Raw genomic sequence first — 57,173 nt, 5'->3', positions numbered from 1 at the left:
GGGCGATCAGCAGCGCGGGGATCGCGCCGGACAGCATGATCAGCGCGAACTGGGTGGCCGAGCCGGACCGTTCGTAGGTCCAGACGCCGAGCACGAACCCGGTCAGCGCGGAGCCGACGATCGAGACCAGCTGCGCCGACCAGAGCAGGAAGAACCCCCGGGTTCCCATCGTGGTCAACGGTGCTCCTTTCCTGCGCCCGCCCGGGGTGCGCGGATGCGGTGGGACGGAGGGTCCGTGAGGGGAACCCTGAGGGAATCAGAGTCCGTGAGGGTTCCCCTCACGGACAGTCGAGCCAGTCGAGCCGGGGTGGCGGTCATTGCGGCTCCGTTCCCGCGGGCAGTCCCGGGGCGGGCAAGTGTCCGATGTGGACGTAGTGGGCCAGATACCGTTGCAGCAGCGCGCGATCCGCGGGCGGGCACACCAGCCCGCCCGCCGCGACCACGACCTCGGTGTGCGAGCAGTCGAACACCGTCCGGCGGGGCGGGGACGTGCGTTCGATCATCGCGGTGATCGCGCTCAGCGCCGGGTCCGCCGTCGCCGCGGCGGCCGCGGCCAGCGCGGCGTGCCACTCGTCGAACGGGATCGCGCCGATCGGGTAGCCGAACTCGCGCAGCCCGGCGACGACCTCGCCGAACCGGATCGTGCGCTGGTTGTGGAAGTGGAAGTCCTGGCCGTACCCGGTGCGCCGCCGCGAGAGATGGCCGATGGCGGCGGCCACGTGGTCGACCGGGGCCATGTCCTCCTCGATCTCGAAGTCCTCCTCCGGCGCGGAGCCGAGCAGCACCAGGCAGCGCAGCAGGTTGGCGAACCGGTCGCCGAGCGGGCCGATGCCGGTCCGGCTGTGCCCGGTCACCCGGGCCGGGCGGTGCACGGTCACCGGCAGGCCGCGTTCGCGGGCGGCGCGGGCCAGGCGGTCGGCGGCCCATTTGCTCAGCTCGTACCCGCGGTCGAGGCCGGCCGGGTCGTCGGGCGGGACGTCCTCGGTGATCACCGCGTCCCGGTCCAGCGGATAGACGCCCAGCGACGACACCAGGTGCACCGGCGTCCCGCCGCCCCGGCAGGCCAGCCGGAGCAGTTCGGCGGTGCCGAGGACGTTGCCCGGCCGCAGTTGCGAGTACGGGCGCAGGAAGTTCGCTTCGCCGCCGCAATGGAAGATGACGTCGAGGTCTTCGGCGACTGCATCGAAGCTGCTGGACAGGCCTAGGCGAGGGGCGCCGAGGTCGCCGGGGATGGCGACGATCCGGGGGCGGAAGGTCTCGTCCCACAGAAGATGGTCGCGCAGCACCTGTTCGATCCGGGCGGCTCCCTCGGCGGCGTCGGCGGCCCGGACCAGGCAGCGCACCACGACGTCGGTGTGCTGCAGCAGGTCGGCGAGCAGGTGCGGGCCCAGGAAGCCGGACGCGCCGGTGAGCAGGGCGATCCGGGGTGCCATCGCGCGCTGGATCGCGGCTTCGGCTTGGGCGGGCGAGCAGCGCGGGTCGAGGTCGGCGGGCAGCACGCTGTCGGCGAGGACTTCGGCGAGGCGGTCGTTTTCGCGGTACCCGGGGGCGCGGACGGCGTCGGCGAACCCGGCGAGTGTGCTGGCCTCGAACAGCGTGCGCACCGGGACCTCGACGTCCAGTTCCGCGCGGACCTTCGCGATCAGCGTCCCGGCGAGCAGGGAATGCCCGCCGCGCAGGAAGAAGTCGTCGTCGCGGCCGATGCGGTCGACGTCCAGTACCGAGGCCCAGATCGCGGCCAGTCGTTGCTCCAGTTCGCCTTCGGGTTCGGCGAACGCGGTCGGCGCGGTGTCCATCGGTTCGGGCAGGGCGTGGTGGTCGACCTTGCCGTGTGCGTTCAGCGGCAGCGCGGGGAGCACGGCGAAGGCGTCCGGGACCAGGTATCCGGGCAGGGTGGCGCGGAGCGCCGATCGGATGGCCAGCGCATCGACGTCGCCGACGAGATAGGCCACCAGCCGTCCGTCGCGGGCGGTGACCAGGACGTCCTGGACGCCGGGCTGACGACGGCAGGCGGCTTCGACCTCGGCCGGTTCGATCCGGCGGCCGCGGACTTTCAGCTGCCGGTCGACCCGGCCGAGGAACTCCAGCCGTCCTACGCCGTCGAGGCGGGCCAGGTCACCAGTGCGGTACATCCGCGCGCCGGGCACCGGGGAGAACGGGTCCGGGACGAACTTTTCCGCGGTGGCGCCGGGCCGGTCCCGGTAACCGCGCGCGGGGGCGTCGCCGCCGATGCACAGTTCGCCGGGCACGCCGGGAAGCACTGGACGCAGCAGGTGATCGACGACGTAGACGCGGGCATGGGGCAGCGGAGCGCCGATCGGCAGCTGCACCCGGCCGTCGAGTTCGGCGGCGTCGAGGGTGCGGTAGCTGGTCGCGCAGACGGTCGCTTCGGTGGGGCCGTAGTGGTTGTGCAGTGCGACGCGGCCGCCGGTGAGCGCCGCCCACTTCCTGACCGCGGTCGTCGGAACAGCCTCGCCGCCGACCATCATTGTCCGCAATGGACAGTCGGCCGGGACGGTTTCCAGTTCGGCGACCCACTTCTGCCACAGCGCGGACGCGGTGTCGACCATGGTGATCCCGCGGTCCCGGCACAGCTGGACGAGGCCAGGGCCGGTGAGCGCCGCCGGGTCCCGCCAGGGCAGGACGGCCGCGCCGGAGACCAGTGCGGGGAAGATGTCGCCGACAGCCGCGTCGAAGGTCAGCGGCGGGATCATCAGCACGCGTTCGCCAGGGCCGAAACCGTGCAGCTGACGGAAGGACTCGGCCAGTTCGGCGAGTGCGCCGTGCCGTACGGCGACGGGTTTCGCGGCACCGGTCGAGCCGGAGGTGTAGATGACGTACGCGAGGTCGTCCGGTCCGAGGTCGACGTCCGGCGGCGGGGCGTCGGGGAGGTTGTCGGTGTGCAGCACCGGGCCGTCGAACGCGAAGGTGTGCTCGTGGCTCGTGACCAGGGCGGCGGGGGCGGCGTCGGCCAGCAGCTCGGCCAGGCGGGCGGGCGGATGTCCTGGGTCGAGCGGCAGATACGCGGCACCGGCCAGCAGGACGCCGAGCAGGCCGGTGATCGCGTCGGGGCCCGCTGGCAGGCCGAGCGCGACGACATCGCCGCGCCGGACTCCGGACGCGTGCAGGGCCCCGGCGACCCGTCGCGCGCGGGCGACGAGTTCGGCGTAGGTGAGGTCGTCCGCGACGGCGATGGCGTCGGGAGTTCGCGCGGCCTGGCGGGTGATGAGCGTGGTGACCAGGGTGCCGTCGGTGCCCGCTGGCGGGGCCGGGTGCCCGCCGTTGCGCAGCCGGGTCCTATCGGCAGCCGATAAGGCGTCCACTGTGGACACCGGAGCGTCCGGGGCGGCGAGCATCGCGTGCAGCAGGTGTTCGTACTGGTCGGCGAACCGGGCGACGGTGGCGGCGTCGAAGAGGTCGGTCGCGTAGTCGAGCCGTCCTTCGATCCCGTCGGGGGTGGTGGCGAGCGCCAGCGTTAGGTCGAACCGCGCGGTGGTGACCGGCAGGTCGAGCCAGTCCGCACGGATCCCGGGCAGCTCCAGCCCGGCACCGGTCGAGTTGAGCACGAACATCACCTGGAACACCGGGTTGTGGCTGAGATCGCGGGCCGGCCGCAGGTCTTGCGCCACCCGTTCCCAGGGATAGTTCTGGTGCTCCAGCGCGCCCAGGCAGGCGTCCTGCACCTGCGCGAGCACCTCGGCGACCGTCGGGTCGCCGGCCAGCCGGGTCCGGACGGCGACGGTGTTGGCGAACATGCCGACGCACTGTTCGATCCCCGGCACGGTCTCGTCGCGCATCGGCATGCCGACCACCACGTCGTCCTGACCGGCGTGGCGGGCCAGCAGGAGGACGTAGGCGGTCAGCAGCACGGTGTTGGCGGTGACGCCGTGCCGGTGGCAGAACGCGGCGAGATCGGCGGACAGGTGGAAGGAATGGCCGTTGCCGCGGAAGGACTCGGCGGGCGGGCGCGGACGGTCGGTGGGCAGTTCGAGCAGGGCTGGCGCGTCGTGAAGCTGCGAGCGCCAGTACTGTTCGCCCGCTTCGAGCGGCTTGGCCGCCTGCCAGGCCGCGTAGTCGCCGTAGCGCACGGACGGTTCGGGCAGCGCCGGAGCGTTCGCCGGGTACAGCGCGGACAGTTCGCGCAGCAGGATCCCGACGGACGCGGCGTCGGCGACGATGTGGTGCAGCGTCAGCACGAACAGGTGCACGTCGTCGGCGACCGCGACCAGCAGGCCGCGCACCAGCGGCGGCCTGGTCAGGTCGAACGGGCGGGCGCGTTCGGCGGCGAGGACCGGGTCCGCGGACTCCGGTGCACCGCGAAGGTCTACATAGGACAGTTCCGGCGGGGTGCCCGGCAAAGCCGGCACCTGGACCGGCTCGCCGTCGGACTCGGCGAACCCGGCCCGCAGCGCCTCGTGCCGGTCGACCACCGTGGCCAGCGCCCGGCGCAGCGCTTCGACGTCGAGGGGGCCGGAAAGCCGCCAGGACTGGGAGATCGTGTACACGCCGTCGCGCGCGCCGAGCCGGTCCAGGAACCACAGCTGCCGTTGCGCGGGCAGCAGCGGGACGGGGGCGTCACCGGACCGGCGGGGGATCGAGCCGGTCGCGGCGCCGAGCCCGTCGCGTGCGGCCAGCAGGCGGAACAGCCGCTCACGCTCGTCTTGCGTCATCGATGCGCTCCTGGAGGGGAATCGGCTCGCAGCAGGGCGAGAACCTCGTCGTCGGGCAGGGCGGCGATCCGTTCCCGCAGGAGCGCGACCTCGTCGGTGGCCCCGGGTTCGGCCTCGGCCTCCCGCAGTGCGGCGGCGAAGGCGGCGATGGTGCGGGCGGCGAACAGCGTGCGCAGGCCGACGCTGGACTGGAAGTGCTCGCGCACCTTGGCCAGCAGCCGCGCGGCGAGCAGCGAATGGCCGCCGAGGTGGAAGAAGTCGTCGTACACGCCGATTTCCCCGACGGCCAGCACCTCACGCCACAGCCCGGCCAGCTCGCGTTCGACGGCGTCGCGCGGGGCGACCCGGTCCGTCTCGCGGGACTCCCAGACGGGTTCCGGCAGCGCGGTCCGGTCGGTCTTGCCGTTCTTGGTCAGCGGCAGCGCGGACAGGAACACCGCGGTCTGCGGGACCAGGTACGCGGGCAGCTGGCTGGCCAGCCGGTCCCGCAGCGGCGGCCACTCGGTGTCCGCGGCCACGACGTAGGCGACCAGCCGCACGTCGTCCGGACCAGCCGGGCGGGCCAGCACGACCGCGTCCGAGACCCGCGGATCCGCGCGCAGCCGGGCTTCGATCTCGCCGAGTTCGATCCGCAGGCCGCGGATTTTCACCTGGTGGTCGGTCCGGCCGAGGAACTCCAGCGTCCCGTCGGCCCTCGGCCGCGCGAGGTCCCCGGTGGCGTAGAGGCGGCTTCCGTCGGCGGCGAACGGATCCGGCACGAAGCGTTCGGCGGTCAGGCCGGGACGGCTGCGGTAGCCCCGGCTGATCCCCGCGCCGCCGACGTGGATCTCGCCCGCGACGCCGGGCGGGACCGGGTTCAGCCCGGCGTCGAGCACGTGCAGCCGCGTGTTGGGCAGCGCCGGACCCAGCGGCACGACCGGACCGCCGTCGGTGACGGTGCCCGCCGAGACGATCATCGTGACTTCCGTTGGGCCGTAAAGGTTCCACACTCGCGCACCATCCGAGGACAGCGCGGCGACGAGTTCGCGGTCGAGCGCTTCGCCGCCGCACAGCCGTTCCCGGACGTTCGCGGGGACTCCGCCGGACGCCAGCAGCATCCGCCAGCGCGTCGGCGTGGCCTGCAGGATCGTCGCGCCGCAGCCGGCCAGCCGCCGCGACAGCGCGACCGGCTCGGCGGCGTCCTCGGTGCTGATCACCGCGACGGCGGCGCCGCGGATCAGCGGGATCAGCAGCTCCCGCACGGACATGTCGAACGCCAGCGTGGTGACGGACGCCCAGACGTCGGTCTCGGTTACGCCGAGCCGGTCGGCGAAGCCCGTGAGCAGGTTGACCACGCCGCGGTGCGGGACCGCGACGCCCTTGGGCCGTCCGGTCGAACCGGAGGTGTAGATGAGGTACGCCAGATGGGCCGGGTCGTGCGCCACCTCCGGCGCGGTGTCCGGCTCGGCGTAGTCCAGGTCGACGTCCAGCACCGTTTCGAACCGGGGCAGCCGTCCGGCGTTTTCGCGGTCGACGACGGCGATCCGGACGTCGGCCTCCTCGACGACGTAGGCGTGCCGTTCCAGCGGCCACTCCGGGTCGAGCGGGACGTACGCGCCACCGGCTTTCCACACCGCGAGCAGCGCGACCACCATCTCGGCGGAGCGACGCACGCAGAGGCCGACCGGGACGTCCGGGCCGACGCCGCGGCGGCGCAGGGCGTGGGCGAGCCGGTTCGCGCGGGTGTCCAGTTCGCGGTAGCTCAGCGAACCGGCGATCGCGGTCGCCGAACCGCGCTCGCGGACGTGCGGCGCGATCAGGTCCAATGCGGTCGCGGCGGTGGGCAGGGCCGGTTTGCTGTCGAGAGCCACGCGGCCGTCCATGAGGGCGACCGCACCGATTCGCTGCGCGGGGTCTGCGGTGACGGAGGTCAGGAAGGTGCACAGGTGCTCGGCGAAGCGGGCGACGGTGGCTTCGTCGAAGAGGTCCGTGCGGTACTCGAGGTAGCCGTCCAGGGTGTCGCCTTCGTCGCGGACGCCGAGCATCAGGTCGAGCTTCGCGGTGCCGGTGTGCGGGCCGGCGAAGTCGGTGACGGTCAGCCCGGTCAGCTGGGGCAACGCGCCGTCGCCGTGGCCGTTGAAGCCGACCTGGTAGATCGGCGAATGGCCGAGGCTGCGTTCCGGGCGAACGGCCTCGACCACCCGCTCGAACGGGATCTCGGCGCCGCCGAGCGCGTCGACCAGGCCGTCGCAGACGTCGATCAGCAGCTCGTCGAAGGTGGGGTCGTCGGCGGTCGAGATCCGGACCGGGACGGTGTTGACGAAGAAGCCGATCAGGCGCTCGGTGTCGACCTGCGACCGTTGCCCGACGACGGTACCGACCACGACGTCGTCCTGCCCGCTGTACCGGGCGAGCAGTGCGTGGTAGGCGGCCAGCACGGTCATGAAAACCGTTGCGCCGGAAGCGTTCGCGAGCGTGCGTACGGCCTCGGTGAGCGCGCGCGGGAACCGGAACTCGTGGATGCCGCCCGTGTACGCCGCGGTCGCCGGACGGGGGCGGTCGGTCGGCAGGGTGATCAGTTCGGGCGCGCCGCGCAGCCGGTCGGCCCACTCCTGCAGCAGCTCCACGCCTTCCGGTCCGGCGAGGTATTCCCGTTGCCACTGCACGAAATCCGCGTACTGCATCGGCAGCGGCGGCAGGTTCGCCTCGGTGCCGGACAGTTCGGCGCGGTAGCTTTCGGCCAGCTCGTCCAGCAGCAGCGAGACCGACCAGCCGTCGGCGATCGCGTGGTGCAGGGTGAGCACCAGTACGTGCTGGTCCTCGGCTTGGCGCAGCAGCAGGACCCGGGCGAGCGGCCCGGCGGTCAGGTCGAACGGGGTGCGGATCTCGGTCTCGGCGGCAGCCTCGTCCCAGGTCTCCCGGAGGGTGATGGAGAAGCCGGTGTCGGTGACGACCTGCTCCGGAACGCCGTCGCGCTCGCGGAAAACGGTGCGCAGGGCGGCGTGCCGGGCCGAAATCCGCGCGAAAGCGCGGCGCAGGGCCTCGACGTCGAGCGGTCCGGACAGCCGCAGCACGGTGGGCACGTGGTAGACCGGCGAACCGGGGTCGAGCCGGTCGAGGAACCACAGCCGCTCCTGGCCGGGGGAGCACGGGAAGACGTTCACGGCGCTCCGATCCCGGTCTCGTCCAGCTCGCGGGCGAGCCGGTCGTGCTCGACCAGTTCGCGCAGCTGGACCGGCACCTGGTCGCCGAACAGCCGCAGGTACGCGCGCGCCTGGTCCGGATCGGCGCGCAGGAACGGGTAGTCGGTCGGCACCATGTGCCGCACGACCAGCATCGGCACCGGGCTGCGCAGCGGGCGGAACGCGGGATTCCACAGCCCGCCCTTGTCCGGCGGCCCGTTGTGGAACTCGCCGATCATCAGGCCTTCGGCGACATACTCCGACTTCAGCGCGTGCTGCACGGTGTCGACCACGCCGGAGCGGTCGTCGGCGGGCGCGTCCGGGAACAGCAGCAGGATCGTGGTCAGCTGCGCGCCCGGGTGGCCGCGCGGCGCGAGGTCGAGGAACCAGTCCCGGTAACAGTGCAGGGTTTCGGTCAGCCGCGGGCCGGCGGCCGGGATGCCCGGTTCGACGGCGAGGTAGAACCGGCCGCGTTCCAGGGACGGCTGCGCGAACGGGCAGACGTTGCCGCCGCGCCCGAGGTCCGGATGCGGACCGGACAGGTACCCGCGGCCCCAGTCGAAGATCGCCCGCAGGTGGATCTCGTACCGCAGCAGGCGTTCGGGCAGGGCGAGCGGGTCGAGGTCGTGCCGCTCCACCAGGACGCGGCCGGGATCGGTCGGATGGATGAGCATCAGCTTCGGTCTCCAGGCGAGTGCGGTCCGGCGGCGCGGCGCCGGGCGAGCGCGCCGCCGGCCAGTGCGGCGGCGAGGGCGGCGCCCCCGGCCCAGGCCAGCACGGCGTGCTGGCGGCGGGCGCGGCGCAGGGCGTCCGCGTACGGGATCGTGGTGTGCGAAACCATGGTGTAGAGCGGCATCCAGCGTTTCGGGAACACGCGGCTGAGCACCAGGTCCGCCTTCTTGCGGGCCAGGAACAGCGGCGAGGCCACCCGGGTGCGCAGCTCGTCGAAGTTCTGCTCGGAGAGGTCGGCGAGGACGTCGGTGTGCGGTTTGCGGCGTCGTTCGAAGGTGCGCAGCGCTTCGGCCCAGTCGTCGTCGGCCAGGCAGTCGCGCAGTACCGCGCAGTCCTCCAGCGCCGAGTTCATGCCCTGGCCGTAGAAGGGGTACACGGCGTGCGCGGCGTCGCCGATCAGCACCACGCGGCCCTCGTGCTGCCACGGCGAACTCCGGACCGTCACCAGGTGCCCGGTCGGATGGGACAGGAACTGCTCGACGATGTCGGGCACGAGCCGCCGCACGTCCGGGAACCGGGTGTCGAAGAGGTCCCGCACCGATCCTTCGGTGGTGAGCGTGGCGAAGCTCCGCTCGCCCGAGAGCGGCAGGAACACGGTCGCGGTGAGCGAGCCGTTGACGTTGGGGTGCGCGACGATCAGGCCGTCGTCGCCCGGCCAGACGTGCAGCGCGTCCGGGCTGCTGCGCACCTCGCCGGAAGGGCCGGCGGCGATGGCGAACTCCTTGTAGCCCCAGGGCAGGACGCGCTGCCGGAAGTCGGCGGGCAGGCCGCGCAGCAACCGGGTGCGCACTGTCGAGAACGCGCCGTCCGCGCCGACGACCAGGTCCGCGGAAACGTGGTATGGACCACTTTCGCTGTCGAAGGTGCAGACCGGTTCCTTCGCCGCCGACCCGCGGTCGAAGTCGGTGAGCGTCACGCCGAAACGGGCGCTGACGTTCGGGTGCTCCAGGGCTTTGGCCAGCAGGATCCGGTTGAGGTCGTCGCGCAGCACCGAGCGCAGGATCTGGTCCTCGTGGCTGCCGTAGGGCTGGAAGTCCAGCTCGCCGTCGCGCTGGTGGATCACCCGCCCGCGCATCGGGGCCGCGGCGGCCAGCACCGGGCCGAGCAGGCCGACCTGGTCCAGCGCGCGGATTCCGCGCTGGGAAAGGCCGAGGTTGATGGACCGGCCGCCGCCCGCGCCCGCCGCGCGCGGATCGGGACGGCGCTCGTGGATCTCCACCCGGTGCCCGAGCTGGGCGAAGTGGATCGCGGCGAGCGAGCCGGCCAGCCCGGCCCCGGCCACCAGAACCCGCTTGCCGCTCATTCCGGCCGCCCGGCGGGCGCGTGAGGGCAATTGTGCCGTCGCCGTTCGGCGTGCTTTTCCGTTGAGCGGTATTTGCCGATCGGACGCGCAATCCGGCCGATCGGAGCAATATTGCGCGCGGCCCGCCCGGAACGCTCACCACTGGTGACCCGGAAGAACGCCGGAGTAATCGCGGGCGAACTGTATCCGGTCGGCTGCGGAAAGTGTCGGGACCATTTCGGTAACGTTCCGCCCGGGCGATCCGATTGATGCCCCGGCCTTCGTCCTGGTCGCGGTAAACGCCCAGGTCCGCTGCTGCTCACCGATCCTCCTGCGAGATTCGTGGCCGATCGCACGCGCGGCCGAGGTTCTCCCTGTTGGCCGATAGCCCGGGCCGGGCCGCGGGCACTAACCTGTTCCCGCTTGCCCGGCTGATTTACCGGCGCTCGTGCCGAGCACCAAATAAACCGGAAGATATCGGGTGGCAGCATCCGTAGAATTACCGCAATTCGCCGGTCGGGCGAAGGGGGAGAAGCGTGGTCGAGAAGGAGTTTGTCGGCAGGTCGGCGGAACTGGCCGCGTGCCTGGACCGCGCGGCCGCGGTGACGGTGGTGGAAGGGCGTCCGGGGATCGGGAAAACCCGGCTGCTGGCCGAGGTCGCCCGGCGCGCGGCGGATCCGGTGTGCGCGGTGCCGGCGGCCGAGCCCGGCGGCGAGGGGCCGCTGGGGTTCGCCCGCCGCCTCGCCGCGGCTGTCGGCACGGAAACGCGGGAAGCGCTGGTGGTCGTCGACGACGCGCAATGGGCCGACGAACCGTCCTTGCGGCTGCTGATGTCGCTGGTCGCGAGACCGGGCAGCGACCGGCGGCTGGTGCTGTCGGTGCGCGACGGGCAGCAGCAGCCCGCGCTGGCCCGCCTGCTGCGCGCCGAACGCGTGCCCGCCCGGTACGTGCCGCTGCCCGCGTTCACCGACGACGAGGTCGCCCGGCTCCTGCCGGGGCACGACGAGGCCGAGCGCGCGCGGATCGCCGCCGCGGCGGAGCACGTCCCGCTCTATCTGTTGCTGCTGGCCGATTTGCCGCCGCACGAGTGGCCGGGACCCGACGGCGGCACGACCGCCGAAGACCGGCCGATGCTGCCCGCCGAACGCGTGCTGTTCGCCGAGGTCTCCGCGCTGCCGGAACCCGAACGGCTGGTCGCGCAGGCCGCGGCGTGCGGCGGCGCGGCGATCGACGCGGACCTCGTCCAGGCGATGACCGTGCTGCCCCGGGCCGAGGTCGGCCTGGCGATCGAACGGCTGCTGTACCGCGGCGTGCTGGCCGGCGGGGCGGCCGGGCTGCGGTTCCGGCATCCGCTGGTCCGCGCCGCCGCCGGACGGCTGGCCGGGCGCGGCTGGGCGGCGGGCGCGCACCGCCGGGCGGCGGAGTACCTGCGCGAACTCGACGCGCCGCTCACCCTGCGCGCCTATCACCTCGAGAAGTCTTTGTACCGCCACGATCTGGTCGCGGTCGGCGAGCTGGCGTCGGCGGGGGAGGAGGTGCTCGGCACCGATCCGGCGGCGGGCGCGCGGTGGCTCGGCGCGGCCGTGGCGAACCTGCCGGAACGGATGCGCGGCGGGCACGAACACTGCCGCCTCTCGGTGCTGCGGGCCGAAGCACTGCTGACGTCCGGGCGGCCAGCCGAGGCCCGTGCGCTCCTGGCGGCGCTGCCGGACTCACCTCGCGTACTGGCCTTGCTGTCCCGGTGCGAGCACGCACTCGGCCGGACCCGGCGGGCGCGGGTGATCGCCGAAGCCGCCATCGCCGCCTCCGGCAAGGCCGACGCGCGGGCGCAACTCGAACTGGCGCACCTGGAATTGCTCGACGGCGACACCGTCGGCGCGCAGGAACGGCTCCGCCGGACCGCCGCGGACCCGAGTGCCGGGCCAGCGGTGCAGGCGGCGATCGCGGCGCTCGCCGCCATCGGGCTGGCCTGCGCCGGGCGCATCGCCGAGGCCCGGCACGCCCAGCAGGCCGCGGCCGACGGCTTCGACCTGCTCGACGACAGCCAGGCGCGTTCGGTGCTCGACACCGTGCCCGCGCTGTGCTGGGCCTCCTGCTTCCTCGACGACGACCGGCGCGCGCTCGCCCTGCTGGACCGGGCGCTGCACCTCGGCGCGGCCGGATTGCGCCACGGCCTGCCGTTCCTGTACTCGGCGCGCGGCTACGTGCTCTGGAAACTGGGCCGCCTCGCCGAGGCCGCGGAGGCCGCCGCCGAAGCGGAAGCCGCCGCGACCCGCTTCGGCCACCACGACGTCGTGCCGATGGCCGCCGCGATCCGCCTGCGGGTCCTGCTCGCGACCGGCGACCGGACGGCCGCCGAGCAGCAGTGGCGGACGGTGGAGAAGCTGCCGCGGCCCACCGTCGAGTGGTGGCGGCGGACGGTGGAGCACATCCTCGCCGAGGCCGGTTTCGAACTCGGGATGTTCCCCGGCGCGGTCGAACAGCCGGTGCGGAGGACGGCGAATCCGTTGCTGGTGGCCAGATTGGCGCAGGACTGCCGGGTCGCCCTCGCCGAGGGCAGGCACGCGGAAGCCCGCCGGTGCGCGGCCGAGGCGCAGGAACGCGCGGCGGTGACCGGGCTGAACAGCGACCTCGGCATCGCGCTGCTGGCCCGCGCGACGGTCCTGGCGGCGGACAACGACCTCGCCGCCGCGTTGACCGACGCGACCGCCGCGGCCGTCGCGTTCGGCCGGGCGGCGATGGTGCTGCACCGCGGCCGGGCCGTGCTGCTCGTCGCGGAAGTGCTCGGCAGGCAAGGAAACTTCGACGCCGCGACGCAGCGGATCGGCGAGGCGCGGGAGGTGTTCCACAGCGCGGGCGCCGGCGCGCTGCTGCGCGAGGCGACGAAGGTGCAGCGGCGCTTGGCCGGTCAGCGCAAGCTGCAGTCGCCGTCCGGCGGACGCGCTCTTTCGCGCCGGGAACGCCAGGTGGCGGAAATGGTGGTGCGCGGGCTGACGACGAAGGAGATCGCGGCGGAGCTGTTCCTCAGCCCGCGAACGGTGGACGCGCACGTGGCGCGGGTGCTGAACAAACTCGACCTCACCACCCGCGCCGGGATCGCCCGCCGGCTGATCGGCTGACGATTTCGCAAGAGCGATTATTCCCGTTCCGGACAGCCGGGACAGTGGTGTCCCGTGCCATGGAACAAGCCGCCGTCCGGGCTGCCCGCCGTTGTACTGTCAGCGCGGCAAAGGAGAATGCCGAAAAGCGCACGGAAAGGCTGTTTCGTGACTGCGACGGACCAGAAAGTGCGCGAAGAATGAACCGCGCGCCGAAATACGCCATTCTGAACCTGGACGGGACGCTGCTTCCCGGGCACACGTCGAAGCATTACCTGCGGGTGCTGATCGACGACGGAACCTGCGACCGGCAAGCCGGGCTTTCCTGTCTGGAAGCGGTCGGGCGGTTCGAGTCCGGGGAGAAAACGCCGGAGCTGAGAGCCGAGATCTACCGGCGGTACGCACTCGCGATGAAGGGCGCGTCGGTCGCGCAAACCCGGTTCGCCGCGGCGAAGACCTGGCGGGCGAGCCGGGGAAAGCTGTTCTCCTTCGTGCCGGAACTGCTTTCGCTGCTGCGGACGAGCGGTTACCGGATCCATCTTCTTTCCGGAAACCACGATTTCCCGGTGCAGGCGGCGGCGGTCGATCTCGGCCTGTCCGGCGGGCACGGCGCGGTCGTGGAGGTCGCCGACGGCCGGTTCACCGGATGCCTCCTGTCGGCGCCCGGCGCGCCCGGCGGCAAGCTCGCGTTCATGCGTTGTCTCGCCGAAGCGGCCGGACTCGACGCGCAGAACTCGCTGGCGATCGGGAACTCCCGTTCGGACGCGGAGATCTTTCCGTGCGTGGGCAAGGCGATCGCCTTCGAGCCGGACGCGGAGCTTCGGCGCCTCGCGGCCGGGCATGACTGGCGGGTGGCCGACCGGCGGACGATCCTGCGGGTCTGCGCGCGGGCGGTCGAGGGCGCGGAGGCCGCGTGACCAAGGCTTGCCGAGTCCGGATTCGCGCGTAGTACGGACGCACGCTGAGTGAATTACGTTGCCCGGCATGGTCTATTCGGCGGAATCGGCATCCCTTCCCTTTCTCCGCGCGAAAAGCAAGGGCCTGTTCCACGCCCCGGAACATCGCTCTGCGTCCCCAAGTTGTCGCTCGCTGTCGACTGAGTGCTGGTATCGTCGGGCGGCGGAGGAGCGGCGGCGGCCGGAATCGGCCCCGCCGGTGCTTCCGTCGCCGGCACGGACGGCACCAACCCCGCCGCCGTGGCCAGCGCGGCCGACCGTTGCGCCGGAACCGGTTTCGCCCGCCGATCGCGGGGATGCCGGGGCTGGAGCGGCGGCGGTGCCCGGTCCCGCGGCGCCATCGTGGGCTGCCGGGAATATTCTCCGGCCCGCTATTCGCGCGACGTTTCGCCCCGGTTCCCGCGGCGGGCGGAAAACGGCGGGACGAGCAATTGTCACGGCCGGCGACCGGGCTGGCGCGGCAGTCGCGCGAATGCGTTGCGGCGACGCAGCGTGATCGTTCGCGGCCGCATTCCGGAACGGATCTGTCGCACGACGACGCGAGCGGACCACGACGCTGCGCCACTGGGGCGATCTCTTTCAGTGAACGGGTGCGTCCGGTTGTGCCGGAGGCGGCACTGGGCAAGCATGAAGGCGCGGAACACTCGGCGCGAGAACACAGGAATGCATCAGGAAAGACGCCGGTGGCGAAGAAGCGGACGGCAGCCGGGCGCGGTGCCGGCCGCGGGCAAGGAGAGGGCGTCTGAAGCCGCTCAGGGCAGCGGCAGCGCGGCCGCGCCGAGGCGGCGGGCCATGATCCGGGCGGGGTCCCCGGCGGGCAGCACGGCGCGCGCGTGAGAGGAATCTTGGATTCGGTGGAGGTTGCGGTCGTGACTACGAGCGACGAAAATGGGCACTGGGCTTGCACGCGCGTGGTGCCGCGCAGGCCCATTCCCCGGGCGCTTTCGATACTCAGCGCTATTCGCGAATCGGGCGGGATCGAAACGCTGAGCGAGATATCGCGTTCGACCCGGCTGCCGAAGAGCACGGTGCACCGGCTCCTGGCGGAGATGCAGGGATACGGAATGGTCGTGCGCGCCGGATACCATTACCGGCACGGGGAAGCCGTGTGCCGGCTCGCCCGGCCCGGTTCGACCCAGGAACTGCAGCGCCTGCGAAGAGGCATTCTCCCGTCGCTCATCGACATCCACTGGCGGACCGGGTACCTGGTCGGCCTCGGCGTGGCCAGCGGCAATCTCGTCGATTTCGTGCACCTGATCTACAGCAGCGGCTACTGCACGCTGGCCGAGCGGATCGAAAACGACTCGCAGCTGGCGGGCAGCGCGGCGGGCCGCGTGCTGATGGCCTTCGACCCCGGCCTGGCGGCGCGGTTCGCGGTGTTCGCGGGCTACCGCGGCGAGGACGAGGACGGCGGGCTCCCGGCCTGGCTGAGCACGGAACTGCGGGACATCCGGCGGCAGGAGCTGTCGTTCAACCCGCGAGTCCCCGGCACGCTGATCGCGGCGGCGGTCCCGGTCTTCAACGTGACGGGAACCGCGGTGGCCGCGCTGAGCGTGGCGGCCCCGCGCCGGGTGTTCAACACCCGGGAAGCGCAGGCGTCGCTGCAGGCGACCCGGATGACCGCACAGCGCATCCTGCGGGAAACGGTGGCGGCCGACTGGCGGCAGCGCAGCCCCGGAGCCGGACGGCCGGTCGAGTAGCCGGGCGGAGTTCCTGGGGCGCTGAACGGGTGGGTGCGGCGGAACCGGGCAGTACCGATCCTGGTGCGCCGCAACGGCTTTCCCGCCTCCCGCTCCCACGTGCACCTTGCCCTGCACCGCCCCAATGTGGCATTGGGTGCGCTGGACGCACCGAATGCCACATTGGGTGCATGCGACGCACCCAATGCCACATTGGGGCGGTACGGGCGAAACCGCAGTAGCGCGAGCCGGGTGCTGCCCGCCGAACCCGTGCGGAGGGCCGCATCGCCTCTCGTGCCGGGACCAAAGACTCCCGCGCCGCGGACGTCCGCCCGCAGTGCCCTCCGAGCGTTGCCGCCTAGCCTCTGCCGGGTCACGAGAGGACCCGGCCGGAGGAGGCAGGTAATGGACGAGGAGGGGACGGCCCCCGCCCAGGGGACTGCCCGCCGCCGGCCCGCCGGGCGCGGCGAGCACGGGGCCGCGGTCCGCGGGCGGGCCGGAGAGCGGGATGCGACCGCTGTGGTCTGCGGGCGGGCCGGAGAACGGGCCACGAAGGCTGCGGTAAGCGGGCGGTCCGGAGAGCAGGGCGCGAAAGCGGCGGTCCGCAGGCGGGCCGGAGAGCGGGGCGCGAAGCCTGCGGATGGCGGGCGGGCCGGAGGACGGGGCGCGACTGCTGTGATCCATGAGCGGTCCGGGGAGCGGGGCGAGAACACCCCGATCCGCGCGCAGGCCGGAAAACGGGATGCGAACGGGGAAAGCCGGCCATGGCGGTGAGCCGGCCGGTGGTCGTCGGGGTCGACGGGTCCGCCGCCGCGCTCGCCGCGGTGCGCTGGGCGGCGGTCGAGGCCGCGCGGCGGGGCACCGGGCTCGTGGTCTTCCACGCCGAACTCTGCGACGACCCGGATCTCCTGCCGCACGGGAAACCGCCCGGCGACGCCGAACTGCTGCTCGAACCGGCGCACCGGCTGCTGCGCCAAGCGGCGGAAACCGCTCGGCTGACCGCGCCTGCGGTTCCGGTGCGGATGTGCGTCCGGCTCGGCACCGCGGCCGATCTGCTGGCCGCGTTGTCCGACGAGGCCGGGCTGCTGGCGCTCGGGGCGCACGGGCTCGGCGGCGCGCGCGGGGCGGCGATCGGGTCGGTGGCGTTGCGGGCGGCGGCGTCGGCGCGGTGCCCGGTGGTGGTCATCCGGGGCAGCGCGGCGGCGGACGGGCCGGTGGTGGTCGGGCTCGACGATTCCGACGGCGGCGAGCGCGCGCTCGCCTTCGCGTTCGAGGCCGCCGTTTCGCGCGGGGCCGGTCTGGAGGCAGTGCACGCCTGGCACGACGGCCGTCCGGGGCGCGAAAGCGGGCTGCGGGAACAGGTGGCCGCGTGGTCCCGCAAGCATCCGCTCGTGCCGGTTCGCGTGCACGTGGTGCGGGTGCGCTCGGCGGCGCGGGCGCTGGCCGGGATTTCCGCTGGTGCGCAGCTGATCGTCGCGGGCGCCAGGGCGCGCGGGCCGGTCGCGGGCGGTCTGCTCGGCTCGACCGGGTACTGGCTGCTGGCGCATGCGGCCTGCCCAGTCGCGGTGGCCCGATAAGTCCACAGTGGACGCACACTGGTGGCCCCCGCCCATGCCGCCATAGGCACGTCCGTGAGGGGAACCCTGAGGGACTCTGATTCCCCCAGGGTTCCCTTCACGGACCGCAGCCGCCGCCAGCGGCGACAGCGCGCCCAGTCGGGGACTTTCTACCTTCGGCTTCGGGCAGTCCGGCCGCGTCGCGGCGGCGGGCGGGCGCGGTTTCCTTGAGGGGCGACCCAGTTCCCGAAGAGAGGAGTGCGCGATGACTTCGCTGTTGCCCGGTTCCCGGATGGCCCTGCCGAACATCGCGGCATGGCTCGACCGCCCGTGGCCGTTCACCGACCACAACCCGGTGCGCATCGAGGAATCCACCGACGGCGGGACCTACACCGTCCGCGCCGAGCTGCCGGGCTTCGACCCGGAGAAGCACATTTCCGTGACCACGCACGACGGATTGCTGACCGTCGAGGCGGACCGCGAGGAACGCAAGCACGCCGACGGCCACAGCGAGTTCTCCTACGGCAAGTTCAGCCGGACGGTCTCCCTTCCCGCCGGAGCGGTGACCGCCGAGGTGACCGCACGCTACGCCGACGGCATCCTCGAGATCTCCATGCCGCTGGCCGGACAGCCGCACGAGAAGCAGATCAAGATCGAGATCGGATAGCCCCGAAGTCCACTGTGGACTGAACGGGCGCACTCGCGACCGGAAGGAGCAGGCCATGACCGCACCGGGCGAACGGGACATCGTCGTGGGCGCCGACGGATCGGCGGGCAGCGCCGCGGCGGTGCGCTGGGCGCTGGCCGAGGCGGAGGAGAGCGGCCGGACGGTCGCGGTCCTGCGGGCCTGGACCTTCGACCCGCTCGCGGACCTGGAATCGGCGGTCGCCCGCTCGTACGACGAGATCGCCGCCCGGTACCGGCGCGAGCTGGACGCCGCGGTCGCGAGGGCGTGCCCCGGCGCGGACCTGGCGCGGGTGCGGACCGGCACGGTCGACGGCGCGCCCGGTCCGGCGCTGGTCCGCGCGTCGGCGGGCGCGGCGATGCTGGTGCTGGGCAGTCACGGGCACGGCCGGATGCTGCGGATGCTGGTCGGCTCGGTTTCCGAGTACTGCCTGCGGCACGCGCGCTGTCCGGTGGTGATCGTCCCGGTCCGGTCGCCCGAGGAGCGCGGGCCGCTGCCGGACGCGGACCCGGCGGGCGCCGCTCGTCCGGATCCCCTGTTGTGAGGAGCGCGGAATGAAGAGGACCCGTCAGGTCCGTTCGGTGATGACGGCCGACGTCGTCACGGTCGCGCCGGGCACGTCGGTCAAAGCGGCCGCCGCGCTGCTGGAGCGGCGGGGCGTCGGCGGCGCGCCGGTCGTCGCCGAGGACGGCGAGGTGCTCGGCGTCGTCACGCGCGGCGATCTGACGGCGCGGAAGCCCTTGCGGCGGACCGGATTCGGCTGGCGCAAGGCCGGGCCGCGTCCGGTGGCCGAGGTGATGAGCACACCGCCGGTCACCGTGCGGGCGGACGATGACGTCGTGTGCGCGGTCCAGCGGATGGACGCCAGCCGGGTGCACCGGCTGCCCGTGGTCGATGCCGGCCGCATCCTCGTCGGCATCGTCGCGCGCGCGGACCTCGGGCGGGTGTTCCTGCGGCCGGACAGCGCGATCCGCGACGAAGTGCGCGACGAGGTCCTCGACCGGGAGCTGTGCATCGACCCGGCTTCGCTGGACGTGGCGGTGCGCGACGGCGTGGTGTCGCTCAGCGGGACGGTGGAACGGCACAGCATGGTGCCGGTGATCCCGGTGATTCTGGCGCTGGTCGCCAGGGTGGACGGCGTGCTGGCGGTGAAGGAGCATTTGCGGGTGGGAGTGGACGCCCGGATCGTCTTGGCCGAAGAACCGGCCGCGGGCGGGTTGTGACTCCCGGTTCCCCGTCGCCGGACGGGAGGAACGGCCACCGTCCAGTGCGGACGGTGGCCGCTTTCCGTTCGCCGTGGACCGACGCGCTTTCGTCCCTGCCGGAAGGGACTTCGGGCCCTGACCGGACCGCTGCCCAGTAGGCCACCGTGTACCCGGCTGCCGGAAGCGGCGGCGGAACGGGAGGCGAGGCGGTGTCCGGGAAGAGGCCCGACGGCACGGTGCTGGTCGGGGTGGACGAGTCGGAGGCGTCGCTGGCCGCGGTCCGCTGGGCGGCCGCGGAAGCGCTGCGCCGTGGTGCCCGCCTGAGGCTGTTCCAGGCCGGCCTCCGCGAGGGGGCCGGGGCGGAGCCCCGCGCGCACCGGTGGCTGAGCCGCGCCGCGCAGGTCGCCGAGGAAGCGGCGCCGGGCGTGGCGACCCAGCCGGTCGTCCGGGCCGGGCTCGCGGTCGACCTGCTCGTCGAGATGTCGCGGTCGGTTTCGCTGGTGGTGCTGGGTTCGCACGGGCTCGGCGGCCTGCGCGGCGCGGCGATCGGCTCGGTCGCCCTGCGGACCGCGGCGTGCGCGCACTGCCCGGTGGTCGTCGTGCGCGGACGCGCGGCGGCGGGCGGGGCGGTCGTGGTCGGAGTGGACGGCGACGAGCGCGTCGGCGAGTTCGCCTTCGAGGCCGCGGCGAGCAGGCAGGTGCCGCTCGTCGCGGTGCGCGCCTGGCGCGACCGCCGGTCCGACCGGCCGGGGCGGGCCGGCGAGGAGGACCGCGCGCTGCGCGAGTGCATCGCCGCGTGGGCGGACAAGCATCCGGAGGTCGCGGTGCGGACCTGGGCGGTGCGGGAGCGTTCGGCGGGACGGGCGCTGATGGCGGTCGAAGGCGCGCAGCTGGTCGTGATCGGCGGCCGGGGCCGGGGGCCGGTCACCGGCGGGCTGCTCGGGTCCACCGGCAACCGGCTGCTGGCGCGGGCGGCGTGCCCGGTCGCGGTCGTGCGCCGGGTGTCCCGGTGAAGAGACGGGAGAAAGCGTTGCGAGCACGGGACATCATGACCTGGCCGGTGGTCAGCGTGGGGCCGGGCGTGCTGGTTGTCGACGCGGTCGCGACATTGGCCGCGCGCGCGGTCGCGGCGCTGCCGGTGGTCGACGAGGCGAACCGGGTCGTGGGCATGTTCACCGAGGCGGACGCGCTGGCGGGCCTCCGGACGGGCGAGCCGGGCCTGCGCGTGCACGCCGTCATGACGAAACCGGTCGACCCGGTGGACGTCGAAGCCGGCCTCGGCGCGGTCGCCGTCCGCATGCTCGCCGACCGGCTCCGCAGCGTCCCGGTGACCGACCGCGGCGAGCTGGCCGGGATCGTGAGCCGGCGCGATCTCCTGTCCCGGCTGGTGTGCCGGGACGACGCCATCGCGTCCCGGCTGCGCGCGCTGCTGAACGACTACGCCGGGCACCGGAACGACTGGGAGGTGTCGGTGGCGGGCGGGGTCGTCACGATCCGCGGCGGGTTCGCCGACGAGGCCGAGCACCGGCTCGTCAAGGCGCTCGCGCTGACCGCGGAAGGCGTTGTCGCGGTGCGGCTTTCCCCGCGCCGGTGACCGTTGCGCCGAACGGCGCAGCCGCGCGCCGGTGATGACGTTGGTCCTTCGCGCCGGTGACTCCGGACCGGCGTGCGCGGCCCGTCCGGTGACTTACTTTCGGGTCAGCACAGGGGAAAGGACGGATCTGATGCGCGCACGCGATCTGATGTCCTCGCCCGCGGAGACGGTCCGTCCGTGGACCTCCGCCGACGAGGCAGCCGGGATTCTGGCCGGACGCGGTTTCCCCGCGCTGCCGGTGGTGGACGACGACGGGCGGCTGGTCGGCATCGTCACCAAGGCCGAGCTGGCCCGCGGCCGGACCCCGGCGGAACCGCGCCGTCCGTACCGCCCGGGCGCGATCGAGACGACCGTCGGCGCGGTGATGACCTCGCCCGCCGCCGGGATGCCGCCGGGAGCCGACCTCGCCGACCTCTGCCGGGCGCTGGTGGACGGGAAGAGCCAGGCGATGCCGATCGTCGAGGGCTCCCGCGTGGTCGGCATCGTGACGCGCGGCGACGTGGTCCGCGTGCTGGCCCGCGCCGACACCGCGATCGCGGCGGACGTGCGGCACCGGCTCGAGGTCTACGGCGGGACCGGCCGCTGGAAGGTCGAGGTGCACGAGGGGATCGTGCGCATCACCGACCGGTACGACGACGAGACCGACCGCGACGTCGCGACCCTGCTGGCGCTCGCGGTGCCCGGCGTGGTCGGCGCGGGACCGGCGGACGGCGGGGCGGGCCGGTGACCGGCCGGGACCGCACGGTGCTCGTCGGCATCGGCGGATGGGACGGGGCCGCCGAGGCGGTCCGCTGGGCCGCCCGGCTCGCCGAGGGACGCGACCTCGAACTGGAACTCGTGCACTGCCTGCAGACCGCGGCGCCCGCCGGCTTCGGCGGGCCCGGCGTGCTTTTCCCGGATTCGCCGGCCGACAGCGGATGCCTCGCGGCCGCCGGGGCGGACCTGGCGGTTTCGGTCGAGGACGCGCCGCCGGTCCGCAACGAGGTGTACACCGATTCCGCGCCCGCCCTGCTGATCGACCGGTCCCGCGACGCCCGGATGGTCGTGCTCGGCCGCACCGGGACCGACGGCGTTTCCGGCATGCTCGCCGGCGCGACGGCCGCGGCCGTGGTGAGCAACGCGGGCTGCCCGGTGGCGGTGGTCCGCGGCCGCCGGGGCGACGGCCCGGTCCCGCTCGACGGGCCGGTGGCGGTCGGCGTCGACACGAGCCCGAACAGCGAGGCGGCCATCGCGGCGGCGTTCGAGGAGGCGAGTTTCCGGAAGGTCCCGCTCGTCGCGGTGCACGCCTGGGCGGACGTCGTCTGCGACGCGATCGAGCGCACCGCGCGCCCGGCGGCGGAGCGGGACCCGCGCCGCCAGCCGGTCGAGGAACGGCTGCTGGCGAACCGGCTCGACGGCTGGCAGGAGAAGTACCCGGACGTCGAGGTGCGCCGGAAGCTGGTCCGCGACCGGCCGAGGCAGGTGCTGCTGGAGGAGTCGGAGCGGGCGCAGCTGATCGTCGTCGGCAGCCGCGGCCGCGGCGGGTTCGCCGGGATGCTGCTGGGATCCACGAGCCAGGCGCTGATCCACCACTCCTCGTGCCCGGTCCTCGTGGTCCGTCCGGAGACGCGGCGCTGACTGTCCTCAATGGACCGGCCGGATGACGGAACGGTCGCGCGGACTCCTGGCGAAAGGACAACAGCTCCGGAAATCCGGGGAATGGCCGGAATTCCGCCGGAAGCACCATTCCGCGGCGGCGCCCGCCGCGCGCACTGCCCCGTTCGACCCGCTGGCGCGCAACCGGATGGACCTGTTCCCGTCCGGCGGGGACGAGGATTTCCCGCGATTCGCCCGTCCGTGCGAGACCCCGGCACGCGCGTTTTCGCGTGCAGTGCCGAAAATCGCGGCGGGTCCCTTTTCGAGCGCTTGACGGTTCGCCGCGCGACCCGCAAGACTGATTTCCCAGTGGCGCCGCGCGACCGGAGCGGATCCGACGGGGCAGGGAGCCGGGGTGAACCAGCGGGACACACCCGAACACGCGAAGCTGACGTTTCCCGATCAGCCGAGGATGGACCTGGACCAGCTGCTCGGCGAGCTGGTGGCACGCGCCCAGGAAGTCATCAGCACGCAGGGCAGGCTGCGCGGGCTGCTGCGCGCGACCCAGTCCATCACCGGCAGCCTCGCGCTTCCCGCGCTGCTGCGGCGGCTGGTGGCGGCGGCGTGCGAGCTGGTCGGCGCGCGGTACGCGGCGCTGGGCGTGATCGGGCCGGACGGGCGGCTCGTGGAATTCGTGCACACCGGCATGGACGCGGAGGCGGTGAAGCGGATCGGCGGGCTGCCCGAGGGCAAGGGCCTGCTCGGCGCGGTCGTCGAGGACCCGCGCCCGGTCCGGCTGGACCGGCTGCAGGACGACCCCCGCTCGACCGGGTTCCCCGAGGGGCATCCGCCGATGACGAGCTTTCTCGGCGTCCCGGTCCGCGTGCGCGGCGAAGTCTTCGGCGACCTCTACCTCGCCGACGCGGAACAGGGCCGGTTCGACGCGGAGGACGAGCAGCTGGCGCTCGCGCTGGCCGCGGCGGCGGGCAGCGCGATCGAAAACGCGCGGCTGTACGAGACCGCGCGGAACCAGCAGGAGTGGCTGCGCGCTTCCGCCGCGGTGACCAGGGAACTGCTGTCGGCCGATCTCGGCGACCCGCTGGCCCGCGTCGTGGACTACGCGCGGGCGCTCGCGTCCGCGGACCTGGTCTCGGTCACCCGCCCGGCGGAGCGGGAAGGGTACCTCCGCGTCGAGCGCGCGGTCGGCGCCGGCGCGGCGGAGCTGGCCGGCCGGGAGCTGCTCGCCGCGTCCACTGTGGCCGGCACGGTGTTCGCCAGCGGTGAGCCGAAAATCGGTTCGTGGCCGGACGAGCTGGCGCGGCTGGCCGTGCCGTCCGTGCTGACCCTGAACCTCGACGCGGTGCTGCTGGTGCCGCTCGCCGGGAACGGGACGGTGGCCGGGGTGCTGACCGTCGCGCGGCTGGCCGGCCGCCCGGCGTTCACGCCCGACGACCTGGAGATGGCGGCCTGGTTCGCCGACCAGGCGGCGGTGGCGCTCGAACTGGCGCAGGCGCGGGCCGAACGCGAGGACGCCGCGCTGCACGACGAACGCGACCGGATCGCGGCGCGGCTGCACAGCGAGATCCTGCAGCGGCTCTACGCCACCGGGCTGTCGCTGCAGACCACGGCGGGGCTGGCCAAATCGGCCGTGGTCGCCGCCCGGCTGCGCGAGACGATCGCCGACCTCGACGACGTCATCAACCACGTGCAGCAGACCGTTTTCCAGCTGGACGACGCCCTGCCGCCTGCTCCGGAGCCGATCCGCGACCAGGTGCTGCGGGTGCTGGCCGAGGCCCGCGAGGAACTCGGCCTCGCGGTGTCCACGCAGCTGACCGGGAAACTCGAACCGGTGCCGTCCGACGTCGTGGTGCCGTTGCTCGCCGACGCCCTGCGACTCGTCGCCCGGCGGCTGTCGGCCGAATCGGCGGAGGTCGAGATCCGGGCGGAGCCGGAGCGGACGACGGTGACCGTCCGGTGCGCGGGGGCCGGGGACCTGGCCGTGTCGGCCGCGCCCGAGCTGGCCGCGCTGGGGGAGCGGGCGAACCGCCGGGGCGGGACGCTGACCGTCGCCGATTCCCGGCTGAGCTGGTCGATTCCGGTGAAAACGCCACCGTCGCCGGGGGATTGAGGACTTTCGCCCGCCGCCGGAGCGGGCGGCGCGCCGTAGGCTCGACACACGAACGGACCCGGAAGTGGGGAAGGACCGATGCTGCGGGTTTTCCTGGTGGACGATCACGAGGTGGTCCGGCGTGGGGTCGCCGATCTGCTGGAGGAGGACGAGGAGCTGACCGTGGTCGGCCAGGCGGGCGACGTTTCGCAGGCGCTCGCGCGGATTCCGGCGCTGCGGCCGGATGTGGCGGTGCTGGACGTGCGGCTGCCCGACGGCAACGGGATCGAGCTGGCGCGGGAGCTGCGGTCCCGCTCGCCGGAGCTGAAGTGCTTGATGCTGACGTCCTACACGGACGAACAGGCGATGCTGGACGCGGTGCTGGCCGGGGCCGCCGGGTATGTCATCAAGGACATCAAGGGCCTCGACCTGATTTCGGCGGTGCGCGAGGTGGGGGCGGGGAAGTCGCTGCTGGACGCGCACGCGGCGGCGGCGTTGATGGCGAAACTGCGCGACAGCGCGGAAAAGCAGCGCGGGCCGTTGTCGCAGCTGTCCGAACAGGAACGCACGCTGCTGGGACTGATCGGGGAAGGATTGACGAACCGGCAGATTTCCGAGCGAATGTTTCTCGCGGAGAAAACGGTGAAGAACTACGTGTCGCGGCTGCTGACCAAATTGGGCATGGAACGGCGCACGCAGGCGGCCGTGCTGGCGACGGAATTGCGCGGCCGCCCGCACCGGCCGGGCGGCCAGACGGGCGGCTAAACGCTGAGCGGGGACGGGGTGACGAGGATGTCCTCCAGCGCGCGGCGCGGCGTCCGCGGAACCGGCGCGCCGTAGCCGAGCCGGAGCACGATCTGCGGCCAGAGCCCGCCGCCGAGCAGCTCCCGGAGCCGGGCGCGGATCGCGGGCACCTCGACCGGCTGGGAGATGAACGACGCGTCGATCCCGCGCGCGGTGGCGGTCAGCAGGACGCGCTGCATCGCCTGCCCGGCGCGCAGCCGGTCGATCGCCAGGTCGGCGAACGTCCCGATCACCACGACCATCGGCGCGGCGCCCGGGGCGCGGGAGCCGCCGCCGTAGTCGCGCAGCACCCAGGTGTCGTCGGCGGTGACGGCCCCTCCGGCGGCGAAGGGCACGCCGTCGCGCTTGCCGCGGCCGCGTCCGGTCCAGCGCCGCCATTCGGCGAGGAAGGCCGGGTCGGCGGTCTGGAGGCGGTGGCTTTCGCGGATCAGCTCCTTGAGCCCGGCGAGCTGGTCCGGGTCGAGCCGCGGCAGCCAGGCGTGCTCGACCTCGGCCGCGTGCCGCAGCGCGCCCATCGCCCCGGCGGGGACCGGTTTCGCGGTGAACGGCGTGCGGTTGGTGTGCCGCCGGGCGATGGCGGCGGCCAGCGAGGCGAGCTTGCGGTCGGTCGCGGCGGCCCCGCGCGGTTTGACCAGTGCGAGCAGGTCGGGGTCGCCGCGGCGGGGGAAAAAGGTGGTGACCGGGTGGGCGCCGGCCGCGTGGATCGCGGTGCGCAGGTTGAACAGCGCGGCCCCGCAGGAGAGCAGCAGCTCGCGCCGGTCCGGGTCGGAGACGGGCAGCGTGCGGTCGGGGTCGGCGTACAGCTCGATCCCGGCCGGCCCGACGCTGAACAGCCAGGGCTGGGTGTTGTGCGTGGACGGCGCCAGGGTGGCCGAATGCAGGACCGCCGTCACCTGTTCGGCGCTGAGCCGGCCGGACGGCGCCACCTGAAGGGTCATCCTTCCCCCCGGGACCGCGAAACGCGGGACACTGTGTCGTGCTTGGTCGTGAGCTTCAGCATGCGTCCGCCGGACGGGGGCGCACAGGGGCGAAAGTCATCTGTCTGAGGACGCCGAGGGGCGAAAGCGGGTCTTGATGCCGGAAACCGGAGAGGGCGCCCGGAGGCTGTCCGGGACGCTGTCGCAGCTGCGGCTGCGGGAGACGCTGCGCGATCTGCAGGAGCGGATCGAGCTGCTGATCGGCACCCGGGACAAGATGGACGGCCTGCTGGAGGCGGTCCTCGCGGTCGCCTCGGGCCTGGAACTGGACGCGACGCTCCGCCGGATCGTGCAGGCCGCGGTCGAACTCGGCGAAGCCCACTACGGGGCGCTCGGCGTGCTCGGCGACGACGGCGCGCTGGCCGAGTTCGTGTACCTGGGCATCGACGCGGAGACCCGCGAGCGGATCGGGCACCTCCCCGAGGGGCACGGGCTGCTCGGACTGGTGATCGACGACGCGAAACCGTTGCGGCTGAACGAGATCTCCGCACATCCGGCGTCGGTCGGGTTCCCGGCGAACCATCCGCCGATGCACTCGTTCCTCGGCGTGCCGGTGCGGGTCCGCGACGAGGTGTTCGGCAATCTCTACCTCACCGAGAAGAAGGACGGCGCGGAGTTCACCGACGACGACGAGGTGATCGTGCAGGCGCTGGCCGCCGCGGCCGGGATCGCGATCGAGAACGCGCATCTCTACGAGCAGACCCGGCTGCGGCAGCGCTGGCTGGGGGCGACCAGCGAGGTGACCACGGAGCTGCTCGGCGGCACCGACCCGGTGGACGCGCTGGAGCTGATCGCGGGCCGGGCGCTGGAGCTGACCGGCTCGGACGTCACGATGCTCGCGCTGCCGGGCGCGGGACGGCTCGACGTGGACGAGGAATGGGACCGCGAACCGGCCGAGCTGACCGTCACGGTGTGCGCGGGCGGCGACGCGGGCGACCTGACCGGGCTGCGCTTGCCGGTCGAGGGCACCGTTCCGGGGGCGGTCTACCAGGACCGGACACCGCGCCGGATGGCCGAACTGCAGCTGCTGCACGACCGCGGCCGCGGCCCGGCGCTGGTGGTGCCGTTGCGCGCGGGCGACCACACGTCGGGGGTGCTGATCGCGTTGCGGGACCCGGGATCCGCTCCGTTCGAGACGGCGCAGCTGCCGGTGCTGGCGTCGTTCGCGGACCAGGCGGCGCTGGCGTTGCAGCTGGCCGCGCAGCAGCGGGCGGCGCGGGAGCGGGACGTGCTGTCCGATCGGGACCGGATCGCGCGGGATCTGCACGATCACGTGATCCAGCGGCTGTTCGCGGTGGGCTTGTCGATGCAGAGCACGCAGCGCCGGGCGAAAACGCCGGAGCTGCGGCGGCGGTTGCAGGAGAGCATCGACCAGATGCACGAGATCGTGCGCGAGATCCGCACCGCGATCTTCGACCTGCACGGCGGCGCGGCGGGCGGGGTCCGGCTGCGGCACCGGCTGCACGACGCGATCGCGGAACTCACCGACGACGCGCCGCTGCACCCGACGGTCAGCATGTCCGGCCCGCTCGACGCGGTGCCCGCACAGCTGGCCGAGCACGTGGAAGCGGTGGTGCGGGAGGCGGTCAGCAACGCGGTCCGGCACGCGGGCGCGGCGACGTTGTCGGTTTCGGTGTCGGTCCGCGACGAGGCGGTGCGCGTGATGGTCACGGACGACGGATCGGGACTGCCGGACGACGTTTCGCCGAGAGGGCTGGGCAATCTGCGGGAGCGGGCGGAGTCGGCGGGCGGGGAGTTCACGCTCGGAGCGCGTCCGGGCGGCGGTCTCCGGCTCGAGTGGTCGGCACCGTTGCGCTGAGCTGGTTCAGCTCGGCGTCGACGTCGACCACGACCGCCTCCAGCAGTTCCTGGGAGAGGTCGCACAAGGCGCGCCCGGCGGCGAGATACCCGGCCACGTGGGTGAGCCCGCGTCCCTCGGCCGCGCTGTGCGCGAGGCCGACGCCGGAGAACTCGTCCCCGTCGGCGGTCCGCAGCACCGCGTGGGCGCGGGTGTAGTGCGCGGTCCGGTCGAACGCGATCGCGAGCGTCCACTGTTCTGGGGTCTCGGTCATGTCAGCTCCGTTCCGGGTTCACCGTCGCAGGCCAGGCCGGGGGAGGGAAGGGCCGGAAGTCCTCTGCGCGCCTTCGGGTTCTTCCCGCCGCGCGGGGGCGGGGACAGAGACGGAGGTCGCCGCGGCCCCGGCGGAGGTCCGCGGCGGGCGGAAAACCGCCCGGACGGGCAGCGCGCGGTTTCCGCCCGGCGGGAGTCCACTGTGGACCCTCCCTTGCGGACAGCTCCGGACGCCCGGCGCGCCCGCCCCGGGTAAGGTGGGGAAGCCGTCCGGCGCTGCTGCGGAACTCGGCTGGTTCCGGACCCGGGAAGGCGGTGAAACAGGCAGTGACGGGAGTCGGTGATTTCGCCGGCGCGGTGTCGCCCCTGCTCTCGGAACTGCTGGCGGCGTTGCGCGAAGGCCGGGACGCCGCGGCCGCGCTGACCGGGGTGTGCCGCTCGGTCGTGAAGCTGCTGCCGGTCGACGGCGCCGCCGTCTCGCTGATGGCCGCCGGAGGGAACCGCACGCTCGTGCTGGCCAGCGATCCGGTAGTCGAGCACCTGGACGCGGTGCAGTTCAGCCTGGGCGAGGGCCCGTCGTTCGAGGCGTTCGAGACCGGGCGGCCGGTGCTGGTGCCGGACCTGTCCCAGCGCCTTCCCTCGTCGTGGCCGGTGTTCGCCACGGAGGCCGGAATGGCCGGAATCGGCGGCATATTCGCGTTTCCGCTGCGGCGCGGGGCCGCGACGCTCGGCTCGGTGGATACCTACCGGCGGGCCGCGGGATGGCTCTCGGACGAGGAACTGGCGACGATCCTGCGCGGGACCGACTTCGTGACCAGCGCGTTGCTGGCCGTGGTTACCGCGGGCCTCGCCGGGGAAGCCGGCAACGGGGCGGCCGGCGGGCCGGCGCGGGACAGTGCCGTGGTGCACCAGGCCACCGGGATCGTGATCGCGGAGTTCGCCGTTTCCGCGGAACAGGCGCTTGTCCGCCTGCGGGCGTACGCGTATTCCCGGGGGAGGCTGCTGGACGAGGTCGCGCGGGACCTCGTCGCCCGGCGGCTGCACCCGCGGGAGATCGAGGCATGAAACCCTGTCGGACCGGGGGGTTCCACGCGAGGTGCGCGCGGGAGCCCCGCCAGTGGGAGGAGAAAGACCGATGAGCGACGGGTTCGCCGGCGCGGTCACGTCATCGAGCGAAAACGAGCTGTTGCGCGCGTTCGTGGAGATGGCCGACACGCTGGTCGACGAATACGACGTGGCGGACTTGCTGCACCGGCTCGCGAAATACTGCGTGACCCTGCTCGGCGCTTCGGCCGCCGGGCTGCTGCTCGCCGACCAGCGCGGCGGCCTGGAGGTGGCGGCGTCGTCGGACGAAAGCAGCCGGACGCTCGAGCTGCTGCAGCTGCAGACCGAACAGGGGCCCTGCCGGGACGCCTACGGCAGCGGCGAGCAGGTGCACGTCGAGGACGTGACCGTCGAGAAGGCCCGGTGGCCGCTGTTCGCGCCGGAAGCTGCCGCGGCGGGGTTCCGGTCCGTGCACGCGCTGCCGCTGCGGTTGCGGCGGCAGGTGATCGGCACGCTGAGCTTGTTCGGCCGCGACGCGAGCGCGCTGCCCGGGTCCGCGCTGAGCGTGGCCCGCGCGCTCGCGGACATCGCGACGATCGGGATTCTGCACGAGCGCGCCGTCCGGCGCGGGGAACAGCTGACCGAGCAGTTGCAGCACGCGCTGAACAGCCGGGTCGTGATCGAACAGGCGAAGGGAGTGCTGGCGCACGCGGGCGGGCTGGAGATGGAGGTGGCGTTCGACCGGCTGCGCGCCTACAGCCGCGGGCACAACGCGCGGCTCAGCCAGGTGGCCGAAGCGGTGGTGCGCGGCGAACTTCCGCCGGAGCGGATTCTCGGCCAGCCCGGCGCGAAGCGTCACCCGCGCCGCGGCGGAATCCACCCGGAATCACCGTAACGGCCCCGCTCCGTGCACCGCGTCGCGGACCGGGCGGGGCGCGGCAGCACTAACGGACGTCTTGGCAAGGCCGCGCGGCCGCCGTTACGGTAGGTTTCCCGGACCGGGATCCCCCGGGGATCCCGCCTGGGAACATGCAGATGCCGTGCGGCCCTAGCCCCTGGCTTTCTGACATCTGCGACATGGAACCCGTGCTGACCGTCCGGAGTGTCTGATGTCGCTTTCGTCTCCCGAAGCAGTTTTCCGCACCCGCAGGCGGAAATCGTGCGAGCGGTGCGGCGAGCAGATCCCGCCCGGGAAACTGCAGACCGCGCTCGTCCCCGATTCCTCGCGCGTCGATCCGCTCGATTTCGCCCGGCACGGCCAGCGGCTCGTCTACGCCTGCGGCGACGAGCACATGGCGCAGCTGGTGGAGCGGGCCCGCCGCGACTGGGTCGACGCGCAGTGGTGGTTCGGCCTGCTGTGCCAGGCCAGCCGGTCCGCGGGACAGGCCTCGCTGGCCGAACTCGCCCGCCGGGCCCGGCTGTCGGACGGGCAGGTCGAGGCGGCGCTGGCGTGGAACGCGGGCGAGGAGCATCCGCTGCGCAGGCTGCCGGGCGGGCAGCCCTGCTGACCGCTCAGCTCGCGCGCTCTCTGCCGTCCGGATAACGCGAACGGCTGGGCGGAGCGCCGGTTCGCCGTGCCCGCATCAGGTCATCCGGCGGGGAAACGTATTCGCGCGGGCGCGGAATCGCCCGTTTTCGCGCCGCGGTGTACCGGACTGTCCAGCTGCACAGCGAAAGCACGATCAGCAGACCGGCGGCGGACGCCACGAGCCCGCCGGCGTGGACGAGCCAGCCCAGCAGCATGCCCAGCATTCCAGCGGCCGCCGCGGCGAGCAGCCTTCTCCGCGCCCGGCGCGGCGGGTGCCCCGGACGGATCGCGCACACCACGACCGCGCCGGTCGCGAGGGCCGCGACCAGCGCGAACAGCCGGACGGGCAGCGCTGGGCCGAGCGTGCCCAGCAGGAACACGCAGCCGCAGGCCAGCCGCCATTCGATGCGAGAGCGCACGGGCCACCTCGGTTCGCCAGTTCTCGTCTACGAGGTGTACGAGGTGCCGACCACGGTAGGTACGCCCCGGTCCCGGCGGGCAGGGCCGGAGGACCCGACCCGGAGGACGTGCGGCCCGAATCGGACACTCTCGTGCGAGGCACGCATTTTCCCGCGGATTTCGCGCCCGTGCGCCGAATCGGAATAGTCGTATTCGGCCGATCCCCGACAAAGACCATTCTGCCCGGGAATTTGACAGTTCCCGCGCCCCCGAACGGAGGTTGTGCCTTTTCCGCCTGCGGCCAGACTGGAGGAAGGCGGGAACGCGCGGTCCGCGGCAGTTCTCGTGGCGACGGCCGGGAAACGGCCGTCCGTGATGTCGAGCCCATGCCGGTAGGCCGCCTGTTCGGTGCGTGGATTTCCCGCGTCTTCTCATCCGGCCGTCCCGGCTGGACGGGAACAAGGGAGGACGGATGAGACTTGACGGGAAGGCAGCCGTCGCGCTGGCCGCGGTCGCGCTCGTGGCGACTTCGCTGGCCGGTTCGGCTTCGCTGGCCAGCGACCGCGCCGGGGCCGCGCCGCCGGCGTGCTCGCCGGACACCACGGTGAAGACCGACGACGGCCCGGTGTGCGGGATCGCGGGGCCCGACGTCCGGTCGTGGGAGGGGATCCGCTTCGGCGCGCCGCCGGTCGGCGACCTGCGCTGGGCGCCGCCGAAACGGCCGGCCAAGTGGACCGAGCCGTTCGCCGCGACCGCGCCCGGCAACGCGTGCCCGCAGCTGGCCGGCCTCGGCCCGGGATCGGAGACCGAGGACTGCCTGAACCTGAACGTCCGGGCGCCGGCCAATCCCGGGCACGGGAAGCTGCCCGTGATGGTGCAGCTGCACGGCGGCGGATTCCTGATCCTGCAGGCGCAGAACGCGAGCAGGCTGGTGACCGAGGGCCGCGTGATCAGCGTCGAGGTCAACTACCGGCTCGGGATTTTCGGGTTCCTCGCCCACCAGGCGTTCGGCGCGCACGCGGGCGACTACGGGCTGCAGGACCAGCAGGCCGCGCTGCGCTGGGTGCAGCGCAACATCGCGAAGTTCGGCGGCGACCCGCACAACGTCACGATCTACGGCGCGTCCGCGGGCGGGTCGAGCGTCTGCGACCACACCGTTTCGCCGACCGCGGCGGGGTTGTTCCAGCGCGGCATCAGCCAGAACGGCGAGTACAACTCGTTGCTGGGCAACGATGTCCAATGGCAGCCGCAGGACTGCAAGGCAGATCTGCCGGACGAGGAACAGGCCCAGCAGGCCGGGGCGCGGTTCGCGAAAGCGCTGGGCTGCCAGGACAACGCGGGCGCCTGCCTGCGCAAGGCCCCGGTGTCGGCCCTGCTGAAGCAGGCGGGCAACGGGATGAGCCCGGACAGCGGCACGATCGCGCCGATCGTCAACGGCACCACGCTGACGATGTCGCCGGGGGAGGCGTTCGCCAAGGGGCGGGTCAACAAGGTGGCGCTGATGCACGGCGTGGCCCGTGACGAGGTCCAGCTGCCGCCCGCCTCGACCCCGGAGGACTACCGGACGCTGGTGGCGCAGCAGTACGGCGAGCACGCCAAGGAGGTCAGCCAGGTCTATCCGCTGAAACGCTTCCCGAAACCGGCCCCCTTCCTCGCTTTCCGGACCATCGTGGCCGACTCCAACTCGGTCTGCCCCGCGCTGCTGAACGACGAGCGGCTGTCGCGGCACATCCCGGTATTCGCCTACGAAATGGACGACACGGACGTCCCGCCGGCGTTCTTCCTCGACCGCACCAAACCGAACGGCGCCTACCACGTCGCCGAGGGGATGCTGCTGACCCCGCCGCCCGGGGTCGAGCTCAACCCCAACCAGAAGGTGCTGTCCGACCAGCTGGTGGCGCAGTGGACCGGGTTCGCCCGGACCGGCAACCCCACCGTGGACGGCACCCCGCACTGGGAGCCGTTCACCGAAAGCAACCCGGTCGTGATGTCGCTCAACGCGGCGGGGGACAGCCAGCTCACCACCGAGATCCCGCGCCAGCACCACTGCAACGGGCTCTGGAACCCGCTGGCTCCCTTCGCCCAGCAGCGGTGACCCGATAGCCCGGAAAGGAGGTGACGGACGTTCCCGCGGCGGGTCCGGATGCTCCGGACCCGCCGCCGCGGCCCGTCGGCGAAAATCCCGTCACCCGCCGCCGCCCGGCGCGCATAGCCTCCGGGAACGGAGTGAGAAGGGCGGCGAATCGTGACGCTGCGGGAAAAGGCCGAGACCCGGCTCGCCGGGGACCTCGTGCCCGGCGAGCGCGTGCTGGACGCTCTGCTCGCGTTCCGCACCGGCGGCGCGGCGGGCATCGCCGGGCTCGCGGGCGCGGCCGGGATGGCGCTGGCCGCGCGCCGCGGCCAGGCCCCGCAGGTACCGATCGCCACGCCCGCCCGGTTCGTCTTTTCTCTTACCTCGCACCGGGTCGCCCTGTTCGCCGTCGGCGGCGTCTTCCGGGCCGCGCCGGGAAAGCCGCTGCATTCGTGGCCGCTCGACCGGCTCGCCTGGGTGTCGGAACCCGAACTGCGTTCCGGCGTGGCGCAAGCGCTCCGGGGCCAGATCGGCGTCACCGGCGAGGGCGTCCTCGGCTACGAATTCGCCCGGCTCCAGGTCGACGACGGACGATCCCTGATCACGCGGCTCGCCCGCGCGCTCAAGGAACTCGAAACGTCCTGACCTCGCGGATCCGGGCCAGCTCGGCCGGCACCGGTCCACAATGGACGATGCCAAGCCGCCGGGTCGCACGCGTCATCGCGACGTAGAGGTCGTTGCGGCCCAGGGGAGCGCCGAGGATCGCGGCCGGGTCCGCGATCAGCACCGAATCGAACTCCAGCCCCTTGGCCTGCCCCGGCGTCAGCACCACGACCGGATCGGTGATCGCCGTAGCTGCCAGCCCCAACGCCTTCCGCAGCACCGCGAGATGCCGTTGCGGAGCGATCACCGCCAACTGTCCACTGTGTCCCTCGGCCCCATGTCAGGTACCCATGGCACGGGCCTCACGCCTGCTAACTGTCCACAAAGTACGCAAGCGCAACCGAAACGCACGATTGATGCCCATATGACCGTTCCTTCACGGACGACGATCCTGGTCCCGACGCCTGCGGCGGGGCTCGGCAAGGGCCCGCGCCGACCCGTTCGGCCTGGGCGGACGCACGTCGAAACGCATCCATCGCGCCGCCTTAGGTTCCTGGCATTGGGAATCTCAGGGGGCCCCTCACGGACTTGAAGAAGCGGGCGTGCGGCCGGTCGTCGCTGTCCGGATCGCCCCGGTTTGCGTCGCACCCCGGTTTTGTCGGTGCGGGAAGGTAGCGTTCCGGTCCGTGGACGTTCGGGAACGCATTCAGGAACTCGCCGATCAGGTCGTGGCACTGCGCGACGCGTACTACCGGGGTTCGCCCTCGGTGGCGGACGCGGAGTACGACGCGATCGAGGACGAGCTGCGCGGGCTGGTCGAGGCGAACCCGGAGCTGGCTCCGGACCCGAACCCGCTGGAGCAGGTGGGCGGGCCGGCGGTGCTGCACGCGCCGATCCGGCATTCGCGGCCGATGCTGTCGCTGGAGAAGGCGACGCGGCCGGAGCAGGTCGAGGCGTTCTTCGCGCGGTTCCCCGGCCAGCCGGTGGTGGTGATGCCGAAGCTCGACGGGCTGTCGCTGGCCCTGGTGTACGAGGACGGCCGCCTGGCCAGGGCGGTCACCCGCGGCGACGGCACCACCGGGGACGACGTGACGATGCTGGTCCGGGCGCTCGCGGACGGGATTCCGCACCAGGTCGGCGCGCCGGGCCGGGTCGAGGTGCGCGGCGAGGCGGTGATGCTGCGCTCGACGTTCGCCGCCTACAACACCGCGCACCCGGACAAACCGCTGATCAACCCGCGCAACGCGGCGGCGGGCACGCTGCGCGCGAAAGACCCGGCCGCGGTCGCCGAGCGGCGGCTGCGGTTTTTCGCCTTCGACCTGGACACCGAGCCCGGCAGCGCGGAAACCGACCTCGGCAGCGGCCTGCTGGCGCTCGGGTTCACCGCGGCGGACATGCGCCGCTGCGAGGACGCCGAGACCGCGCAGGCGGTGATCACCGCCATCGAACAGCAGCGCAACGACCTGGACTACGACATCGACGGCGCCGTCCTGCGGCTCGCCGACCGCGGCGCGTACGCCGCCGCGGGCACCCGGTCGAGTTCGCCGCGCGGGGCGCTGGCGTACAAGTTCGCCGCCGAGGAGAAGACGACCGTGCTGTCCGATGTGGTCTGGGACGTCGGCAAGACCGGCAAGATCGCGCCGGTCGCGTGGCTGGAGCCGGTGTTCGTGGGCGGCACCACGGTCACCCGCGCGACGCTGGCCAACCAGGAGGTCATCCGCGCCCGCGGCATCAAGATCGGCGACACCGTGCTGGTGCGCCGGGCGGGCGACGTGATCCCGTTCGTCGCCGGCGTGCTGGACGAGTCGAAACGCACCGGGGCGGAGCGGGAGATCGTGCCGCCGTCCACGTGCCCGTCGTGCGAACAGCCGCTCACCGAACAGGGCAACAGCCGGGAACTGTTCTGCACCAACGTGTCCTGCCCGGCCCAGACCGTGCGGCGGCTGATCCACTGGGCGTCCCGCGCGGCCGCGGACATCGACGCGATCGGCGGCGTGTGGATCGAACGGCTCGCCGAGGCCGGGATCCTGGAACACCCGTCGGACTTCTACCTGCTCACCAAGGAACGCCTGCTGGAATTCGACCGCATCGGCGAGGTCTCCGCGACGCGGATGATCGACTCGATCGACGCCAGCCGCCGGGTGGGCCTGCGCCGCGCGCTGATCGGGCTCGCGATCCCGATGGCGTCGGAAGGCACCGCCGCCCGCCTGTGCCGCGCCGGTTTCGGTTCCCTGGAAGCGGTCCTGGACGCGGGCGAGGACGGTCTCGTCGCGGTGGAGGACATCGGCCCGAAGGTGGCCGCCTCGCTGGTCGAACACCTCACCCGGCTGCGCCCGGAACTGGAGCGCCTGCGGGAACGCGGGGTGTCCCTGGACGTCCTTGAGGAAGACCTCCCTCCCGCGGTCGTGGCCGGCGCCCCGCTGGAGGGCAAGACGGTGGTGGTCACCGGCGCGATCAGCGACCCGCGCTCCGGGGAGAAGGTGCCGCGCCCCACGTTCCAGCGCCTGTGCGAAACCGCGGGCGCGACCACCGCGTCATCGGTCTCGGCGAGCACCGACCTGCTGATCACCGGGGCCGACGTCGGCGCGAGCAAGCTCACGAAGGCCGAGAAATTCGGCGTCGAGGTCGTTGACCAGGGGGTGATCTGGGAGCAGCTGATCGCGGCCGGGGTGGTCTGAACCCGCCTGGGCTCCGGTTCGGGGCAGCCGGGTTCGCTTGCCTGCCGCGACGAACCGGCGCCCACGGTGCGGCCGTCGGCAGGACCGGACGTCGCGCGGCCGGACAGCGGCGACGGGGCCGGGCCGGGCTGGCGCGGCGGGATGGCCGCGGATCTCTTGCGCCGCAAAGGGGAGTGCGCGGAGTGCCGGTGCCAATGCGGCAACGAGCGGGACTCGCGTCGGCAACCCGTGCCCGGCCCTGCCGACGTGGCCGCGTTCCTTGCCACGTCAGGCAATCCTCAGCCATCGCGAATTCGCGCTAGCGCGGCAGCTGTCGGTGGAGGCATACCGGCACGGTGAGCCTGCAGCCGTCAGCGAGGGCGTGCCAGCAGGGCGAACCCGCCGCCGTCAGCGAAGGCGCACCATCGCGGCACCCCGCCTCATTCCCTCCCCCAATGCCGGGGACTTGAGCCGGGTGACTCAGCCTTCTGACCGTCCATAAAGGACGCCCGCCCTGTCGAAGTGCCCGATTGATGCCTGCATGACCATATTCGAAGGTCTGTGAAGGACTCCTTGAGGGAATCTGATTCCCTCAAGGAGTCCCTCACGGACGACACACCCAGCTCCTGCGTCCAGTGTCGGCCCCGGTGCAAGCAGGCCCGGTCCGCCAGCCGCTTCGGCCTGGGCAGACGAGCCTCAGCCGCACCCATGGCACCGCCTTAGGTCCCTGGCATTGACGCTGTCCCCTCCACCGCGAAATACCCCTCCGCCGCCTCCAACCGCCGCGCCGGGACGCCCAACCGCCGGGCCTCCGCCAGCGTGTCCCGGCAAACCTCCCGAGGCTCGCGGGCGTCCGGATCCGAATGCGCCGCGAAGCTCGTCCGCGCGGGCGGGTAATGGGCCAGCAGCCAGGCCATCACCGGAGCCGTCAGCCACGTCGGCGCGCGGAACGGCAGCAGCGCGCCCCGATGCCGCCGCAGGTCGACGCCCCGGGCTTCCAGCAGCGGCAGAAGCTCCCGCCCCGCCAGCAACGCCTCCCGCAAGTCCCGCCGGGACCCGGCCAGCGAACTCAGCGACCCCACCCGCACCCCCTGCGAGTGCATCCCCGCGTCCGAAACGAAATGCACCCACAGCCAGCCCCGGAAGTCCGGCCGTTCCCGGACCCGGAACCCGGCGTCGCGAAACACCCGGCGGACCGCCAGCCCGCGTGAGCCCGGGGGCTCGCCGAGCGTGCCGAACACGGCGCGCGGCATCAGCATCCCGCGCAGGACCCCGTCCTCGCCGAAGCCGCCGCCCCCTTGCGGGAAGCCCCAGGCGACCTGGTCGACGGGCAGGTCCCCGATCGCGGCCAGTGGTTCGGACCAGATGTTGCCGAAGACCAGCACCGTCGCGTTGCCGATCCGCGGTGCCAGGAAAGCCGCAGCCTCCGCGAGCCGGTAGTGCTGCACGCTCAGCACGATCAGGTCGAAGCCGTGGTCCGCGTCCAGTTCCTCGCGGTAGCGCACCGGCCAGTCCTCGACCACTCGCCGCCCCCGCGCCCGCAGGTCGCGGAGGTCGAGGCTGATCGAGTCCCCGTACGCGGCCGCGCGGCCGGGCCGGACGTAGAACTCCACCTCGTGCCCGGCCCGGGCCAAGGCCCAGCCGTACACCGCGGCGATCGTGCCGCGGCCGAACATCAGGATTCTCATGCCGCACCTCGTGGGATACCCTAGAACTGGAGATCGTCTCCACTTGCCAAAATATGGAGACAATCTCCAGTTGTCAACGAGAGGCCCCGCATGACCGGAAAACCCCTGCGCGCCGACGCCCGGCGCAACCGTGACGCCCTGGTGGCCAAGGCTCGGGAACTCTTCGCCGCCGGCGAGTTCTTCGCCCTGCGCTTCGACGATTTCGCCACCCTGGCCGGCGTGGGCACCGGCACGCTGTACCGCCATTTCCCCACCCGCGAGGTGCTCGCGGAGGCGGTCTACCACGGGGAAGTCGCGACCTTGTGTGACCGCGCCCGCCAAGCGCTGGCCACCCTGCCCGCCGAAGAAGCGCTGGCCGCCTTCCTGCGCGGCATGATCGATTACCTCGACGCCCACCAAGGTCTCGCCCGAACGCTGGCCACGCTCATGGCCGCCCGATCGGACGCGCTCGCCGAGGGCAGCCAGGCCTTGGAGGAGGCGGTCACCGACCTGGTCTCCGCGGCGGCGAAGGCCGGGGCTATCCGCGACGACGTCGGCGCAGGGACTGTCCTGATGGCCTTGCACGGCATCGGCGCGGCCCACGACCGCCCCGGCTGGCGCGCCGAAGCGGACGGCGTCGTCACCCTCCTGCTGGACGGATTGCGACACCGCTAGGGAAGTTCACGCATAATTCCGCGCCGCCGCGCGCGGCACAGTACGATTCCGCCCAGAATCGACCATCCCTGGGGGAAACGCCATGAAACGCATCGCCGTCAGTCTCGTCGTGTCCGCGGTCGCCGTCCTCGGCGGTGCGGGCATCGCGAACGCAGCGGGATACCCGACGTCGGACTTCGGCGGCAGCATCAGCGGCGGCCGCACCGGCGGGACGCTGACCTGGTACAACCGCGCGGTCGGCGTCTCGGGCTTCGTCCGCGACGACGCCACCGCCGGCAGCACCACCGTCATCTTCGAGTTCCGCCAGGCCAGCACGCTCTTCGACGTCCAGACGCGCACCGCCTCCGACGACCAGAAAACCTTCGGCTGGACCGAACCCGGCCCGTCCGGCGGCTTCAGCAAGGTGGACATCTACCTGAGCCGCAACGGGAGCAAGGACCTCGTGGCCTCGGTGCCGCGCAAGGCCTGACTCACCGTCGGCGGAAGCCGTCCAGGACATTGGCGACCAGCTGCGAGACGTTGTTCCGGTACTCGTCGTGCGACAGGCTGCCCAGGAACGCGATTGACCCCGCCGAGAACACCGCGCCGCCCGAGGGGTGTTCCACCAGCACCAGATCCGCCCGGACGGCGGGGTTGCCCGGTCCGCTCAGCCCCGCGCGGATCTCCAGGACGTCCTCCACCGCCTGGTGGTAGTTCTCGTCGTGCGGCTGGGACGTCGCGAGCACCGCGGTGTGCGGCGGGCTGCCCAGCGCGGAGTCGAACCGGTCCAGTTCGTCGCCGCTCGCGCCGCCCATCACCAGGCCGAAATCGCCGAGCACGTCGTCGTCGATGCCCTCGAACACCCACGCCCAGCGCGGCTCGCGGGACTCGGCGGTGCGCACGTAGCCGCGGCCGCGTTCGCTCCAGCCGTGCGCAGCCATGCCGATGCCGGTCAGCGCGTTGGGGGAGCGGCCGCGCTCGCGCCACAGGCCGCCCGGTTCGCCGGTGCTCGCGTGGTGTCCCTCGCCGGGCGCGGCTTCCCAGCTGCGCACGCCACGCGACCGGCGCACCTCGATGACCGATGACCGCTGCGAGGTCACCCAGTAGAACCCGTTGCCGCCCAAGTACATCAGGCATCGCCCCGCGCGGACGTGCCCGTGCAGCGCGTCGAGCATCGCCGTGCTGTGGTACTCGGGATGCGATCCGGTGAGCACCACCTGATACCCCTCCAGCGCCGCCGCGCCCTCGGCGTGCAGGTCGTGGTCGGTGAGCACGTCGAACTCGACGCCGGAGTGTTCGAGCCAGTCCGCGAGATAGAGATCCGCGCCGAAATGCCGTGGCGCGTCGTAATGCCAGTGCCGGTAGTCCGGGCGCAGGGTGAGGATCGGCCGCAGCCCCGTCGAATGGCAGATGCCGGAGCCGTCGCGGTGCCGGTCGTAGAGGCTCTTGCCGAAGCCGGGGTGCGCCCGGAGCGCGACGTCCAGCGGATCGGCCATCACGGCCGGATCGCCGGTCTGCTCGTTGGCGTAGGCGAGATAAGTGAACGTCGGCAACAGAAACGCGACGTCGGCCCGTGCGCCGGTCGCGCGGACAGCGAACGGGATGTGGTCGGTATGCCCGGCGCAGCGCAGCCGGACCGCGTAGATCCCGCTGCGCAAATCCGGCGGGAGGGAAAGGTGCGCGCCGGCCGTCCAGCCCGCGTCGGCCAGGTCGTCCTCGTGGAAATGGACCGCTCCGTACTGCTCAGGCGCCGTCCGCCAGTCGAGCGTCTCGCCGGTCCAGCCGGGACCGGTCATCGCGCGGGCGGGCGCGTTCACCAGCCGCCCGTGCCGTTCGCGGCCGGACACGTCGACCGCCCGGTCACCGGTCATCTCCCGCTCGAATGTCCAAGCCGCTAGCACCAGACCGGTCCCGTCGCGGACCTCCGGACGTTCGAGTTTCCCGTTGTAGCAACCGGAAGGACGGGTGGTCACGGCGGCCGCGACCACGCCGGAAGCGCCGGCGAGATCGACCCCGGGCCCGGTCGCGTGCGCCGGTTCCTCCTCGCCGGGCACCGGGTCGAGCGCGACAGCGGTGAGCGCGACGCCGTCCGGGCCCGCCTCGGCGGTGAGCTGGTACCACCGGCGTTCCCGCAGCGGCCGGTCGAGCATCGTGCCGTTGCTGAGGCACGGGCGGCCAGTTTCGTCCAGCGCGAGGGAAAATACCGCCGAACCGTCCACTGTGGTCAGACTGAGCACGCCTTGCACGGCCCCCGAGACGGGCAGGGTCGGCCAGGCGAGCACCGAAAACCGGACGGCGGCGGTCCCGGACGGCACCACCGTCTCGGCGTGCAGGAACGATCCGGGGTAGATCGGCTGCTCGCCGCCGGGCGCGGTGACCGGCGGGACCGCGCTGACGTCCTCGCTGCGGAAACCCGGCCCTTCCGGCGAGGTGTCGCCGTGGATCAGCCGGACCAGGTCGGCGGTCACTGGCCCGGTCGAGGTGAACCGGCATGCGATCTCGTCGCCCGGCCGGAAGGAAAACCGGTCCAGGTAACCGAAAACGCTCATGCGACGGCCTTGCGCCCGGCCCACCGCGACGCCGCCAGCGCGAGCACGCCGAGGACGGCGATGGTGAGCGGGACCGCCGCCGAGGCGGAAGCCGCCGCGACCCAGCCGATCAGCAGCGGATGCGTGACACTGCCCGCCATCTCGGCCACCAGCAGCATCGCGTTCGCCTGCCGGACGGCGGTGAGCAGCGTCGCCAGCCACGCGATCACGGTCGGAAACACCGCCGCGAGCGCGAATCCGGCGACCACATAGGCGTACGGCGCGGCGACCGCCCACATCGCCGCGGCGGTCGCGACCGTGGCGGCGAGCAAGCACCACCCGACGATCCGCCGGGGCCCGCGCGCGAACAGCGGGACGACGAACCGTCCGGCCGTAATGCCCAGCCAGTACAGCGAAACCCACTGCGCGGCCGAGGCCGGCGTGAGCCCGGTCCAGGTCAGATGCGTTGCCGCCCAGGCCCCGATCCCGGTCTCCAGCCCGGCGTAACAGAACGCGAGCACCAGAAACGGCGTCAGCACCGCGAACGCCGGTTTTCCTTCCCCTGCCTCGGATTCGCGCACCGCGCACTGGCAAGCGGGGAAGGACAGCAGCGCGAGCAGGCCGATGCCGAGGAACACCGTGAGCACGTCCGGTACGAGCCCGACCACGAACGGACCCGCGACCGCGCCGATGCCGAACGTCGCGTTCACCAGGTTGAGCATGAGCACCGCCCGATGCCCGGACCCGCGCGCGAAAGCGGTGTTCACGTGCAGCACCGCGCCGCCGTAACCGCAGCCCGCCACGGTCACCGAGACCAGCAGCACCGGCCACGACGGCGCGAGCCCGGCCCCCGCGCATCCCACGGCGAACAGCCCGATCATGACCCCGAGTTCCGCGCGGGCGGTGACCGACCGTTTGTTCACCCCGCAGCCGACGATCGCCAGCAGCGCACCCGCGTTGTACAGGCTGACGAGCACGCCGCCCGAATCGCCCGCCCGCGCGAACCGCTCGGTGACGGCGGGCAACGCCGCGCCGAGCCCCGCCGTCGCCGCGCCGAGCGCCAGGAACAGCGGAAACGCAGCCACCAGACCGAGCCGGGTGCCGCGCCCTTGCCGGACCTCTACGGTGGTCACGGCTTGAAGCCAACCGCGGCCAGGTCCGGCACCGTGTGCTGGACGTCCAGCTGACCGACCGTGCCCAGCACTCCGACCACCTGCATGCCGCCCGCCCGCGCGGCCGCGATCCCGGCGGGCGCGTCCTCGAACACCACGCAGTCCTGCGGCTGGACCCCAAGACCGGCCGCGGCGGCGAGATACCCCTCCGGATCCGGCTTGCTCTTGCGCACGTCGTCGGCGCTGACGAGGACGCCAGGCACCGGCAGGTTCGTGACCCGCAACCGAGCCCGCGCGACCCGGTCGTTCCCCGACGTCACCACCGCCCACGCCGACTCCGCCATCGCGTCGAGCGCCGCGCGGGCTCCCGGCCGGGCCGTGATGCCGTCGACGTCGTGCACCTCCCGTTCCTCCATGCGCCGCGCCTCCCGTTCGGCATCGAGATCGGGCGCCACGAGCCGGACCAGGTCGAGATTGCCGCGCCCGTGCGACAGTTCCACGACCCGGTCCGGTTCGAGCCCCCTCCCGGCCGCCCACTCCCGCAGCTGCCGGACGATCGTCGGCATCGAGTCCACGAGCACGCCGTCGAGGTCGAACAGCACGGCGCGGCAGGACAGGACCGCGCCGTCCGGCAGGGTCAGGGCGATGGGCATCAGTACTCCAAACACTCCGAACGAGGGAAAACGCGGTCAGCGGGCGAAGAACTCCCGCACCCCGTCGCAGACGAGGTCGATCTGGTCGGCGGTCATCGACGGGAACAGCGGCAGGCACAGCGTGGTGCCCGCGAGGTCCTCGGCCACCGGGAAATCGCCCCGCCGGTGCCCGAGCGACGCGAACGCCTCCTGCAGGTGGATCGGATGCGGATAGCGGACCACCGCGTCGACGCCGGAGCTCCGCAGGTGCGCGACCAGCTCGTCCCGCCGCTCGGTGCGCAGCTGGAACAGGTGGTACACATGCTCTCCCGGGCCCGCACCGTCCTGAAAGGACACTGGAAGCGCGGCGAGCCGCTCGCGGTACTCGGCCGCGATCGCGACCCGCTGCTGGGTCCAGCCCTCCAGCCGGGGGAGCTTGTGCCCGAGCACGAGCGCTTGCACCGTGTCCAGCCGCGAGTTGAAGCCGACCACCTGGTGCTCGTTCTGCTTGTCCTGCCCGAAATGCCGCAGCCTTCGCAACTCCGCCGCGACCTGGTCGTCGCCGAGCGAAATCGCCCCGGCATCACCCGCCGCGGCAAGGTTTTTCGACGGTGCGAAGCTCCAGCACCCAGCGTCGCTCGTCGTCCCCACCCGCGCTCCGCCGGAGTACGCGCCGACCGCCTGCGCGCAGTCCTCCAGCACGAGCAAGTCGTGTCGCTTCGCGAGCCGGTGCACCGCGGCCATGTCGACCGACTGCCCGAACAGGTGGACCACGATGATCGCCCGCGTGCGCGGAGTGACCGCCGCTTCGGCCTGTTCGAGGTCCAGCAGGTAATTGTCGGGACGGCAGTCGGCGAGCACCGGCGTCGCACCGACGCGCACCACCGCTTGTGCGCTCGCGTGGAACGTGTTGGCCACGGTGATCACCTCGTCGCCGGGGCCGACGCCGAGCGCGTGCAGCGCGAGAATCAGCGCGTCCGTCCCGGAATTCACCCCGACCGCGTGCCGCGCGCCGAGGTAGCCCGCGAACGCGCGCTCGAACCGGTCCACCGCCGCGCCGAGCACGTAATCGCCGCGCAGCAGCGTTTCCCGGAGCGCGGGCAGGAGATCCTCGTCCAGATCGGGCAGCTGGCCGGGGTAGTCGTAGCGGCCGACCCGGTACTCGGCCATGTCACTCCCGCCCTTCGTGCTCGGCCTCGATGCGCCCGTCGCCGCGCCCGTAGTCGTCGGAAAGCCGGATGACGTCGTCCAGCTCCGGCGTCGAGACCTCGACCAGGGTGATGTCCGTGGCCGCTTCGATCCGGTGCACGGCGAGCGGCCGCACGTGCACGATGTCGCCCGGGACCAGCGGCCGGGTCGCGAGTTCCTCGCCCGCGCGGTCGGCGTAGCGCAGCAGCCCTTCGCCGCGCAGGATGAGGTTCGCCTCCTCCTTCCACTGGTGGTACTGCAGGCTGGTGCGCTCGCCGGCCTTGAGGTGGATGACCTTGAAGCCGAACGGCGCGCCCTCGGCGACGAGCCACCGCTCCTCGCCCCAGCCCTTGCGCACGACCTTCGTCCCGTTCAGCGACGTGATCGTGAGGCCGTCGGTGGCGTGCTCCGGACCGCTGGCGCCAGCCGCCGGGAAGATTTCGTTCAGGTAGTCGCTCGAAACAGTCATGCCGTGCGGACGCTTTCTGCGAGAACGGGTTCGGGAGCGGTGTCGTGCGCGGTGTGCGTGAGGTAGTGCAGCTGGGCGGCGTAGATCGCGGCGCGCAGCCGGGCGTCGAGGTCGGGGGCCTTGCTGGCGATCCGGTCCTTGAGTTCGCGGAACTCGCCGGTCGCGAACACGTAGTGCCCGGCGATGACGGCACGCTCGTGATCGGTCGCGGTGGTGCCGGGCTTCAGCCATTTCCGCCACGAGCCCGAATCGTGGGCCAGCCGCAGGAATTCGTCGCGTTCGGCGGCGAGGCCCAGCTCGTCGAGCAGCGCCAGCAACGCCCGGGTCTCCACGACGCCGAACTCCGGCGCGACGTTGACCGCCGCCACCCCGCGTTGCATGAGCCGCCGCAGCGACTCCGCCGGCAGGTAGTCGGCGTTGTGCGCCTTGAGGGAACTGCCGACCTCCGCGCAGACCCGGGCCAGCTGCGCGACCGCGAAGCCCACCGCGGACGGCGCGGTGAGCAGCGCGCCGGTGTTCTCCGTTTCCAGCACCTTCGTCCCGGTCTGGGCGACGACGAACGCGGGCGCCGGCAGTCCGTCCGCGGCGAGCCGCGAGCACACCTCGGTGACCTGGTTGCGGAACTCGGCCGGGTCGTTCGTGTCGACGCCTTGGTCCTCGAACCCGATCTCGAACCGCACCTCGCGGCCGAGTTCGCGGGCCGCCTCGTGGCATTCGCCGTACAGCTTCACCAACCGGCCGACGGCCCGGTCGAGCGCGGCGGTGCCGTCGAGGTCGAGGCAGGTGTCGATGTGCAGCAGGTCGAATCCGGCCTCGATGTCCGCGCGGAACGACGCGAGACTGGCGGCCATCGCCCGCTCTTCGGAGTAGCCGCCGGCGCGTTCGGCCGGATGCTGCCACGGCCCGCCGTGGTCGCGGCACAGCAGCAGGAGCCCGGCTTCGTCGCGGCCGCGCACGTACTCGGCGAACTCGGCGGTGCTCCAGCCCTCGACGTACCCGCCGCCCAGCTCGGCGGACTCGATCTGCCTCCGGCTGGGGATGAGCATGATCCGGCGGCCGCGGTCCCGCGCCAGCTCGATCGCGGCGTCCACGGCGTTCTTCGACATCGGCCCGACGCCGAGGGACGGCATCCGGGTGGGTCCGTTGATGGTCATCTGACCTTCTCTCATGCCTGAACCAGCTGACGTTTTCGCTGGTCGCGAGCACGCCGATGGGCTTGCGACGCGGCTTGGCGAGGAGCCGGCGGCGAGTCCGCCCCCGGCGGGGCACTGGCCGGGTCCGTCACAACCAGTTATGTTCGCCCGGTGAACAAATTAGTGGTTCAGACCACGACGGCATACCCCCAACCGAGCGAGAGCGCCGCCGCGCGGCTGCTCCACCTGGTCCATCTGACCGGCAGCGTGGCGCGCGCGGAGGCGACCGCCCAGCTGGGCCTGCCGCGCAGCACCGCCGCCGAAGCGGTCGCGGAACTGGTCGAACTGGGACTGATCGCCCAGGGACCGCCCGAACGCCAGGCCGGCGCGCCGCGCGGGCGGCCGTCCCCGCAGCTGTATCCGGACCCGGCGGGGCCGGTCGTCGTCGCGGCGCGCCTGGACTCGAGCGAGGCCGAACTGGCGGTGGTCGGGTTAGGAGGTTCGGTGGGGCAGCGGCGGCGGGTTCCGTTGCCTGCTTACGGAAGCGATCCGCGTCAGACCCTGACGGTGCTGGCCGGGTTGATGCGGGAGGCTGCCGCCGGGAGCGGGCGGGCCTGTGCGGGGGCGGCGGTGGGGTTGGCCGGGATGGTGCGGGCTACTGACGGGCTGGTCCATTCGGCCCTGCATCTGGACTGGGAATCTGTTCCTGCGGCCGAGATTCTCGCGGCTGAGTTGCCGGGAGTGCCGCGGGTCGAGGTGGGGAAGGACGCGTCGTTCGCGGCGCTTGCGGAGCATTACCGGGGAGCTGGGCGGGGGGCCCGGACGTTGTTGACGTTGACGTGCGAGCACATCGGGATCGGGGGAGCAGTGCTGCAGGGCGGGGTTCCGTTTACCGGGGCGGGGAGCGCGGTGGAGGCGGGGCACGTCGTGGTCGATCCGACGGGAACGGCGTGTCCTTGCGGGATGCGGGGGTGTCTGGAGGTTTCCGCGGACGGGCGGGCTCTCCTGGGCGGAACGCCCAGTGAGCCGGGGGATCCTGCTGAGGTCGCGGAGCTGCTTCGCCGTGCTGAGGAGGGTGAGCGGTCGGCGGGGGGTCGGATTGGTGCTGCGGCGGCTAATTTGGGGCGGGCGTTGGCTAGTTTGGCGAATCTGTTCGATCCGGATTGTGTCGTGCTGAGCGGGTTGCTGGGGGAGTACTTGCGGATTGCTCCGGAGCGGGTCCACGGGGAGTTGCGGGCTTCGGTGGTGGCGCGGACACAGAGCCCGAAGGTGGTGGCGGGGAGCGTCGCGAGCCCGGTGCTGATCGGGGCGGCGGAGCAGGCGTTTGGGCGGCTGTTGGCTGAACCGCGGTTGTTGCGGGGTGCAATGCCAGGGACTTAAGGCGGCGTTGCGGGCGCGGCTGACGCGTGTCCGCCCAGGTCGAGGCGGCTGGCGGACCGGGTTGGCTTGCGTCCGGGCCGGCCCGGACAGCGGGCGCTGGGCGTGTCGTCCGTGAGGGGACCCCTGAGGGAATCAGAGTCCCTCAGGGGTCCCCTCACGGACTTGAAGAAACGGGCATCCCGGTGTTAGTTGGGCATTTCGCTGGCATGGGCGTCCTTTATGGACAGTCAGCGGGCTGTGTTTTTGGCGTCGGCTTCGCCGCCGCGGGCGGGATCGCCTTTAGTCGGCGTCTGACCGAGTGGTGTGCTGGGCCCGGGGGGGCCGGGCACACCACTCGGTCAGACGCCGACGCGATCCCGCGCTGTGGTCGGGTTAGCTGGCCGCGCGTTGGGAGGGTGGCTGCCAGGCTTGCATTAGGTCGGCGTAGTCGGGGGTGGTGAGGAGGTCGTCGTGCGTTCCCTGCAGGGTGTGGCGTCCGTCCATGAGGAGCACGCGGTTGGCCCTGATTGCCGACGAGAGACGGTGGGCGATCACGATCAAGGTGCCGCCTCGGGTGGCGAAGGCGTTTTCTGCGTGGGCTTCGGCGGCTGGGTCCAGGGCGGAGGTCGCCTCGTCCAGCACGATCACTCCGGCGGGGGCGGCGTAAGCCCTGGCCAGGGACAGGAGCTGGGCCTCTCCGGCGGAGAGACCGGCGGCGCCGTGGGTCAGTTCGGCGTCTAGTCCGCCTAGGCGGGCCAGTAGCGGGGCGGCGCCTACCGCGTTGGCGGCTGCGGTGAGGTGGTGGTCGGGGGCTTCGGGGTGGAACAGGGACAGGTTTTCGCGGACGGTTCCGGCGAAGACGTAAGCCTCTTGCGGGACTAGCACTACGTGGCGGGGGCGGTCGGCCACTTCGCTTACTCGGACGCCGCCCAGGCGGACTTCGCCGTACTGCGGGGTCAGCAGTCCGGTGAGCAGGCTGGCCAGGGTGGACTTTCCGATGCCGCTCGGGCCGACTACGGCCAGGTGTTCGCCAGGGCGCAGGTCGAGGTTGAGGTCGCGGACGACTGGTTCCGGTGCCGCGCCCCAGCGGAACGTCAGGCCGCGTACGGCTAGTCCTAGTCCGGCTGGGCTTTCGGTTGCCGGACGGTCGTCGGGCGGGGCGGTGGTTTCCGCCAGGCGGCGCAGGGCGACTAGCAGGCGCAGCACGACCGTGGACGCGGTGGAAGCGAGCCCGCGCAAGGTGGGTTGCAGGGTGGTGGCCAGATAGACGAGCGCGCCCAGTGCGGCACCGGCGGTCAGTTCGCCGCGAGCGACCATCGACGGGGCGAGGGCGAGCGCGAGCACCAGCGGGACGAACCCGCCGAGCGACACGATCAGCGACCGCAGCGCTCCCGAACGGGCCACTCGGATCGCGGCGGACGCTTGGCGGTCCACTGCTCGGTCGGCGGCCAGGGCGGCGAGCGGTTCGGCTCCGCAGGCGACGACGTCTCGCATGCCGGCGAAGATCGAGCCGGTGGTCGCGGCGGTGCCTTCGTCGGCGAGGGTGAGCGCGCGCTGCCGCCGGGCGAGTGACGGCAGCAGCGCGGCGAATCCGGCCAGCGCGAGCACCACCGGCACGACGACCGGCAGCGCGAGCGAACCCGCGACGGTGAGCAGCCCCGCGATCGCCGCGACCGTGGTGACGAGCATGGCGCGCGCCTGCACCAGGAGCCCGCCGGTGGCGTCGCGGACGACTTCGACGTGCTGGGTGATCCGGGCGACGCCGCTCGCGTCCGGACCGCTCCGCGGCGGCGCGGGATCGTGCAGCACCCCGCGGACGACCGCGGTCACCAGTGCGTCGCGCAACGGCTCGACGACCTTCCCCAACTGCCGCCACACCAGCCGGGACCCGAACGCCCCGGCGAGCGCGGCGACGCCGAACACGCCGAGCCAGAACAGGCCGACGCCGGGCCGTCCGACGGAGAATCCGCTGGTGACGGCCAGTTCGACGAGCCGTCCGGAGAAGAAGGCGGGCAGTCCTTCGAGGACGGAGCAGGCCAGCAGGACCAGCCCGCCGCGCCACTGCCCGGCGAGGGCGTTCCGGTAGAGACGGCCGACGCTCACGTCTCCTCCGTGAACACGGCGCGATACCCCGGCAGCTGCCACAGCCGCGCGTGCGGCCCGACCGCCCGGACCTGCCCCGCCGCCAGCCACACCACGACGTCCGCCCGCGCGGCCATCGCGGCCCGGTGCGTGACGACCACCCGCGTCCGGCGGCCCAGCTGCGCCGTCACCGCGCGTTCGGTGACCGTGTCGAGGCTCGCGGTCGCGTCGTCGAGCAGAAGCACCCGGGGATTGCGCGCCAGCGCGCGAGCGAGCCCGACCCGGGCCCTTTCCCCGCCGGACAACGGAGTCTCGGCGAGCGGCGTGTCGTAACCGTGCGGCAGCCGCACGAGGATGTCGTGAATCCGTGCGGTGCGACAAGCCGCGTCGACCGCCGGGACGCTCGCCCAAGAACCGTAGGCGACCGCGTCGGCGACGGTCCCGCCCAGCAGCGCGGGCTCGGCGGGGGCGTATCCGACGACAGCCCGAAGCTCATCGGGGCGCAGGACGGCGAGATCGCGACCGTCCAAAAAGGCCTGTCCGGCATCGGGGCGGCGCAGCCCGGCGAGCAGACTGACCACAGTGGACTTCCCGGACCCGGAACTGCCTACCAGAGCGGCGAAATACCCGCCGGGAATGGTGAGGTCGACGTCGGCGAGCGCGCCGTGCACCGTCGCGCCGCGAAGCTCCAGCGTGCCGTTTCCGGGCAACAGGCTCAGCGCGCCGCGCGGCGGTGGCTCGGTGTCGAGGACCTCGGTGATCCGGTGCGCCGCCGAACGGGCCCGGGAAAGCGTGGTGAGCAACGGGATTTGCGTGACCAGCCCGAGGCCGAGCGCGACGTAGCCGAGGGCGGCGAGGACGTCGCCAGCGCTGAGCCGTCCGGCCAGCACGCCGAAACCGGCGGCGGCGAGCGTGAGGATTTCCACCGTCGGGAGCAGGAGACCAGCTCGCCACACCATTCGCGCCTGCGTGCGCCACATGCCCTGGCCGGCGAGGTTCAGCCGGGGCAGCGGGCGCAGCACCCGGGCGGCCTCGGCGTCGGCGGTGCCGGACGCGGCGATGGTCCGCAGGCCGGTGACGGCGTCGAGCAGCCGCGCGGACAGTTCCCCGGAAACCCGTTGGTAGGCAAGCACATCCTCCGCGGTGCCGCGCAGGTGCGACCGCGCCAGCAGCAAGGCGAACGGCAGGCTGCCCAGGAACACCAGCGCGAGCCGCCAGTCCAGCAGCGCGAGCAGGACCACCGCGCCCACGGACAGGAACCCGGTCGCGACCAGCCGCACCAGGACCGCGGCGACCCCGCCCGCCGCCGTGCAGTCGCCGGCCACCCGGCTCACCGCGTCGCCGGCGGAGAACGGCGAGCCGGTGCCCAGCGCGAGCAGCCGGTCGGTGACCCCGCGGCGCAGCCACGCGCTCGCGTCGCTGGTCAGCCGGGCGGGCAGGATGATGAGGACGGCGTCGGCGGCGATCGCCGCCGCGCCCACGGCGAGCAGCCACAGCACCGCGGCCGTGCTGCTCCGGCCGCCGAGCACCGCGTCGGTGGCGGCGGCGAGCGCGCCGGGGAGCAGCAGCCCGGCTCCGGAGGAGACCAGCGACGTCGCGATCAGCGCGGCCAGCCGGGGCCGGTCCAGCAGGACAGCCGACCTCAGCAGGCGGTCCGCGGATCCGGCCATGGCGCGTCCTCCTGGTGGTTGCCCGTGTCGTGGTTGCCCGTGTCGCCGCGACCGGCGCCGGGCGGCGGGGCAGAATGAACGGGGCGGGAACGGCGCACTTGGCCTGCGCCGTTCCCGCCCTCGCCCGCGGTCAGTAGCAGAGAAGCAGGCTGAGCGTGCTGTCCCCGCACCAAGCGCTGTAGTGGCTGTGGCCGTGGTGGTCGAGTCCCTGGCCCTCGAGGGCTTCGGGGGCCTCGAGCGCCTGCAGCTCCAGGACGTTTTCCATGGGTGTTCCCTTCTCTCGGGGTCCGCCGGCGCTCATCGGCCGGAGGTGTGCGGGGACGGTGCGGGGCCCAGGAAGGGCAGCGGTTCCGCGCCGTCCAGCAGCGCGGCGAGCGTGCGGAGGACCCCCGCGCCGCCGGTGCTGACGTCGGTCGACAGGCGAAGCAGCTGATTGCCGGGGAAGGCCAGCCCGCCGTGGTACGGGACGCCGTGCCAGGACAGCCGGGCCAGGTGCAGGTCGACGGCCTCCCGGGCGTCTCGGTCCGGCTCGGGGGCGAAGGCCAGCGCGGCGGCCAGCCCGCACCGGCCGTACAGCAGGCCGGGATGGATCACGAACTCGCCGCGGCAGGCCGCGCGCAGTCCGGGCAGGCTCCGGGCCGCCGCCGAGTCCGGGAGATGCCGCGCGAGCTGTTCGGCGACCATCAGGATTCCGGCGCTGCCGATCGCGACGTAGGGAAGCGTGCGCAGGGTGCCGTCGCGGACCTGCAGCGATCCGTCGGGCGCCGGAACGCATTCCTCCAGGTCACGGCCAACGGCTCGCTCGGCGAGGGCCAGCCAGGACGGCTCGCCGGTGTGCTCGTGGAGGCGGAGGAACAGCAGCGCCGGCCCGGACCATCCGTTCATCAGCCCGGCCCTGGCGAAGCGGCCCGGCGGCTCGGCGGTGTCCAGCGCGGCCGCCAGCCGGACCGCGGTGTCGCGGGCCTGGCGGGCGAATGCAAGGTCGCCGCGGGTGTTCGCGAAGTGCAGGCGGGTGAGGCCGATCCCGGCGAGCCCGCTTTCCAGGCCGTGGTCGACCGTCTGCTCGACCAGCGCCCGCGACGCGCCGAGCAGCTCGTCCGCCTCATCGGAGTAGCCGAATTCCTCCAGCACGTACGCGATGCCGTGGCTGCCGTCGAAGAAGCCGGGCCGCGCGGGCGGCTGCCGGCGTGCCGCGGCCAGCAGCCACTGTTCGTATTCGGGATAACGGCCCGCTCCGGCGATGTGCAGCGAATGCAGCACGCCCGCGGCGCCTACACCGAAACCTGCGCCGCCGGAGCGGAACTGTTCGATGTCGCCGGGGAACAGCCGGTCGGTGCGGTCCGGGGTCGCGCTCGCGAGGATGGCTTCCGCGATCTGCTTGCGCACCAACGTCCAGTCGGGCCGTTGCTCGTCCAGCGCGGTGTGCGTCGCCGCCGGCGGGGTGCCGCGCGGGGCGAGCACGGCGACCACGCGATCGGCGTACCCGTCGGGCAGGCGGAACCGCCGCTCGGCGAAGTCCGCGATCCCGCGCAGCTTTCCCGGCGCGAGTTCCAGCAGCATCACCAGCGGCAGGAAGAGCCACAGCCGCAGCGCGGCCAGCGCGTGCTCGTCGATCTCGAACCCGTGCCGGTCGGCGGGCGCGCGGAAGCCCGGGGCGCCGAGGCCCGGCCGCCCGCCGGAATCCGCCTCGACGGCCAGCTCGAAATCGATCAGCGAGACCCGGTCGTGCTCGTCCACCAGGATGTTCTTCCCGTGCAGGTCGCCGTAGACGAGCCCGTGCCGGTGGATGTCGGCGACGATGCGCTCGACCTGCGCCAGCACCGCCAGCGCGCGGTCGCGGTAGGCGGTGAGACCGGCTTCGGTGCGAGACCCGCTGGTGAGCGGGTAATGCCGGGCGAGCCAGCTGCTCAGCGCGATGCCGGGCAGATGCTCCATCGCCAGGTAATGGTGCTCCCACACGGTGAACTGCTCGTACACCCTCGGGACGCCGGGGACGTCCGCCAGCCGTTCGAGCACCTCGCGCTCGCGGTTCAGCCGGGCGACCGCGTCGGCGCCGTCGCGGTCGAGCCCGGCGTGTGGCCGCGCCTCCTTGAGCACCAGCGTTTTCTGGCCGGCCCCTCGTTCGGCCAGATAGACGCCGCCGCCGTTGGAGAAATGCAAGGAACCGGCGACCCGGTACGGGAATCGGGCTCCGTTCTTGCGCGCGGCCACGCTGCCGGAAAGGCAGTCCGGAATCGGCACCCAGTCCGGCACCGAAAAGGAGGGTTCCCGCCGGTCCGGCACGAGCGTGCCGTCCGGGCGGCGGATCGCGAGCACCCGCGTCCCGGCGTGTTCGGTCCACTGTTCGGCGAATCCGCCGTACCGGACGTAAAGCGGTCCTTCGCGGTACCGGAGATCGCTCAGAATATAAGCGCCGGACTCGCCTTCCAGCTCGGCGGAAAGGTCGTTCAGTATCCGGGCGAGGCTCTCGTCGGAGTCCGGGTAAATCGTCACGAGCTTGCCGCTGCCCTCGCGCGGCGCGTATTTCGAATTCCGGCTCACCAGGATCGCGCGGGAACGCAGGTGCTTGTACGCGACCCGGTGGTCCACACAGTACTGATGCACCGCGGCCAGCACGCGCGCGGCGTTGTCCAGGCCCGCGGAGACGTGGATTTTCCAGCCCTGTGCGGGAAGCCGGTGCCCGGCCGGGCGCAGCGAACGCCAGATCCCGCGCGCCTCGACCGTCCATCCGGGTCCCGGCCGGGACAGCCCCGCGGCCAGGTCGCCTGCCGCGCCCGGGGTTTCCCGCGGTTCGTCGAAGAACAGCGGATCGGCGAAGCAAAAAGCCTCGTACCGGACGTCCATGAAAACGAACCCTTCCCTTTCCTGGGAAAAACCGGGCGACTCCGATGTCGGACGGTGACACCATTCCCGCACGAGGGGGGTGCCCCGGCCAATCCGCCAACCCGGGGGTTCGCCGCGCCTCGTCAGGGTGACAACGGCCGCGCAGGGATACGGGAACGAGGACAGCGCGTGAGTCGGCCCTACCCGATCGGGGTGTAACGATCTCGGGTTTCCGGTCGGCCCCCCAGGTCGGCGCGGAAAGGGCCGGGGAAATTGGCGGAAGGCCATCAACCCGTTCCGGTGAGCCGCCGTCGACTCGTCGTCCGGCACGGACCCGGACCCGGCTGGTCCGTTCGGGGCGGCGCCGCGCATTCGCGTCGCTACCGTGGCGGATTCGTTACCGGAGAACGCCTCTCGTGCTCCCCGGCGGTCGGTCCGTGAAGGGCTCCATAAGGGAATCAGATTCCCTCAAGGAGTCCTTCACGGAACGCGGCCCAGGGTCCCGCGCGGCGAGGCGAAACCTCGGCCCTCGCGAGCTTGCTTGTCCGTGAAGGGGCCCCTCACGGACGCTGATTCCCGGAAGGGGCCCTTCACGGACCGCGGCAGGGCGCCGGGCGGTCAGCTGGCGAGGGTTTTCCCGCCGCACACCAGGCTTTCCAGCAGTTCCACCGCGCGCCGGGCGGCGGGGTGCGCCGCGATCGGCTTCTTCACCGCGAGGCTGAGGTGCCGGACCGGCGCGGGGGCGGCGATCGGGACGGTCGCGAGGCCCTCGGGCAGGTCGCCGATGCCAAGCTCTGGCACCACGGTCAGCCCGATTCCCGTTGCCACGAAAGACATCGCGGTCCGGTAGTCGTGCGTCTCGACCACGAAGCCCGGCGAGAACCCGGCCTGCGTGCAGGCGTTGAGGAGCACCTGCCGGCACGGTCCGTCGCGCAGGTCGTTGTCGACCCAGTGCCGTTCGGCGAGCGCGGCCAGCGGCACCTCCGCCAGCGCGGCGAGCGGGTCGTCGCGGCGGACGACCACCAGGTACGGGTCCTCGGCCAGCCGGTGCACGACGACCGTCCCGGGATGCTCGGCCCCGGTCTCCTCGACGAAGATGTCGATGTCCGGGTCGCCGGGCGTGAACTCGGTCAGCATCAGGTCCAGCCGCAGCCCGGGGAACTCGGCGCGCAGCGCGGCGACCGTCGGGGCCAGCCACGTCGATCCGGCCGAGCCGAAGTAGCCGATCGACAGCCGCCCGACGCGTCCGGCGCGCAGTTCGCTGACCACCTGCTCGACCCGGCTCGACGCCTCGAACAGCGCCTCGGCCTCGGCGGCGAGCGTGCGTCCAGCCTCGGTCGCCTCGATGCCTCGGCCGGACCGTTCGAACAGCTGCAGCCCGGTCTCCCGTTGCAGCGTGGTGATCTGCTGGCTCACTGCGGACGGCGTGTAGCCGAGCGCGGCGGCACTCGCGCGGATCGACCCTGACGCGACGACTGCGCGCAGAACGCGGAGCCGGGGGATGTCCAGCATGCCCGCGACTGTACAGCCGGTCTTAACGGATGTACAGAACTAATCGCTTGTGCTGTACGGTGGGGCGAGGTGACGATGGTCAGGTGACCGATCTCGTGGAAACCGTCCAGCCCGCCCAAAAGACCGACTTCGGCAAGATCGCGGCGGCCGCCGGGCTCGCCGTGGTGCTGTGGGCCTCGTCGTTCGTCGCCATCCGCAGCGTCGGGCACGCGCTGTCCCCGGCGCCGCTCGCGCTGCTGCGGCTCGCCGTCGCGGCCGTCACGCTCACCGTGCTCGTCGTCGCCAAGGGCGCGCTCCGGGTCCGGTTGTCGCGCAAGGCGTTCCTGCTGGTCGCGGCGTACGCCGTGCTGTGGCTGGCCGCCTACACCGTCGTTCTTAACGCGGGGGAGCGGCACGTCGACGCGGGCACGGCGGCGTTGCTGGTGAACCTCGCGCCGCTGATGGTCGCCGTCGCGGCAGGCAAGTTCCTCGGCGAGGGCTTCTCGCGCTCGCTCGTCGTCGGCTCGCTCGTCGCGCTGGGCGGGGCCGCGCTGATCGCGACCGGAGCCACCGGAAGCAATGACTGGGCGGGCGTCCTCCTGTGCATACTGGCCGCCGTGCTCTACGCCGCCGGGGTCATGGTCCAGAAGATCACGCTGCGCCACGTCGACGGACTGACCGCGATCTGGCTGGGCTGCGTCGTCGGCACCGTCGTGTTGTTGCCGTGGACGCCGCAGCTGGTGGGCGAACTGCAGGTGGCGCCGGCGGGAGCGGTGCTCGGCAGTGTCTACTTGGGAGTGTTCCCCACGGCGATCGGCTTCACCGCGTGGGCGTACGCCCTGCGCCGCACGGACGCCGGACGGCTGACCATGGTGACCTACGCCGTTCCGGCGGTGGCAGTGCTGCTGTCCTGGCTGCTGCTCGCGGAAACCCCGACCGCGTACGGACTCGTCGGCGGTGCGCTGTGCCTCGCGGGAGTCGCGATCTCGCGCCGGCGCTGACGGTTTTTGTCGGTGTCCCGGCCTAGCATGCGGAGCATGACACGGTATGTCGACGAGGACCTGCGCGGCGCCGAGTTCCGCGAGTGCGATCTGACCGGGGCGCGCCTGATCGGAGTCGTCATGCAGGACGCGGTGATCGACGGCCTCGTCACCAACCTCGTGGTGAACGGGGTCGAGGTCGCCGGGTACGTCGAGGCGGAACTGGACCGGCGGCATCCGGTGCGGGCGCTGATCCGCTCCGAGGACGTTGCGGATCTGCGCGAGGCCTCACGGCGGCTCAATGCCGACTGGGCCGCCACGATCGAGCGGATCCGCCGTACGCCCGGCATCGAGCGGCGCAGCGTGAACGACGAATGGTCGGCGGTGCAGACGCTGCGCCACCTGGTCTTTGTGCACGATTCGTGGTTCCGCCGCTGCTGCCTGGGCTCGACGGAGCTGTTCACGCCGATGGGTATCGGGCCGAACGTCGGGCCCTATCGTGAAGCGCACGGGCTCGACCTCTCGCTCGATCCGGCCCTGGACGAGATCGTGCGCGTGCGTGAAAATCAGGCCGCCGACCTGGAGGACTGGTTCGCTGAGGTGACGGCCGAGCAGTTTGCCGCGCCAGCGCCGGTGCCCGAGGACGACGCCTGGCCGCCGTATGCCCGGGGCCGCTTAGTGCGGCAGTGCGTCCGCACGGTGCTCAGCGAGACCTTCGAGCATCACGGCTTCTGCGTTCGCGATCTCGACCTGATCGAGGCTCGGGACGGTGGATAGGCGAGCAATGCCAGGGATTTAAGCTGCGGGGGCGCACGCCTGCTGGACCATCCACAAAGGACGCCAGAACCGCCGGATTGCCCGATTGATGCCTGTATGGCTATCTCTGAAGGTCCGTGAGGGGAACCCTGAGGGAATCAGAGTCCGTCAGGGT

General features: G+C 72.6%; 47 protein-coding genes (1 of these 47 only partly in view). 26 read left to right on the top strand and 21 right to left on the bottom strand.

Going from position 1 to position 57,173, the window contains the following annotated elements:
• The 5 genes from ACFSVL_RS09235 to ACFSVL_RS09215 form a co-directional block, all read right to left on the bottom strand.
• Window positions 1-169, bottom strand: partial view of an MFS transporter gene (locus ACFSVL_RS09235; protein WP_378302445.1) — the 5' end (the start) only. The gene continues 1,163 nt to the left of window position 1, outside the view; only the first 169 of its 1,332 coding nucleotides appear in the window; it begins with the start codon at window positions 167-169; the stop codon falls past the left edge of the window.
• Between the two features lie 145 nt (window positions 170-314).
• Window positions 315-4,670, bottom strand: coding sequence for a non-ribosomal peptide synthetase (locus tag ACFSVL_RS09230; protein ID WP_378302410.1), 4,356 nt, complete (start codon window positions 4,668-4,670; stop codon window positions 315-317).
• Entirely contained in the window at window positions 4,667-7,813 is a 3,147-nt protein-coding gene (locus ACFSVL_RS09225) for an amino acid adenylation domain-containing protein (RefSeq protein ID WP_378302408.1), read from the bottom strand. Before ACFSVL_RS09225 ends, ACFSVL_RS09230 begins: the two co-directional genes overlap by 4 nt.
• A complete protein-coding gene (locus tag ACFSVL_RS09220) occupies window positions 7,810-8,505 on the bottom strand; it encodes a DUF6875 domain-containing protein (protein ID WP_378302406.1) in 696 nt (231 codons plus the stop codon). The genes ACFSVL_RS09225 and ACFSVL_RS09220 overlap by 4 nt, the downstream gene beginning before the upstream one ends.
• Window positions 8,505-9,866: an FAD-dependent oxidoreductase gene (locus ACFSVL_RS09215; protein WP_378302404.1), complete on the bottom strand. Its 1,362-nt coding sequence runs from the start codon at window positions 9,864-9,866 to the stop codon at window positions 8,505-8,507. Before ACFSVL_RS09215 ends, ACFSVL_RS09220 begins: the two co-directional genes overlap by 1 nt.
• A gap of 515 nt (window positions 9,867-10,381) precedes the next feature.
• Here ACFSVL_RS09215 and ACFSVL_RS09210 point away from each other — a divergent pair.
• From ACFSVL_RS09210 to ACFSVL_RS09145, 14 genes are all read left to right on the top strand, one after another.
• The gene (locus ACFSVL_RS09210) at window positions 10,382-12,964 is read left to right on the top strand and encodes a helix-turn-helix transcriptional regulator (protein WP_378302402.1); all 2,583 of its coding nucleotides are present in this window, start codon (window positions 10,382-10,384) and stop codon (window positions 12,962-12,964) included.
• Between the two features lie 179 nt (window positions 12,965-13,143).
• Complete coding sequence (locus ACFSVL_RS09205) at window positions 13,144-13,860, top strand: HAD family hydrolase (RefSeq protein WP_378302400.1); 717 nt, start codon at window positions 13,144-13,146, stop codon at window positions 13,858-13,860.
• Window positions 13,861-14,768: 908 nt separating this feature from the next.
• Window positions 14,769-15,599, top strand: a complete 831-nt coding sequence (locus ACFSVL_RS09200) for an IclR family transcriptional regulator (RefSeq protein WP_378302398.1) — start codon at window positions 14,769-14,771, stop codon at window positions 15,597-15,599.
• A gap of 743 nt (window positions 15,600-16,342) precedes the next feature.
• Window positions 16,343-17,155, top strand: a complete 813-nt coding sequence (locus ACFSVL_RS09195) for a universal stress protein (protein ID WP_378302396.1) — start codon at window positions 16,343-16,345, stop codon at window positions 17,153-17,155.
• A 244-nt stretch (window positions 17,156-17,399) separates the two neighbouring features.
• Window positions 17,400-17,801, top strand: a complete 402-nt coding sequence (locus ACFSVL_RS09190) for an Hsp20/alpha crystallin family protein (protein WP_378302394.1) — start codon at window positions 17,400-17,402, stop codon at window positions 17,799-17,801.
• Window positions 17,802-17,856: 55 nt separating this feature from the next.
• Window positions 17,857-18,363 carry a universal stress protein gene (locus ACFSVL_RS09185; RefSeq protein ID WP_378302392.1) on the top strand — a complete coding sequence of 169 codons (507 nt, stop codon included), beginning with the start codon at window positions 17,857-17,859 and terminating at the stop codon, window positions 18,361-18,363.
• A 10-nt stretch (window positions 18,364-18,373) separates the two neighbouring features.
• Window positions 18,374-19,042: a CBS domain-containing protein gene (locus ACFSVL_RS09180; protein ID WP_378302390.1), complete on the top strand. Its 669-nt coding sequence runs from the start codon at window positions 18,374-18,376 to the stop codon at window positions 19,040-19,042.
• A 191-nt stretch (window positions 19,043-19,233) separates the two neighbouring features.
• The gene (locus ACFSVL_RS09175; RefSeq protein WP_378302388.1) at window positions 19,234-20,037 is read left to right on the top strand and encodes a universal stress protein; all 804 of its coding nucleotides are present in this window, start codon (window positions 19,234-19,236) and stop codon (window positions 20,035-20,037) included.
• Window positions 20,034-20,618, top strand: a complete 585-nt coding sequence (locus ACFSVL_RS09170) for a CBS domain-containing protein (protein ID WP_378302386.1) — start codon at window positions 20,034-20,036, stop codon at window positions 20,616-20,618. The genes ACFSVL_RS09175 and ACFSVL_RS09170 overlap by 4 nt, the downstream gene beginning before the upstream one ends.
• 130 nt (window positions 20,619-20,748) lie before the next feature.
• Window positions 20,749-21,345, top strand: a complete 597-nt coding sequence (locus tag ACFSVL_RS09165) for a CBS domain-containing protein (protein WP_378302384.1) — start codon at window positions 20,749-20,751, stop codon at window positions 21,343-21,345.
• Window positions 21,342-22,235: a universal stress protein gene (locus tag ACFSVL_RS09160; RefSeq protein ID WP_378302383.1), complete on the top strand. Its 894-nt coding sequence runs from the start codon at window positions 21,342-21,344 to the stop codon at window positions 22,233-22,235. Before ACFSVL_RS09165 ends, ACFSVL_RS09160 begins: the two co-directional genes overlap by 4 nt.
• Before the next feature lie 22 nt (window positions 22,236-22,257).
• Window positions 22,258-22,527 carry a hypothetical protein gene (locus ACFSVL_RS09155; protein WP_378302381.1) on the top strand — a complete coding sequence of 90 codons (270 nt, stop codon included), beginning with the start codon at window positions 22,258-22,260 and terminating at the stop codon, window positions 22,525-22,527.
• 81 nt (window positions 22,528-22,608) lie between these two features.
• Window positions 22,609-24,321, top strand: a complete 1,713-nt coding sequence (locus tag ACFSVL_RS09150; protein WP_378302379.1) for a sensor histidine kinase — start codon at window positions 22,609-22,611, stop codon at window positions 24,319-24,321.
• 78 nt (window positions 24,322-24,399) lie between these two features.
• Entirely contained in the window at window positions 24,400-25,065 is a 666-nt protein-coding gene (locus tag ACFSVL_RS09145) for a response regulator (protein WP_378302378.1), read from the top strand.
• On the opposite strand, the gene ACFSVL_RS09140 is transcribed toward ACFSVL_RS09145, so the two are convergent.
• Window positions 25,062-26,042, bottom strand: coding sequence for an Acg family FMN-binding oxidoreductase (locus ACFSVL_RS09140; protein ID WP_378302376.1), 981 nt, complete (start codon window positions 26,040-26,042; stop codon window positions 25,062-25,064). The two genes, ACFSVL_RS09145 and ACFSVL_RS09140, sit on opposite strands and share 4 nt — an antisense overlap.
• 136 nt (window positions 26,043-26,178) lie before the next feature.
• Here ACFSVL_RS09140 and ACFSVL_RS09135 point away from each other — a divergent pair, with 136 nt between their 5' ends.
• Window positions 26,179-27,900: a sensor histidine kinase gene (locus ACFSVL_RS09135; RefSeq protein ID WP_378302374.1), complete on the top strand. Its 1,722-nt coding sequence runs from the start codon at window positions 26,179-26,181 to the stop codon at window positions 27,898-27,900.
• On the opposite strand, the gene ACFSVL_RS09130 is transcribed toward ACFSVL_RS09135, so the two are convergent.
• The gene (locus tag ACFSVL_RS09130; protein WP_378302372.1) at window positions 27,839-28,153 is read right to left on the bottom strand and encodes a dsRBD fold-containing protein; all 315 of its coding nucleotides are present in this window, start codon (window positions 28,151-28,153) and stop codon (window positions 27,839-27,841) included. The genes ACFSVL_RS09135 and ACFSVL_RS09130 overlap by 62 nt on opposite strands.
• A 326-nt stretch (window positions 28,154-28,479) precedes the next feature.
• Between ACFSVL_RS09130 and ACFSVL_RS09125 the strand changes: the two genes are divergently transcribed.
• From ACFSVL_RS09125 to ACFSVL_RS09115, 3 genes are all read left to right on the top strand, one after another.
• Complete coding sequence (locus tag ACFSVL_RS09125; RefSeq protein WP_378302370.1) at window positions 28,480-29,217, top strand: GAF and ANTAR domain-containing protein; 738 nt, start codon at window positions 28,480-28,482, stop codon at window positions 29,215-29,217.
• Between the two features lie 70 nt (window positions 29,218-29,287).
• Window positions 29,288-30,091 carry a GAF and ANTAR domain-containing protein gene (locus ACFSVL_RS09120; RefSeq protein ID WP_378302368.1) on the top strand — a complete coding sequence of 268 codons (804 nt, stop codon included), beginning with the start codon at window positions 29,288-29,290 and terminating at the stop codon, window positions 30,089-30,091.
• 214 nt (window positions 30,092-30,305) lie between these two features.
• Window positions 30,306-30,704: a hypothetical protein gene (locus ACFSVL_RS09115; RefSeq protein WP_378302366.1), complete on the top strand. Its 399-nt coding sequence runs from the start codon at window positions 30,306-30,308 to the stop codon at window positions 30,702-30,704.
• Between the two features lie 4 nt (window positions 30,705-30,708).
• Here the strand turns inward: ACFSVL_RS09115 and ACFSVL_RS09110 are convergent, their stop codons facing one another.
• Window positions 30,709-31,143: a hypothetical protein gene (locus tag ACFSVL_RS09110; protein ID WP_378302365.1), complete on the bottom strand. Its 435-nt coding sequence runs from the start codon at window positions 31,141-31,143 to the stop codon at window positions 30,709-30,711.
• 452 nt (window positions 31,144-31,595) lie between these two features.
• Here ACFSVL_RS09110 and ACFSVL_RS09105 point away from each other — a divergent pair, with 452 nt between their 5' ends.
• Both ACFSVL_RS09105 and ACFSVL_RS09100 read left to right on the top strand, forming a co-directional pair.
• The gene (locus tag ACFSVL_RS09105) at window positions 31,596-33,218 is read left to right on the top strand and encodes a carboxylesterase/lipase family protein (RefSeq protein ID WP_378302363.1); all 1,623 of its coding nucleotides are present in this window, start codon (window positions 31,596-31,598) and stop codon (window positions 33,216-33,218) included.
• A gap of 150 nt (window positions 33,219-33,368) precedes the next feature.
• Window positions 33,369-33,839, top strand: coding sequence for a hypothetical protein (locus tag ACFSVL_RS09100; RefSeq protein ID WP_378302361.1), 471 nt, complete (start codon window positions 33,369-33,371; stop codon window positions 33,837-33,839).
• Here the strand turns inward: ACFSVL_RS09100 and ACFSVL_RS09095 are convergent.
• A complete protein-coding gene (locus ACFSVL_RS09095) occupies window positions 33,817-34,104 on the bottom strand; it encodes an ATP-binding domain-containing protein (protein WP_378302443.1) in 288 nt (95 codons plus the stop codon). The genes ACFSVL_RS09100 and ACFSVL_RS09095 overlap by 23 nt on opposite strands.
• Before the next feature lie 379 nt (window positions 34,105-34,483).
• On the opposite strand from ACFSVL_RS09095, the gene ligA reads away from it, so the two are divergent.
• Window positions 34,484-36,475, top strand: a complete 1,992-nt coding sequence (gene ligA, locus ACFSVL_RS09090; protein ID WP_378302359.1) for an NAD-dependent DNA ligase LigA — start codon at window positions 34,484-34,486, stop codon at window positions 36,473-36,475.
• A 698-nt stretch (window positions 36,476-37,173) separates the two neighbouring features.
• Here ligA and ACFSVL_RS09085 read toward each other — a convergent pair.
• Complete coding sequence (locus ACFSVL_RS09085; protein ID WP_378302358.1) at window positions 37,174-38,142, bottom strand: ketopantoate reductase family protein; 969 nt, start codon at window positions 38,140-38,142, stop codon at window positions 37,174-37,176.
• A 90-nt stretch (window positions 38,143-38,232) separates the two neighbouring features.
• Here ACFSVL_RS09085 and ACFSVL_RS09080 point away from each other — a divergent pair, with 90 nt between their 5' ends.
• A complete protein-coding gene (locus ACFSVL_RS09080) occupies window positions 38,233-38,796 on the top strand; it encodes a TetR/AcrR family transcriptional regulator (protein WP_378302356.1) in 564 nt (187 codons plus the stop codon).
• An 82-nt stretch (window positions 38,797-38,878) separates the two neighbouring features.
• Window positions 38,879-39,265: a hypothetical protein gene (locus ACFSVL_RS09075; RefSeq protein WP_378302354.1), complete on the top strand. Its 387-nt coding sequence runs from the start codon at window positions 38,879-38,881 to the stop codon at window positions 39,263-39,265.
• A 1-nt stretch (window position 39,266) separates the two neighbouring features.
• Here the strand turns inward: ACFSVL_RS09075 and ACFSVL_RS09070 are convergent, their stop codons facing one another.
• From ACFSVL_RS09070 to ACFSVL_RS09045, 6 genes are read right to left on the bottom strand one after another with little or no spacing between them, the layout of a single operon-like run.
• The gene (locus ACFSVL_RS09070; protein WP_378302352.1) at window positions 39,267-41,324 is read right to left on the bottom strand and encodes a N,N-dimethylformamidase beta subunit family domain-containing protein; all 2,058 of its coding nucleotides are present in this window, start codon (window positions 41,322-41,324) and stop codon (window positions 39,267-39,269) included.
• Entirely contained in the window at window positions 41,321-42,436 is a 1,116-nt protein-coding gene (locus tag ACFSVL_RS09065) for an MFS transporter (RefSeq protein WP_378302350.1), read from the bottom strand. Before ACFSVL_RS09065 ends, ACFSVL_RS09070 begins: the two co-directional genes overlap by 4 nt.
• Window positions 42,433-43,068 (bottom strand): HAD-IA family hydrolase, encoded by a 636-nt coding sequence (locus ACFSVL_RS09060; RefSeq protein WP_378302348.1) that lies wholly within the window; start codon window positions 43,066-43,068, stop codon window positions 42,433-42,435. The genes ACFSVL_RS09065 and ACFSVL_RS09060 overlap by 4 nt, the downstream gene beginning before the upstream one ends.
• Before the next feature lie 36 nt (window positions 43,069-43,104).
• Window positions 43,105-44,217 carry a DegT/DnrJ/EryC1/StrS family aminotransferase gene (locus ACFSVL_RS09055; protein ID WP_378302346.1) on the bottom strand — a complete coding sequence of 371 codons (1,113 nt, stop codon included), beginning with the start codon at window positions 44,215-44,217 and terminating at the stop codon, window positions 43,105-43,107.
• Window position 44,218: 1 nt separating this feature from the next.
• A complete protein-coding gene (locus ACFSVL_RS09050) occupies window positions 44,219-44,704 on the bottom strand; it encodes a cupin domain-containing protein (protein ID WP_378302344.1) in 486 nt (161 codons plus the stop codon).
• On the bottom strand, window positions 44,701-45,858 hold the full coding sequence (locus ACFSVL_RS09045; protein ID WP_378302342.1) for a tagatose-6-phosphate kinase: 1,158 nt from the start codon (window positions 45,856-45,858) through the stop codon (window positions 44,701-44,703). The genes ACFSVL_RS09050 and ACFSVL_RS09045 overlap by 4 nt, the downstream gene beginning before the upstream one ends.
• A 150-nt stretch (window positions 45,859-46,008) precedes the next feature.
• On the opposite strand from ACFSVL_RS09045, the gene ACFSVL_RS09040 reads away from it, so the two are divergent.
• Window positions 46,009-47,217, top strand: coding sequence for an ROK family protein (locus ACFSVL_RS09040; RefSeq protein ID WP_378302340.1), 1,209 nt, complete (start codon window positions 46,009-46,011; stop codon window positions 47,215-47,217).
• A gap of 372 nt (window positions 47,218-47,589) precedes the next feature.
• Here the strand turns inward: ACFSVL_RS09040 and ACFSVL_RS09035 are convergent, their stop codons facing one another.
• The 5 genes from ACFSVL_RS09035 to ACFSVL_RS09015 form a co-directional block, all read right to left on the bottom strand.
• Window positions 47,590-49,299, bottom strand: coding sequence for an ATP-binding cassette domain-containing protein (locus ACFSVL_RS09035; protein WP_378302338.1), 1,710 nt, complete (start codon window positions 49,297-49,299; stop codon window positions 47,590-47,592).
• On the bottom strand, window positions 49,296-50,948 hold the full coding sequence (locus ACFSVL_RS09030; protein WP_378302336.1) for an ABC transporter ATP-binding protein: 1,653 nt from the start codon (window positions 50,946-50,948) through the stop codon (window positions 49,296-49,298). The genes ACFSVL_RS09035 and ACFSVL_RS09030 overlap by 4 nt, the downstream gene beginning before the upstream one ends.
• Before the next feature lie 130 nt (window positions 50,949-51,078).
• Complete coding sequence (locus ACFSVL_RS09025) at window positions 51,079-51,213, bottom strand: class III lanthipeptide (RefSeq protein ID WP_182894993.1); 135 nt, start codon at window positions 51,211-51,213, stop codon at window positions 51,079-51,081.
• Between the two features lie 32 nt (window positions 51,214-51,245).
• Window positions 51,246-53,792: a class III lanthionine synthetase LanKC gene (gene lanKC, locus ACFSVL_RS09020; protein ID WP_378302334.1), complete on the bottom strand. Its 2,547-nt coding sequence runs from the start codon at window positions 53,790-53,792 to the stop codon at window positions 51,246-51,248.
• A gap of 597 nt (window positions 53,793-54,389) precedes the next feature.
• Window positions 54,390-55,283, bottom strand: a complete 894-nt coding sequence (locus ACFSVL_RS09015; RefSeq protein WP_378302332.1) for a LysR family transcriptional regulator — start codon at window positions 55,281-55,283, stop codon at window positions 54,390-54,392.
• A gap of 83 nt (window positions 55,284-55,366) precedes the next feature.
• Between ACFSVL_RS09015 and ACFSVL_RS09010 the strand changes: the two genes are divergently transcribed.
• Together ACFSVL_RS09010 and ACFSVL_RS09005 are read left to right on the top strand one after the other, a co-directional pair.
• Window positions 55,367-56,263, top strand: coding sequence for a DMT family transporter (locus ACFSVL_RS09010; RefSeq protein ID WP_378302330.1), 897 nt, complete (start codon window positions 55,367-55,369; stop codon window positions 56,261-56,263).
• A gap of 36 nt (window positions 56,264-56,299) precedes the next feature.
• Window positions 56,300-57,019, top strand: coding sequence for a DinB family protein (locus ACFSVL_RS09005; RefSeq protein ID WP_378302328.1), 720 nt, complete (start codon window positions 56,300-56,302; stop codon window positions 57,017-57,019).
• The last annotated feature ends 154 nt before the right edge of the window (window positions 57,020-57,173 follow it).

Source organism: Amycolatopsis silviterrae (assembly GCF_042684085.1).
GTDB classification, from domain to species: Bacteria; Actinomycetota; Actinomycetes; order Mycobacteriales; family Pseudonocardiaceae; genus Amycolatopsis; species Amycolatopsis silviterrae.
This window is presented reverse-complemented; position numbering and strand designations above follow the sequence as displayed.

What these genes read in the sequence shown, in the direction of transcription:
- ACFSVL_RS09015 (WP_378302332.1), bottom strand. Translation starts at nt 55,283, where the DNA reads ATGCTGGACATCCCCCGGCTCCGCGTTCTGCGCGCAGTCGTCGCGTCA.
- ACFSVL_RS09030 (WP_378302336.1), bottom strand. Translation starts at nt 50,948, where the DNA reads ATGGCCGGATCCGCGGACCGCCTGCTGAGGTCGGCTGTCCTGCTGGAC.
- ACFSVL_RS09140 (WP_378302376.1), bottom strand. Translation starts at nt 26,042, where the DNA reads ATGACCCTTCAGGTGGCGCCGTCCGGCCGGCTCAGCGCCGAACAGGTG.
- ACFSVL_RS09230 (WP_378302410.1), bottom strand. Translation starts at nt 4,670, where the DNA reads ATGACGCAAGACGAGCGTGAGCGGCTGTTCCGCCTGCTGGCCGCACGC.
- ACFSVL_RS09070 (WP_378302352.1), bottom strand. Translation starts at nt 41,324, where the DNA reads ATGAGCGTTTTCGGTTACCTGGACCGGTTTTCCTTCCGGCCGGGCGAC.
- ACFSVL_RS09050 (WP_378302344.1), bottom strand. Translation starts at nt 44,704, where the DNA reads ATGACTGTTTCGAGCGACTACCTGAACGAAATCTTCCCGGCGGCTGGC.
- ACFSVL_RS09115 (WP_378302366.1), top strand. Translation starts at nt 30,306, where the DNA reads ATGTCGCTTTCGTCTCCCGAAGCAGTTTTCCGCACCCGCAGGCGGAAA.
- ACFSVL_RS09130 (WP_378302372.1), bottom strand. Translation starts at nt 28,153, where the DNA reads ATGACCGAGACCCCAGAACAGTGGACGCTCGCGATCGCGTTCGACCGG.
- ACFSVL_RS09145 (WP_378302378.1), top strand. Translation starts at nt 24,400, where the DNA reads ATGCTGCGGGTTTTCCTGGTGGACGATCACGAGGTGGTCCGGCGTGGG.
- ACFSVL_RS09185 (WP_378302392.1), top strand. Translation starts at nt 17,857, where the DNA reads ATGACCGCACCGGGCGAACGGGACATCGTCGTGGGCGCCGACGGATCG.
- ACFSVL_RS09220 (WP_378302406.1), bottom strand. Translation starts at nt 8,505, where the DNA reads ATGCTCATCCATCCGACCGATCCCGGCCGCGTCCTGGTGGAGCGGCAC.
- ACFSVL_RS09120 (WP_378302368.1), top strand. Translation starts at nt 29,288, where the DNA reads ATGAGCGACGGGTTCGCCGGCGCGGTCACGTCATCGAGCGAAAACGAG.
- ACFSVL_RS09075 (WP_378302354.1), top strand. Translation starts at nt 38,879, where the DNA reads ATGAAACGCATCGCCGTCAGTCTCGTCGTGTCCGCGGTCGCCGTCCTC.
- ACFSVL_RS09195 (WP_378302396.1), top strand. Translation starts at nt 16,343, where the DNA reads ATGGCGGTGAGCCGGCCGGTGGTCGTCGGGGTCGACGGGTCCGCCGCC.
- ACFSVL_RS09205 (WP_378302400.1), top strand. Translation starts at nt 13,144, where the DNA reads ATGAACCGCGCGCCGAAATACGCCATTCTGAACCTGGACGGGACGCTG.
- ACFSVL_RS09165 (WP_378302384.1), top strand. Translation starts at nt 20,749, where the DNA reads ATGCGCGCACGCGATCTGATGTCCTCGCCCGCGGAGACGGTCCGTCCG.
- ACFSVL_RS09085 (WP_378302358.1), bottom strand. Translation starts at nt 38,142, where the DNA reads ATGAGAATCCTGATGTTCGGCCGCGGCACGATCGCCGCGGTGTACGGC.
- ACFSVL_RS09105 (WP_378302363.1), top strand. Translation starts at nt 31,596, where the DNA reads ATGAGACTTGACGGGAAGGCAGCCGTCGCGCTGGCCGCGGTCGCGCTC.
- lanKC (WP_378302334.1), bottom strand. Translation starts at nt 53,792, where the DNA reads ATGGACGTCCGGTACGAGGCTTTTTGCTTCGCCGATCCGCTGTTCTTC.
- ACFSVL_RS09045 (WP_378302342.1), bottom strand. Translation starts at nt 45,858, where the DNA reads ATGACCATCAACGGACCCACCCGGATGCCGTCCCTCGGCGTCGGGCCG.
- ACFSVL_RS09080 (WP_378302356.1), top strand. Translation starts at nt 38,233, where the DNA reads ATGACCGGAAAACCCCTGCGCGCCGACGCCCGGCGCAACCGTGACGCC.
- ACFSVL_RS09135 (WP_378302374.1), top strand. Translation starts at nt 26,179, where the DNA reads ATGCCGGAAACCGGAGAGGGCGCCCGGAGGCTGTCCGGGACGCTGTCG.
- ACFSVL_RS09060 (WP_378302348.1), bottom strand. Translation starts at nt 43,068, where the DNA reads ATGCCCATCGCCCTGACCCTGCCGGACGGCGCGGTCCTGTCCTGCCGC.
- ACFSVL_RS09055 (WP_378302346.1), bottom strand. Translation starts at nt 44,217, where the DNA reads ATGGCCGAGTACCGGGTCGGCCGCTACGACTACCCCGGCCAGCTGCCC.
- ACFSVL_RS09005 (WP_378302328.1), top strand. Translation starts at nt 56,300, where the DNA reads ATGACACGGTATGTCGACGAGGACCTGCGCGGCGCCGAGTTCCGCGAG.
- ACFSVL_RS09180 (WP_378302390.1), top strand. Translation starts at nt 18,374, where the DNA reads ATGAAGAGGACCCGTCAGGTCCGTTCGGTGATGACGGCCGACGTCGTC.
- ACFSVL_RS09215 (WP_378302404.1), bottom strand. Translation starts at nt 9,866, where the DNA reads ATGAGCGGCAAGCGGGTTCTGGTGGCCGGGGCCGGGCTGGCCGGCTCG.
- ACFSVL_RS09025 (WP_182894993.1), bottom strand. Translation starts at nt 51,213, where the DNA reads ATGGAAAACGTCCTGGAGCTGCAGGCGCTCGAGGCCCCCGAAGCCCTC.
- ACFSVL_RS09190 (WP_378302394.1), top strand. Translation starts at nt 17,400, where the DNA reads ATGACTTCGCTGTTGCCCGGTTCCCGGATGGCCCTGCCGAACATCGCG.
- ACFSVL_RS09155 (WP_378302381.1), top strand. Translation starts at nt 22,258, where the DNA reads ATGACGGAACGGTCGCGCGGACTCCTGGCGAAAGGACAACAGCTCCGG.